The 56,483-nt window shown below is 47.2% G+C and carries 59 protein-coding genes, 5 tRNA genes and 2 riboswitches (2 of these 66 only partly in view); of the genes, 19 read left to right on the forward strand and 45 right to left on the reverse strand.

Annotated features, from left to right (window positions below; translation table 11 throughout):
- The 5 genes from BBR47_RS19510 to BBR47_RS19525 form a co-directional block, all read right to left on the reverse strand.
- On the reverse strand, window positions 1–1,744 hold the 5' portion of the coding sequence (locus BBR47_RS19510) for a hypothetical protein (protein WP_015892157.1). Its footprint begins 164 nt before the window's first position; 1,744 of the gene's 1,908 nt are visible here — the first part of the coding sequence; the start codon lies at window positions 1,742–1,744; its stop codon lies off the left edge, out of view.
- A 107-nt stretch (window positions 1,745–1,851) separates the two neighbouring features.
- Entirely contained in the window at window positions 1,852–1,977 is a 126-nt protein-coding gene (locus BBR47_RS30445; protein ID WP_015892158.1) for a GapA-binding peptide SR1P, read from the reverse strand.
- Window positions 1,978–2,095: 118 nt separating this feature from the next.
- A complete protein-coding gene (locus BBR47_RS19515; protein WP_015892159.1) occupies window positions 2,096–2,893 on the reverse strand; it encodes an alpha/beta hydrolase in 798 nt (265 codons plus the stop codon).
- 109 nt (window positions 2,894–3,002) lie between these two features.
- Window positions 3,003–3,302, reverse strand: coding sequence for a DUF3055 domain-containing protein (locus tag BBR47_RS19520; RefSeq protein ID WP_015892160.1), 300 nt, complete (start codon window positions 3,300–3,302; stop codon window positions 3,003–3,005).
- Between the two features lie 78 nt (window positions 3,303–3,380).
- Window positions 3,381–3,929, reverse strand: coding sequence for a MarR family winged helix-turn-helix transcriptional regulator (locus BBR47_RS19525; RefSeq protein WP_026134060.1), 549 nt, complete (start codon window positions 3,927–3,929; stop codon window positions 3,381–3,383).
- 180 nt (window positions 3,930–4,109) lie between these two features.
- Between BBR47_RS19525 and BBR47_RS19530 the strand changes: the two genes are divergently transcribed.
- Together BBR47_RS19530 and BBR47_RS19535 are read left to right on the forward strand one after the other, a co-directional pair.
- Window positions 4,110–4,538 carry a DUF1885 family protein gene (locus BBR47_RS19530; protein WP_015892162.1) on the forward strand — a complete coding sequence of 143 codons (429 nt, stop codon included), beginning with the start codon at window positions 4,110–4,112 and terminating at the stop codon, window positions 4,536–4,538.
- 109 nt (window positions 4,539–4,647) lie between these two features.
- Window positions 4,648–5,286: a glycoside hydrolase family 73 protein gene (locus tag BBR47_RS19535; protein ID WP_015892163.1), complete on the forward strand. Its 639-nt coding sequence runs from the start codon at window positions 4,648–4,650 to the stop codon at window positions 5,284–5,286.
- Window positions 5,287–5,399: 113 nt separating this feature from the next.
- On the opposite strand, the gene BBR47_RS19540 is transcribed toward BBR47_RS19535, so the two are convergent.
- The 5 genes from BBR47_RS19540 to dapD all read right to left on the reverse strand — a co-directional run bounded on the left by BBR47_RS19540 (window position 5,400) and on the right by dapD (window position 9,820).
- Window positions 5,400–5,762, reverse strand: coding sequence for a DUF4912 domain-containing protein (locus BBR47_RS19540; RefSeq protein WP_007723202.1), 363 nt, complete (start codon window positions 5,760–5,762; stop codon window positions 5,400–5,402).
- A gap of 108 nt (window positions 5,763–5,870) precedes the next feature.
- The gene (locus BBR47_RS19545) at window positions 5,871–6,470 is read right to left on the reverse strand and encodes a hypothetical protein (protein WP_015892164.1); all 600 of its coding nucleotides are present in this window, start codon (window positions 6,468–6,470) and stop codon (window positions 5,871–5,873) included.
- A 273-nt stretch (window positions 6,471–6,743) separates the two neighbouring features.
- Entirely contained in the window at window positions 6,744–7,877 is a 1,134-nt protein-coding gene (locus BBR47_RS19550) for an N-acetyldiaminopimelate deacetylase (protein WP_015892165.1), read from the reverse strand.
- Between the two features lie 3 nt (window positions 7,878–7,880).
- A complete protein-coding gene (locus BBR47_RS19555) occupies window positions 7,881–9,095 on the reverse strand; it encodes an aspartate aminotransferase family protein (protein WP_015892166.1) in 1,215 nt (404 codons plus the stop codon).
- A gap of 14 nt (window positions 9,096–9,109) precedes the next feature.
- Window positions 9,110–9,820: a 2,3,4,5-tetrahydropyridine-2,6-dicarboxylate N-acetyltransferase gene (gene dapD, locus BBR47_RS19560; protein WP_007723196.1), complete on the reverse strand. Its 711-nt coding sequence runs from the start codon at window positions 9,818–9,820 to the stop codon at window positions 9,110–9,112.
- Between the two features lie 91 nt (window positions 9,821–9,911).
- Window positions 9,912–10,101, reverse strand: a riboswitch (Lysine riboswitch).
- A 140-nt stretch (window positions 10,102–10,241) separates the two neighbouring features.
- On the opposite strand from dapD, the gene BBR47_RS19565 reads away from it, so the two are divergent.
- Window positions 10,242–10,682, forward strand: a complete 441-nt coding sequence (locus BBR47_RS19565; RefSeq protein ID WP_007723194.1) for a flavodoxin — start codon at window positions 10,242–10,244, stop codon at window positions 10,680–10,682.
- A 68-nt stretch (window positions 10,683–10,750) separates the two neighbouring features.
- Window positions 10,751–11,299 carry a GNAT family N-acetyltransferase gene (locus BBR47_RS19570; RefSeq protein ID WP_015892167.1) on the forward strand — a complete coding sequence of 183 codons (549 nt, stop codon included), beginning with the start codon at window positions 10,751–10,753 and terminating at the stop codon, window positions 11,297–11,299.
- On the opposite strand, the gene BBR47_RS19575 is transcribed toward BBR47_RS19570, so the two are convergent.
- The 3 genes from BBR47_RS19575 to BBR47_RS19585 all read right to left on the reverse strand — a co-directional run bounded on the left by BBR47_RS19575 (window position 11,274) and on the right by BBR47_RS19585 (window position 14,438).
- Window positions 11,274–12,128: an EcsC family protein gene (locus tag BBR47_RS19575; protein WP_015892168.1), complete on the reverse strand. Its 855-nt coding sequence runs from the start codon at window positions 12,126–12,128 to the stop codon at window positions 11,274–11,276. The two genes, BBR47_RS19570 and BBR47_RS19575, sit on opposite strands and share 26 nt — an antisense overlap.
- A gap of 13 nt (window positions 12,129–12,141) precedes the next feature.
- A complete protein-coding gene (locus tag BBR47_RS19580) occupies window positions 12,142–12,336 on the reverse strand; it encodes a hypothetical protein (protein ID WP_231850497.1) in 195 nt (64 codons plus the stop codon).
- Window positions 12,337–12,398: 62 nt separating this feature from the next.
- On the reverse strand, window positions 12,399–14,438 hold the full coding sequence (locus BBR47_RS19585; RefSeq protein WP_015892170.1) for a hypothetical protein: 2,040 nt from the start codon (window positions 14,436–14,438) through the stop codon (window positions 12,399–12,401).
- A 191-nt stretch (window positions 14,439–14,629) separates the two neighbouring features.
- Here BBR47_RS19585 and BBR47_RS19590 point away from each other — a divergent pair, with 191 nt between their 5' ends.
- A complete protein-coding gene (locus BBR47_RS19590; protein WP_015892171.1) occupies window positions 14,630–15,430 on the forward strand; it encodes a class I SAM-dependent methyltransferase in 801 nt (266 codons plus the stop codon).
- The gene (locus BBR47_RS19595; protein WP_015892172.1) at window positions 15,427–16,101 is read left to right on the forward strand and encodes a hypothetical protein; all 675 of its coding nucleotides are present in this window, start codon (window positions 15,427–15,429) and stop codon (window positions 16,099–16,101) included. The genes BBR47_RS19590 and BBR47_RS19595 overlap by 4 nt, the downstream gene beginning before the upstream one ends.
- 90 nt (window positions 16,102–16,191) lie before the next feature.
- On the opposite strand, the gene BBR47_RS19600 is transcribed toward BBR47_RS19595, so the two are convergent.
- The 3 genes from BBR47_RS19600 to BBR47_RS19610 are packed head-to-tail and all read right to left on the reverse strand — an operon-like array spanning window position 16,192 to window position 19,920.
- Entirely contained in the window at window positions 16,192–17,709 is a 1,518-nt protein-coding gene (locus tag BBR47_RS19600; RefSeq protein ID WP_015892173.1) for an efflux RND transporter periplasmic adaptor subunit, read from the reverse strand.
- A gap of 24 nt (window positions 17,710–17,733) precedes the next feature.
- Complete coding sequence (locus BBR47_RS19605) at window positions 17,734–19,194, reverse strand: ABC transporter permease (RefSeq protein WP_015892174.1); 1,461 nt, start codon at window positions 19,192–19,194, stop codon at window positions 17,734–17,736.
- 24 nt (window positions 19,195–19,218) lie between these two features.
- On the reverse strand, window positions 19,219–19,920 hold the full coding sequence (locus tag BBR47_RS19610) for an ABC transporter ATP-binding protein (RefSeq protein WP_015892175.1): 702 nt from the start codon (window positions 19,918–19,920) through the stop codon (window positions 19,219–19,221).
- A 219-nt stretch (window positions 19,921–20,139) separates the two neighbouring features.
- On the opposite strand from BBR47_RS19610, the gene BBR47_RS31335 reads away from it, so the two are divergent.
- Both BBR47_RS31335 and pdxK read left to right on the forward strand, forming a co-directional pair.
- Window positions 20,140–20,313: a hypothetical protein gene (locus BBR47_RS31335; RefSeq protein WP_007723176.1), complete on the forward strand. Its 174-nt coding sequence runs from the start codon at window positions 20,140–20,142 to the stop codon at window positions 20,311–20,313.
- Window positions 20,314–20,483: 170 nt separating this feature from the next.
- Window positions 20,484–21,311 carry a pyridoxine/pyridoxal/pyridoxamine kinase gene (pdxK, locus tag BBR47_RS19615; protein WP_015892177.1) on the forward strand — a complete coding sequence of 276 codons (828 nt, stop codon included), beginning with the start codon at window positions 20,484–20,486 and terminating at the stop codon, window positions 21,309–21,311.
- A 71-nt stretch (window positions 21,312–21,382) separates the two neighbouring features.
- Here pdxK and rarD read toward each other — a convergent pair whose 3' ends face one another.
- Entirely contained in the window at window positions 21,383–22,291 is a 909-nt protein-coding gene (gene rarD / locus BBR47_RS19620; RefSeq protein WP_015892178.1) for an EamA family transporter RarD, read from the reverse strand.
- A 286-nt stretch (window positions 22,292–22,577) separates the two neighbouring features.
- On the opposite strand from rarD, the gene BBR47_RS19625 reads away from it, so the two are divergent.
- Together BBR47_RS19625 and BBR47_RS19630 are read left to right on the forward strand one after the other, a co-directional pair.
- Complete coding sequence (locus tag BBR47_RS19625) at window positions 22,578–23,486, forward strand: EamA family transporter (protein ID WP_015892179.1); 909 nt, start codon at window positions 22,578–22,580, stop codon at window positions 23,484–23,486.
- A 366-nt stretch (window positions 23,487–23,852) separates the two neighbouring features.
- Window positions 23,853–24,218 carry a glyoxalase superfamily protein gene (locus BBR47_RS19630; RefSeq protein ID WP_015892180.1) on the forward strand — a complete coding sequence of 122 codons (366 nt, stop codon included), beginning with the start codon at window positions 23,853–23,855 and terminating at the stop codon, window positions 24,216–24,218.
- 85 nt (window positions 24,219–24,303) lie between these two features.
- Here BBR47_RS19630 and BBR47_RS19635 read toward each other — a convergent pair.
- The 8 genes from BBR47_RS19635 to BBR47_RS19670 form a co-directional block, all read right to left on the reverse strand.
- Window positions 24,304–24,379, reverse strand: a tRNA-His gene (locus BBR47_RS19635).
- A 17-nt stretch (window positions 24,380–24,396) separates the two neighbouring features.
- Window positions 24,397–24,483: transfer RNA gene (locus tag BBR47_RS19640), tRNA-Leu, on the reverse strand.
- Window positions 24,484–24,492: 9 nt separating this feature from the next.
- Window positions 24,493–24,568: transfer RNA gene (locus BBR47_RS19645), tRNA-Val, on the reverse strand.
- 33 nt (window positions 24,569–24,601) lie between these two features.
- Window positions 24,602–24,675 (reverse strand) — tRNA-Glu (locus BBR47_RS19650).
- Between the two features lie 8 nt (window positions 24,676–24,683).
- Window positions 24,684–24,776, reverse strand: a tRNA-Ser gene (locus BBR47_RS19655).
- Between the two features lie 886 nt (window positions 24,777–25,662).
- Window positions 25,663–26,472, reverse strand: a complete 810-nt coding sequence (thiM, locus tag BBR47_RS19660; protein WP_015892181.1) for a hydroxyethylthiazole kinase — start codon at window positions 26,470–26,472, stop codon at window positions 25,663–25,665.
- A complete protein-coding gene (locus tag BBR47_RS19665; RefSeq protein WP_231850498.1) occupies window positions 26,438–26,980 on the reverse strand; it encodes a hypothetical protein in 543 nt (180 codons plus the stop codon). Before BBR47_RS19665 ends, thiM begins: the two co-directional genes overlap by 35 nt.
- Window positions 26,981–27,260: 280 nt before the next feature.
- Entirely contained in the window at window positions 27,261–28,697 is a 1,437-nt protein-coding gene (locus BBR47_RS19670; protein ID WP_015892183.1) for an RtcB family protein, read from the reverse strand.
- 180 nt (window positions 28,698–28,877) lie between these two features.
- Between BBR47_RS19670 and BBR47_RS19675 the strand changes: the two genes are divergently transcribed.
- From BBR47_RS19675 to BBR47_RS19685, 3 genes are all read left to right on the forward strand, one after another.
- Window positions 28,878–30,173, forward strand: a complete 1,296-nt coding sequence (locus BBR47_RS19675; RefSeq protein WP_041749529.1) for a helix-turn-helix transcriptional regulator — start codon at window positions 28,878–28,880, stop codon at window positions 30,171–30,173.
- Entirely contained in the window at window positions 30,160–30,969 is an 810-nt protein-coding gene (locus tag BBR47_RS19680) for a WYL domain-containing protein (RefSeq protein WP_015892185.1), read from the forward strand. The genes BBR47_RS19675 and BBR47_RS19680 overlap by 14 nt, the downstream gene beginning before the upstream one ends.
- 101 nt (window positions 30,970–31,070) lie before the next feature.
- Window positions 31,071–32,183: an N-acetylmuramoyl-L-alanine amidase gene (locus BBR47_RS19685; RefSeq protein WP_015892186.1), complete on the forward strand. Its 1,113-nt coding sequence runs from the start codon at window positions 31,071–31,073 to the stop codon at window positions 32,181–32,183.
- On the opposite strand, the gene BBR47_RS19690 is transcribed toward BBR47_RS19685, so the two are convergent.
- From BBR47_RS19690 to BBR47_RS19720, 7 genes are all read right to left on the reverse strand, one after another.
- A complete protein-coding gene (locus BBR47_RS19690) occupies window positions 32,168–32,644 on the reverse strand; it encodes a hypothetical protein (RefSeq protein ID WP_041749530.1) in 477 nt (158 codons plus the stop codon). The two genes, BBR47_RS19685 and BBR47_RS19690, sit on opposite strands and share 16 nt — an antisense overlap.
- Before the next feature lie 170 nt (window positions 32,645–32,814).
- Window positions 32,815–33,471: a YitT family protein gene (locus BBR47_RS19695; protein WP_015892187.1), complete on the reverse strand. Its 657-nt coding sequence runs from the start codon at window positions 33,469–33,471 to the stop codon at window positions 32,815–32,817.
- 278 nt (window positions 33,472–33,749) lie between these two features.
- Complete coding sequence (cobU, locus tag BBR47_RS19700; RefSeq protein WP_015892189.1) at window positions 33,750–34,316, reverse strand: bifunctional adenosylcobinamide kinase/adenosylcobinamide-phosphate guanylyltransferase; 567 nt, start codon at window positions 34,314–34,316, stop codon at window positions 33,750–33,752.
- A gap of 12 nt (window positions 34,317–34,328) precedes the next feature.
- Window positions 34,329–35,105 (reverse strand): ABC transporter ATP-binding protein, encoded by a 777-nt coding sequence (locus BBR47_RS19705; protein ID WP_015892190.1) that lies wholly within the window; start codon window positions 35,103–35,105, stop codon window positions 34,329–34,331.
- 8 nt (window positions 35,106–35,113) lie between these two features.
- Window positions 35,114–36,151, reverse strand: a complete 1,038-nt coding sequence (locus tag BBR47_RS19710; protein WP_015892191.1) for a FecCD family ABC transporter permease — start codon at window positions 36,149–36,151, stop codon at window positions 35,114–35,116.
- A gap of 1 nt (window position 36,152) precedes the next feature.
- Entirely contained in the window at window positions 36,153–37,148 is a 996-nt protein-coding gene (locus tag BBR47_RS19715; protein WP_015892192.1) for an ABC transporter substrate-binding protein, read from the reverse strand.
- A 155-nt stretch (window positions 37,149–37,303) separates the two neighbouring features.
- Window positions 37,304–37,453, reverse strand: a riboswitch (cobalamin riboswitch).
- Window positions 37,454–37,604: 151 nt separating this feature from the next.
- Window positions 37,605–38,549, reverse strand: coding sequence for an MBL fold metallo-hydrolase (locus tag BBR47_RS19720; protein ID WP_015892194.1), 945 nt, complete (start codon window positions 38,547–38,549; stop codon window positions 37,605–37,607).
- 156 nt (window positions 38,550–38,705) lie between these two features.
- On the opposite strand from BBR47_RS19720, the gene BBR47_RS19725 reads away from it, so the two are divergent.
- Complete coding sequence (locus BBR47_RS19725) at window positions 38,706–39,290, forward strand: pyridoxamine 5'-phosphate oxidase family protein (RefSeq protein ID WP_015892195.1); 585 nt, start codon at window positions 38,706–38,708, stop codon at window positions 39,288–39,290.
- Window positions 39,291–39,337: 47 nt separating this feature from the next.
- Here BBR47_RS19725 and BBR47_RS19730 read toward each other — a convergent pair whose 3' ends face one another.
- Window positions 39,338–40,096 carry a MerR family transcriptional regulator gene (locus BBR47_RS19730; RefSeq protein WP_015892196.1) on the reverse strand — a complete coding sequence of 253 codons (759 nt, stop codon included), beginning with the start codon at window positions 40,094–40,096 and terminating at the stop codon, window positions 39,338–39,340.
- A 136-nt stretch (window positions 40,097–40,232) separates the two neighbouring features.
- On the opposite strand from BBR47_RS19730, the gene BBR47_RS31340 reads away from it, so the two are divergent.
- Window positions 40,233–40,403, forward strand: coding sequence for a hypothetical protein (locus BBR47_RS31340; protein WP_015892197.1), 171 nt, complete (start codon window positions 40,233–40,235; stop codon window positions 40,401–40,403).
- Between the two features lie 50 nt (window positions 40,404–40,453).
- On the opposite strand, the gene BBR47_RS19735 is transcribed toward BBR47_RS31340, so the two are convergent.
- Window positions 40,454–41,386 carry a manganese-dependent inorganic pyrophosphatase gene (locus tag BBR47_RS19735; RefSeq protein WP_015892198.1) on the reverse strand — a complete coding sequence of 311 codons (933 nt, stop codon included), beginning with the start codon at window positions 41,384–41,386 and terminating at the stop codon, window positions 40,454–40,456.
- A gap of 131 nt (window positions 41,387–41,517) precedes the next feature.
- Here BBR47_RS19735 and BBR47_RS19740 point away from each other — a divergent pair, with 131 nt between their 5' ends.
- Window positions 41,518–42,201 carry a metallophosphoesterase family protein gene (locus BBR47_RS19740; RefSeq protein WP_081437253.1) on the forward strand — a complete coding sequence of 228 codons (684 nt, stop codon included), beginning with the start codon at window positions 41,518–41,520 and terminating at the stop codon, window positions 42,199–42,201.
- 30 nt (window positions 42,202–42,231) lie between these two features.
- Here the strand turns inward: BBR47_RS19740 and BBR47_RS19745 are convergent, their stop codons facing one another.
- From BBR47_RS19745 to BBR47_RS19775, 7 genes are all read right to left on the reverse strand, one after another.
- Window positions 42,232–42,462: a PepSY domain-containing protein gene (locus tag BBR47_RS19745; RefSeq protein ID WP_015892200.1), complete on the reverse strand. Its 231-nt coding sequence runs from the start codon at window positions 42,460–42,462 to the stop codon at window positions 42,232–42,234.
- A gap of 583 nt (window positions 42,463–43,045) precedes the next feature.
- Complete coding sequence (ltrA, locus tag BBR47_RS19750; RefSeq protein WP_012684507.1) at window positions 43,046–44,308, reverse strand: group II intron reverse transcriptase/maturase; 1,263 nt, start codon at window positions 44,306–44,308, stop codon at window positions 43,046–43,048.
- A gap of 621 nt (window positions 44,309–44,929) precedes the next feature.
- The gene (locus BBR47_RS19755; protein WP_015892202.1) at window positions 44,930–45,931 is read right to left on the reverse strand and encodes an ABC transporter substrate-binding protein; all 1,002 of its coding nucleotides are present in this window, start codon (window positions 45,929–45,931) and stop codon (window positions 44,930–44,932) included.
- A gap of 42 nt (window positions 45,932–45,973) precedes the next feature.
- Window positions 45,974–46,999, reverse strand: coding sequence for a FecCD family ABC transporter permease (locus tag BBR47_RS19760; protein ID WP_015892203.1), 1,026 nt, complete (start codon window positions 46,997–46,999; stop codon window positions 45,974–45,976).
- The gene (locus BBR47_RS19765; RefSeq protein WP_015892204.1) at window positions 46,999–48,036 is read right to left on the reverse strand and encodes a FecCD family ABC transporter permease; all 1,038 of its coding nucleotides are present in this window, start codon (window positions 48,034–48,036) and stop codon (window positions 46,999–47,001) included. The genes BBR47_RS19760 and BBR47_RS19765 overlap by 1 nt, the downstream gene beginning before the upstream one ends.
- Window positions 48,011–48,604, reverse strand: a complete 594-nt coding sequence (locus tag BBR47_RS19770; protein ID WP_015892205.1) for a nitroreductase family protein — start codon at window positions 48,602–48,604, stop codon at window positions 48,011–48,013. The genes BBR47_RS19765 and BBR47_RS19770 overlap by 26 nt, the downstream gene beginning before the upstream one ends.
- 32 nt (window positions 48,605–48,636) lie before the next feature.
- Complete coding sequence (locus BBR47_RS19775; RefSeq protein WP_015892206.1) at window positions 48,637–50,256, reverse strand: AraC family transcriptional regulator; 1,620 nt, start codon at window positions 50,254–50,256, stop codon at window positions 48,637–48,639.
- Between the two features lie 276 nt (window positions 50,257–50,532).
- Here BBR47_RS19775 and BBR47_RS19780 point away from each other — a divergent pair, with 276 nt between their 5' ends.
- Window positions 50,533–51,267, forward strand: coding sequence for an SDR family NAD(P)-dependent oxidoreductase (locus BBR47_RS19780; protein ID WP_015892207.1), 735 nt, complete (start codon window positions 50,533–50,535; stop codon window positions 51,265–51,267).
- A gap of 19 nt (window positions 51,268–51,286) precedes the next feature.
- Here BBR47_RS19780 and BBR47_RS30465 read toward each other — a convergent pair whose 3' ends face one another.
- Both BBR47_RS30465 and fmdA read right to left on the reverse strand, forming a co-directional pair.
- Window positions 51,287–51,598: an FmdB family zinc ribbon protein gene (locus BBR47_RS30465; protein WP_015892208.1), complete on the reverse strand. Its 312-nt coding sequence runs from the start codon at window positions 51,596–51,598 to the stop codon at window positions 51,287–51,289.
- 36 nt (window positions 51,599–51,634) lie between these two features.
- The gene (gene fmdA, locus BBR47_RS19790; protein WP_015892209.1) at window positions 51,635–52,816 is read right to left on the reverse strand and encodes a formamidase; all 1,182 of its coding nucleotides are present in this window, start codon (window positions 52,814–52,816) and stop codon (window positions 51,635–51,637) included.
- A 480-nt stretch (window positions 52,817–53,296) separates the two neighbouring features.
- On the opposite strand from fmdA, the gene BBR47_RS19800 reads away from it, so the two are divergent.
- Window positions 53,297–54,556, forward strand: a complete 1,260-nt coding sequence (locus BBR47_RS19800; RefSeq protein WP_041749896.1) for a sigma-54 interaction domain-containing protein — start codon at window positions 53,297–53,299, stop codon at window positions 54,554–54,556.
- A gap of 55 nt (window positions 54,557–54,611) precedes the next feature.
- On the opposite strand, the gene BBR47_RS19805 is transcribed toward BBR47_RS19800, so the two are convergent.
- Window positions 54,612–55,529: a phosphotransferase gene (locus BBR47_RS19805; RefSeq protein WP_015892211.1), complete on the reverse strand. Its 918-nt coding sequence runs from the start codon at window positions 55,527–55,529 to the stop codon at window positions 54,612–54,614.
- Between the two features lie 52 nt (window positions 55,530–55,581).
- Window positions 55,582–56,217, reverse strand: a complete 636-nt coding sequence (locus BBR47_RS19810; RefSeq protein WP_015892212.1) for a helix-turn-helix transcriptional regulator — start codon at window positions 56,215–56,217, stop codon at window positions 55,582–55,584.
- 220 nt (window positions 56,218–56,437) lie between these two features.
- Between BBR47_RS19810 and murB the strand changes: the two genes are divergently transcribed.
- A protein-coding gene (gene murB, locus BBR47_RS19815; RefSeq protein WP_015892213.1) for a UDP-N-acetylmuramate dehydrogenase crosses the window boundary here: on the forward strand, window positions 56,438–56,483 show its 5' end (the start). It continues 857 nt past the right edge of the window; the window shows 46 of its 903 coding nt (coding positions 1–46); it begins with the start codon at window positions 56,438–56,440; its stop codon lies off the right edge, out of view.

A 56,483-nucleotide genomic window follows, 5' to 3' on the forward strand; every position in this document is an offset into this window, starting at 1 on the left:
CGATATCGCTAAATGACCCCTCTTCGAAATCATATAGCTCAAAGTAGAACTGCTTGCCTTTTCCGGACAGACGATTGTCTTCAAACAAAATCATATTTCGTGAAGCCTGTGGATTTTTCTGGTCGCCATCCGAATAGCGTAGCAGCGGATTGACTTTTTGACGGTCGATGTTGTAATAGTACAAATCCCAACCTGCTTTGGAATTGCCAGTATCTTCGCTCCAAACCACGAAATCATCGCCAATGGCTGCTTTCTCTATTTTTACGTTTTTACGAATTTCTCTTTCTCTATCTGCCTCGATATCGTAGAGAACGATCGATGCATTCTTTTTGCCTTCTTCGACTACCCAGGTAGCATAGTCCTGAGAAATATCAACGCTTAACGGTTCACTTTTCAGCCTTGTTACCTCAGTATGCTTTCCAGTGGACAGATTTGTGATGATCACTTCTGCTCTGCGATCGACATTAACCCACAATAGACGTTCTCCGTCGATTTCGTAAAACTTCTCACTCGGCTTTTGATCATCATCTTCGTTTGTGATCTGCGTTTGGACGCCTTTACGAATATCGTAGGAGAAGAGTGCGTCTTCCTTCTGATCATACCAGACAACATAACGAGAGCTTACGACAGGGCGAGCAGCATCTTGACCTGAGCCACTGATGGCTTTGCTCGTTCCTTTTTCCATATCGTAAAGAACGATCGCATTGTTATTCTTAGACTTTGATACATACGCGACATAACGATCGTGACCAGCTGGATCAATAGGATCGCCACCTACATTACCCAGCGGAACTTGCTCTTTATCGTCCAGATCATACAGATGAAGCTGGAGCTTTTTATTACTGTCCTTTTTGGCATACAAAATGTAGTCACCATAAATTTTCGGTCCTACATTTCCAGAAAGGTTGGAGTCAATCTTCTTTTTGGACGATTTATCGACGGTACGATAGATCAGATCATTACCTTCCGCATACACATAATCATCTTTGTACGTATGTACAAATTCTTTGTCACTTGAACCATTCGTCAATTCTTTGTTTCTGCCATTGCTGATGGTATGCACGTAGATTTGATTATAGGAGCGATTCTCATACAAAATTTTATTTGTGGAAAGAGTAGGACGCCCTTGATCGCCTTTTTGGACGACAGCTTCCTTTTCTTGTTTGGCTTTGATATCGTAATAGTAAATATCGCTGTTGCCATCTCGCTCATCTTCCCATGCGACATACGCATCACTTACCACTGGGTTGCTTGCTTTTCCATTCGCAGATACGACCTCTGTATCACCTGTAGAAATTTTGTACAGATAAACATCCCCGTTATCTGTCCAGACGACGTTTTTATCCCCGATCTCCACACCATCGACAGTTGCTGACCCATCTGACAAACGGGTTTCTTTTTGCTTCGCGATGTCATACAAGTAGACGTCCGAACCTCCATCACGGGAGTCGATCCACACGACATACTCACCATCAACTTTCGGATTCGTCTTTTCAGATTCCTTGTCGCCAATTTGCGTTTGTGTACCTTTATCGAGATTGTAAAGGGTTACGGTTTCTTCCCCTTCAACCATCCACACGGCATATTTTTTGGAAATGTCATAACCGGCTCCGGAAATCTCAGGCTTGCTCGCATCGATTTTTTCTTCATCACCAATACTGTAGGCAAGCGCCGGTGTCCCGCTCCACAGAGATGTGACCAAAAGTGCAGCGGCCAGCATTCCCTGCATCGGTTTTCGCTTCATGAAACAATTCCTCCTTTTACAACGATTTTCACTCTTCTCCATTATCCTCCATACGGAAAAGGTTGTCAAAAAAAACAGGCCTCACCGTAGGCCTGTTGACTATTTTTTTATTCTTTTTCCTGTCTTTCACCAGGTCGGCAGTCACAGTTGCACACCGCATAAAGCGTTTTCACTGAGTTACTTTCAAAATGCTCGATGATGGTTCCGCAAGTCTGACATACGATAGTTCCCATCTATGTCCCCTCCGCATTCAATTGATTCACATATTCCTTTAAATGTTATGTTACATTCATCTTAATATGCTACAACGTTCGGAGTCAAGATGCATTTGTTGATAATTAGTATGTCACATTACAATGGAATATTGTCATTCAACCAGGTCACGATTTTTTGCAAGACTTCTTCCTTTTCAGGCTCATTCAAAATTTCGTGTCGCAAGCCTGCGAATCGCTCAAAGGTTTGTCTGTCTGAAAGGCCGGCTGTAAACTGCTCCACAGCATCCGCATCAACCAATGTATCAGCACCAGCCTGCAAAACAAGGACTGGATGCTTGATTCGATTTCTTTCCTCCCACGCCTTTTCCATAGATCGGTTTAATTCCGTGAACCATCTGACACTTACCTTGGAATAATTGAGCGGATCGTTCCGATAAGCAGCCTGAACAGCTTCGTCACGCGATACCATATCGGGAGTGATTCCATTCGGCATGACAAGGGTTGGCCAGACCCGATCGAGAAATTGTGCCAATTGCTCCTTCCACGCCGGTACAGCCAATTTGAGCTTCATGCATGGAGATGTGAGAATTAACCCTGCCAACTCATTGCTCCGCTCATCCGTCTGAATAAAGCGAGTCGCGATGAGACCACCCAGACTATGCCCCATTAAAAATACTGGCTTCTCCCCTGATGCATCGGCAAGAGCGGTACTCGTCCACTCACGTACACGGGACAAATAGTCTTCGAATGATTGAATATGCCCCCGCCTCCCAGGAGAGCGTCCCCATCCCGGCAAATCTTCCGCATATACGTCCCAGCCTGCCTGATTGAAGTAAGCTGCTACATGCTCATAACGCCCATGATGCTCTCCCGTTCCATGGACGAGAACAATGGCTCCACGAGAATCATTGGCCGACCATTTATGTACACCCATTCTCCCTGTTCCTCCTACTGCTTGATTTCTTTCGATTATACTAAAAAACAGAGGATCGTATTTTACAAAAAAAACCAAAACGAGCAGAAGATAAACTTCTGCTCGTTACCTAATACTGATTTTCTTCAAATGGAATGGATGGTAAATGCTCCTGAAAAAACTCAGCAAGCGCGACTGCCTCGTTCTCCGAATCCAGCCTGAAAATTTTTTGCAGGTATCCTGGATTCACCGCATCTTCAGAACTGAGAAGAGTCGATTGCCCTGTCTGCATACAGATCACCAACGGCTTCCCATAAAACTTGTGTGTAAATACCATGCCAAAGTCGTATCGTGTTCCCTCTGAAATAAAACCGAGAAAACGTACATTAGCATTCTCCGATACGTCGTATAAGTGGTCGTAGTGCTCCATCAGCAATCCCTCCTCAACAGTATTTTGACCTCCGAATTTCGTAAAATATTCGGATTATTTACTAGTATAAGCGAAAAATTACGTTTTTGCCACCCAAACAGCATCATTTACCAGACGTGTCGGGTTCATGACCCTGTCTTCGCCTTCTTGAATCCATCTTACTTTTTCTGCACCATGCAACGATTGCGCGACAAAGGAGAGACATTCAAAGAACAGTTCAACTACTGCTGTACTGTATCGTTCCTCCATTTTCTCCAATGCATACGTCAATCTAAAAATATCTGGTACACTTCTTCGACTGGCTTCCAATACTTCTTTTCCTTTTTCAGTCGGGTATACGTGAACCACACGCCCATCCAACTCCGACTTTTCGATGGTCACCATGCCTTTCTCCATTAATTTCTTGATATGAATGACAATCGAAGAGGGATGCCAGAAGGTCCAATCTGCAATTTGCGTGACGCGTACACCTTCATAACAGTAGATGATCCAGAGAATGTTTAACTGCACGGAGGAATCCAATTCAGCTTCCTTCGCTGCCCGCTCCCAGTCTTCTTTGTTCACCACATCGATGGCGCGCATGGTGTTTAAAGCTTCGAATACATGTCTAATTGAGGCCTCCTGCATGCGTATATTCCTCCATGATCCTTTATCGTTCATCTAACGGCATATAAATATGATATATATTTTACACTTTTCAGAAAAAACGCGCAATTGTTTTTGGTCGCCAACTGCCTCATTGCCAAAGAGTGGAAGACAATGCTACACTTAACGCACAGAATACCGGTACTAGGAGTGAGTGCAGTCGTGAAACTTCAATCGGCCTACATCTATTTCGTTGATGGTTCTACCGCAGCATCTGCAAGTATTGACGACGTGAAAGCCAAGTTTACGCGATACGTTGACATGACCACAAAAACTGGAAAGCAGTTGGGCTGGACCTATGCTGACGCCGCTTTCCCTTACACCCTAGAAGAACGCCCTGACGGAAAGGACGCGTGGTTCCTTCTCAAAGGAAAAGACCCAAATATGTACAAAGCCATCGTTGTTGGAGTCGGGAGCAAAAATGAAAACGGTTCCGAAAAGCACTACATACAAGTGTCCCTCCCTGAATCAGCCACACATGGCGACAAAAACAAGGCAAATGAGTACTGTCGATACTTGGCACGTGATTATAAAGCAGAGCTCCACCTCTTCAACAACCGCATTCAATATTTCCAACCTCGAAAGCCATAAAGAAAAACGGAAAACAGTCGAATCATATCGACTGTTTTTCATGTTCAGGCCTATTCCCCCCGACCTCTTTTTTTCATACGAATAACAAAGAGAGAAAAGGGGGGAGCTTATGGATGCCCAAGCATTTATTCAGCTGATTGCTGACCACGCCAGAAAGTCTTATCAGAACCATCGTGTATTCCCCTCCATTACAATAGCGCAAGCCGTACTCGAGTCAGGTTGGGGTCAAAAAGTACCTGTTGACCCTGCCACTGGGACATCCTCGTACAACCTCTTTGGAATAAAGGGAACGGGACCTGCTGGCTCTGTCACCATCGAAAGCAAAGAGGTGGAAAACGGAAAGACGGTTACACGTACTTCCCAGTTCCGCGCTTATGAAAATTATCAGCAATCCATGGAGGACCATGCCCAGTTTCTACGCAAGCCCACTTACAAAAACGTGCTTGCAGCCACGACTCCCGCACAAGCCGCACAGGCTTTAGAGGAAGCTGGCTACGCTACCGATCCTGCGTACGCTGAAAAGCTGACGCGCCTCATTCAGACGTACAACTTGACCCAGTACGATCAATTCGGCCCGGAAGAGCCACAATCGATTCCTCCCTGGAAACGGGAGCTAGGAAATCGTGCGTTACAGGAGGGCTTGCTGACCTCGCCCGATTGGCTAAATAAGCTAGATGAACCAATGCCAGTATGGGCTGTTTTAGCAATTGCCCTGCGACTGCTGGACAAACAGCGAGAGAAGCCATGAGTCCATAAATAAAAATCAAAAGCCCCATTGCCACAAACAAATCTTGTGGGTAATGGGGCTGTTTCGTATAAAAATGCAGTTGCCTCAGTCGTAACGTTGCTTGAGCACGTTGATCAAATCATTTGAGACCTGGACAGCGAATAAAACCTTCCGTCCACCATCCGAATTCCCAGATCGACGCAATATTCCAATCCTTGCGTGACTCCGTACAAAATCCATTCGGAAGAACGGTGGTTGATATCAAAATCAGTGTAAAGGTCAGTGCCATCATTTCGGATCTCTTTGCGGTACGTCACATCAAAAAGGCGTAGGACAAAAGGCAGTTCAGCAAATGGAATAGCAAACTTTCGCTCTATTTCTTGCTCGAACTCCTTCGTCATGCTCCACTCTGCCTGAATGGACTGCTCATCTTTCCAGGCAATGCGTATACTCGGGCCTTCTACATCCGTGGACGATCGCGGGGGATTTGTCTCCATTCGCTCCCATCGTTCCTTTCTTTTACTTGCTATTACCAAGTATATTGGCTTTTCCGTATATTATAGCACGGGGACATGTAAAGTGGAAACGCATCCAAGCCATAATTTTTAGCGTCCAACTGTAAATGTATTTTCACCGACGGTTACATAAGAAGTGAATTTCTCTGATTTCATTTGAACTTGTACTTTATAAGTGCCGTATGCTTCGAGTTTCGTAGATACAAAAGGCTCAGAAAAATAAAAACTGTTTGCATTCTGTGTGGAGTATTTCCACTCTTTCCCTTTAGACACTTCTTTGCCGTCCGGTCCGACCAACACGAGCTGCATGCGCAAGTCTTTGGCGATAGGCGCGTCATCAACCTCTACGAAAACGTTAAACGTACGAGGGACATTTTTATCGCTGTATCCTTTGACAGGGTTGCTGAAAACGACATTTTTATTGCGGGTCTGCTGAATCCCTTCGACCACAATAATATTTACGTTTGGCTTAATCACTTGCAATTTGCCAGATTGCTGATCGTAATCGACGAAACCACCGAGCTTGTTCACTATTGATTCTACAGATTCAGCCTTGGATGCTGGCATTTCACTCGCTACAGTTTCCGCACCGAAAAATACGCGCATCGCACCTTCTCCCAGCGCAGTAGTGCTCCCCACCCCTGCTGCTACAGTCAACGCCAACAAGGCCGAAAACCATGCTTTTTTCATGTCAATAATCCTCCTGTATGTGTGCGCGGCAGCGCTTGTTTTTCCGGAATTTCTTCTCCCTAGTTTATACGTTTGGAAAAGGAAATAGTTGTGCTGCCCTGATAAGTTTTTTCAACAATATCCACATTATCCACAAGCACAAAAACCTTAGGAAGAAAGACTTATACACAGAGATGTTAGTAACTACTTCTTACTCTTGACCAAAATACAGCTGGGAATGACACAGCAAAAAGAGCGGCTATCCAGCCACTCTTTTTTTGCTCCTGACACCTGCTACTCCTGTTGAGAAAGCCAAGTAAAATACCGGGAGACCAGTCGAATAGCAACCTCGATCGCGTCTTCATTGGGCTCAATTTTGGAATGGTGCAAGCCGTATGGCGTTTGCACACCCAGCCAGAATAAAAAGCCGGGGATTTCTTTCAAAAAGTACCCGAAGTCTTCTCCGGTCATAGCTTCCTTGCAGGTGATGAGAGTTACATCATCACATTGCTCCTGTACCCATTGCATGAAGTCTGTCGTTAGCTGCTCCTCGTTGTAAACCTGGCAGTAGCCAACGCCATAGTCAATCGTTGCCTGGCAATCAAAGCCTATTTCCACTCCCTTTACGAGAGATTCAATGCGGCTTTTGACAAGTGCCATCGATTCCATCGAAAAGGTTCGGATCGTCCCTTCTAGCCTGGACTTCTCCGCGATAATGTTTTGCTTCGTCCCGCTCTCCAGCTTGCCAATCGTTACGACGGCAGAATCCAATGGATCGATATTGCGCGAAATAATCGATTGAAGCTGTGTCACCAGATGGCTTCCTGCAACCACCATGTCATTCGCCTTGTGAGGGAAGGCTGCATGCCCCCCTTTGCCGACCAGATCAATGTACAACTCAGAAGTGTTGGCAAACAAAATTCCTGGCTTTGTTGCAATTTGACCAACCGGATATTCTGGCGCGATATGCAGGGCAAAAATGCAGTCCGGTCGCCACTCTGCAAACTCTTCACTTTCCATCATCGGCCAAGCACCGCCAGGGCCTTCTTCTGCCGGCTGGAAGAGGAACAGCAAATCATCTGCGATCGAATGCTCAGTAAAATGCGTCAGGAGGCCAAGAGCGATTGCCATATGCATGTCATGGCCGCAAGCATGCATATACCCTTCATGAAGCGATCGAAACGGATAGGACGTTTCCTCTACGATCGGTAGGCCATCCATATCCGTCCGCCAGGCAATTAGTCGTTTTGGCTTTGTTCCTGCCAGCTTGACCAAAATGCCTGTCCGCCACGTTTTGATCTCGATTCGCTCCTGAGGCAGCTTTTTCAAATAATCGAGCAAGTATTGTTGCGTCTTCACTTCCGCGAAGCCTGGCTCCGGTATTTGGTGCAAATCTCGGCGAATTTGTGTAAACAAGGAAGTCGTCATGGTCTACGCCTCCTTTTTCGAACCTGTTCTTGCTGTTAATTGCTCTTCAAACACAGCAAGGAAACGGTCGACATCGGCTTTTGTCAACGTCAGTGGCGGAAGCAGACGAACAATCGTTTTCTGCGTCACGTCTACAAGGATTCCTTCGTCAAGCAATGCTTGCTGCAAGTGGCTTACCTCTTCCGGGGTGGAAGAGAGCGGAATTCCAACCATCAAGCCTTTTCCGCGAAGAGATTGCAGTTGATCTGGAAGACGCGTTCGCAACGCTTCCAAACCCGACCACAGGTACGCAATCACTTCTTCTACATGAGGGATGAAGGCTGGATTAAGCAATTCGTCCAACACGACATTCCCCAGGGCAGCAGACAATGGCGATGGTGCAAATGTCGTTCCGTGATCCCCCGGTTTGAACTGGTTCATCAGCTTTGGACCAGCGATGACACCGCCGAGTGGAAGCCCTCCCCCTATGCCTTTGGCGAATAGGATGAGATCTGGCGTTACGCCTGCATGCTCATAAGCAAACAGCTTTCCTGTTCTGCCCATTCCTGTCTGGATTTCGTCCATGACAAAGAGCATGCCTTCTTGTTCACAGATGGCAGCTACCTCTCGCAAGAACGCTTCTGTTAGTGGTACGACACCGCCGGAACCCAAGACTGGCTCCATAAGGACCGCAGCGGGTCTTGCCTCCTGGCAAATCGCTCGCAATCCTGCCGTGTCCTCCACATCCAGTTCATAAACAGGAAAAGCTGGCTGAGGAAAGTCTTGATAGACGTGAGCCTGCCTCGTCAGACGTACTGCTCCAAGTGTTCGCCCGTGAAAGCTGTTGCGTAAAACAACGATGCCTTCACGACCTGCTCCCTCGTTTTTCGTCCATTTATGAATCAGCTTGATCGCAGACTCTGTGGCCTCCGCACCAGAGTTGGTGAAAAACACCTTACCGCTGATGCTGTTCGCAACCAAACGCTCCGCTAATCGAATAGCCGGCTTGTTTAAAAATACATTGGAAATATGCAAGAAGCGCTCTCCCTGCTCACGCAGAGCCTGTACAATGCGCGGATGAGAATGCCCCAAAACGTTTACCGCGAGTCCAGTAAACAAGTCGAGATAACTCTTCCCATTCGTATCGTACAAGTAATTTCCTTCGCCTTTCTCTATGGCAATCGGAATTCTTTTATAAGAGGAGACGATATATTGTTCATCGAGCGAACGCCAGTCCATGTGCACTCTCTCCCTTACAGCTGACGTAGCTCCTGCTTGATCTCTGTCTTGGAACGAGTTTTTTCATCGATTTGCTTGATCACACGTGCAGGTGTTCCCGCAACTACTACGTATGGAGGTACATCTTCAATGACGACAGCACCTGCTGCAACAACAGCACCTTTTCCTACGCGTACACCTTCCAGAATGACAGCATTTGCTCCGATGACAACATCATCCTCGACAACAACTGGCTGTGCAGACGGCGGCTCGATAACGCCTGCGATAACCGATCCAGCACCGATGTGGCAGTTTTTCCCGATGGTTCCACGTCCACCTACTACAACATTCATATCAATCATCGTACCTTCACCGATCACTGCACCGATGTTAATGGAAGCACCCATCATGATGACCGCATTGTTACCGATTGTCACTTGGTCACGGATAATTGCGCCTGGCTCAATACGCGCTTGAATCCCTTTTGTATCCAGCAATGGAATAGCGGAGTTGCGACGATCGCTTTCTACTACATAATCTTCAATTTTGTCTGCGTTAGCAGCGAGTACTGGCTCAATCTCTTTCCACTCACCAAAAACAACACCAGTCGGACCAGTAATGAAGGCTTTGGAGCTCGCACCAAAGTCGATTCCTTCCAGGTTCCCTTTCACATATACCTTCACAGGTGTTTTCTTTTCGCTTTTTTGAATAAACGCGATAATTTCGTTAGCATCCATCATGTTCATTGTTACATCCTCCTCAAAATAACAGCATGGTAAATCAAAAAAAGCAATGAGTGCATTCGCTATCTCATTGCTTTTGATACTACGTAAGCAAATCATAAATAGCGCTCCACAAAAAGATGTAAGGTCCCTTGTGACAGGATGTTCATTTTTCATGAAACACCCCAGCCTGTGCTACGTAGGGGCATAGCATAAGCTTCGGCGCTTTAGCCTTTCTTCCTTCTCCTGCCCCCTGGCAGATTACGAAAAGGCTTACTCTTCTTCGGCGCACCTCTATTTAGTGTACATTATATTAATTTTATTTAACTCTACCAAAATCAATGAAACGTGGCAAGATGAAAAAAGTTATTGACAACGATTCTCATTTTCATTAATTTTATTTGTGAGAATGATACTCATTATCTAACTGGAGGTTTTACGTTTTATGAGCATTTTGATGGTATACGCGAGCATGACAGGGAATACACAGGAAATTGCTGAAGCAATTGCAGAAGGTATTCGTTCAACTGGTGCTGAGCTGGAGATAAAAGAAGTAATGGACGCGAATGCAAAAGAACTCGAGGCTTACGACGGAATCTTGCTTGGTGCCTACACATGGGGCGATGGCGAACTTCCAGATGAATGCCTGGATTTCTATGAGGAGATGGACGATATTGACCTTAGTGGGAAAAAGGTTGTTGCTTTTGGCTCTTGCGATTCCGCTTACGAGCATGTCGGTGCAGCTGTTGATATTTTGCTGAAAAAGGCGAGTGAGCGTGGCGCAGAAACTCCTCTGGAAGGTTTGAAAATCGAGCTTTCTCCTACAGCAAAAGAAGTGGAAACTTGCAAAGCATTCGGGGTATCGTTTGCTGAATTGCTCGGCTAATCGATGTTTCCCAAATACTCTGGCACATGCTATACTATCAATCCAACTTTTTAAGGAGGATTGATCTCATGCCACTACATACAGACGAGATTCTGTTACGGCCTCTCCACCAACAAGACGCAGCCGAGCTCCTAGAGCTTCGGCTGCGTAATCATGAATTTCTCCAACCATTTGAACCGATCCGCCCCGCTTCATTTCTGACCCTTCCAGCACAGCAAGAACAGATTTCACAAGCACAGAATGATTTTGAACGTGGTACTGCCTATGCTTTTGGTGTATTCTCCCGGGAATCTGAAAAGATGATTGGACGTGTAGCGTTGTCGAATGTCGCACGCGGCGCATGGCAAAATGCGACGATTGGCTACTTCATGGATCAGACCTGCAATGGCAAAGGCTATACAACACTAGCTGTAAATCTTGCCCTTCGCTTTGCTTTAACGGATATTGGGCTACACAGGGTACAAGCGGCTGTCATGCCTCGCAACCAAGCTTCCATTCGTGTCTTGGAAAAAAACCGTTTTCGCCAGGAGGGGCTATCGTTACGCTATTTGCAAATTAACGGTGTATGGGAGGACCATCTCATCTACGCTCTTACTGCTGAGGAGTGGTCTGTGTAATCTCCATGCTCTTTTCAATCTCGCGCAGCCGCTCCAGGATGCGCCGTTTGCGGTACAGCATCATCCCCGCTTCGGCGACATCCTTTACAGTTGAGCGATTCAAATACGCTCCGAACAAAATACCCGCGATAGGCACCATTTGAAATAACTTTTTCCACCCGAAGTTTTCTGTGTACGTAACCACGACTTCACGCCATCCCTGCAATTGTGCCATTACCTCTCTCTGCGCACTTGGTTCATCAAAGCGGGAGAGCTCAGCGAGTATCGCTTTTTTCCCTACGATGTCTGATGAAGCAAATTGCAAGCATTTGACGACAAACAGCCGCTCCCTCTTCTCTTCCGGTCGATAGCCATAGGCAAGCGCCATCTCTTGTAATACTTTTAGGGATGTCCCCATCAATAGCGGGATATCGATCGCAAGGGTAAATATCCCCCCGAAGCCAGTCGTCGCACCTTGTACCGTGGCAAAATTCGCACGTGAATCCTTCAGCTCCATTGCGACATCATTCATGATTGTAAGCGGTACAGCAGCAATCTCCTCCTTGCCAATTACAGAAGAACCGTATCCCTCTAAGCGTTTGTCAAACCACTTGTATATGGATTCATCCTGCACCAAATAAGTCCCACCTGTCTCGAGAAAGGCTGCCATTTCATCTACGGCTTTTCCCAGCTTCTCCTGAACAAATGCAGGCGTAATCCGATCCAAGAGAACAAAAGGAAGTCTGCCAAGCTTTTCCCAGAACCACAAGTCGTTCTGATCCTTCTCCCAGTCCTCCACTTCGCGTAAGGCCGTAACCAATGTCTCCCTAGACTCTTTCAACCCCAACAACCTCCCTGCCTGCTCACTCAGATTCTCCTCGCTTCCACTGACATTGGTTGCGCAAGATGGACTTGATATAGTCCTGCAACTCTTCTGGCGTGGCGTGGCAGACGAATTCTTTTATATTTCTTACGATCCCCAGCTTCAAATGTTTCACTTGCTCTCCTTCGATCCGAAAGCCGAACTTTTCCAAGATTACCTTCTGTTCATTTGTCACAGAGCTTCCTCCCCTTGTAGTCGAAAACCCCCATGCCAAAATGCAAGGGGGTTTCCTATCTACTATTTCACTTCAATGGTAAGCGTCAATGTTTCATTACGCTCATTTACATCGTTTTTCTTCGTGTACTTTCTTTTGGAGTTGATAACCGTGCAGGTCTTATTGCTGAGCGTATTCGTTACCTTGATCTTGTATTCCCCAGGCTTATCCGTATCGATATACCTGTTCAAATTCAGTGATTCAAGTCCCTCGCTATCGTCGACATCACCTTTGCTGGGCTTGATGCTGGCGATCTCTTCTTCCCCGAAAAAGATCTCGATCCGATTTTCTGAGGAAATGGTACCATTACTGTGCTTCCGGTTGGCACCAATACCGATCTCGCCATGTTTCCATTCAAATTTTGGCATATAGTAGGACTTCTTTTCGCTCTTATCCCTGATCTTTTTGGATCCGACTAGCTCAGCATGAGTAGCGATCAGCCTTAGGTCTTCCATTTCGAGATCATCGCCTGCGTTCACGGTAATCTTTTGTCCGTCCCGGTATTCCTTGCCGCTCTCGCTTCGAAGAAGAAGTGACGAACTTGGTGGACTCACACCTGTATCCCCTGGCTCACATGCCGGATACGACTTGATTGGAGGCGAATCTTCTATCACTTGAACATAGCCGCACCAGACTTGCGCCGGGTCTCTTTTACTATAGTAGTTGACTTTGTAGCGACCTGGCTTGTAGCCGGACAACAGCAATCCCGTGTGATCCCAATTCAATTTGCTCTCATCGGCAATGACGTTATCGATCGCCCATACACCTGGCCCCTCATCATCATCTGCTTCACTTCCCTTTTCAATGTGCTCGGCAGCAGTGGTCAGCCAGATCACATGAACAGGATTCTGATACAGCTTGACTGTATTATCAGAGGAATACAGGTTCATCTTTTCTACCGTCGGTGTTGATTTTTCGTTTTGCTTCATCAACACATCCATCGTGACATTTCCACCAGCAGGGCCGCAGGCATTTGGTGCACCTGGTATTTGTATTTGAACCGTTGTCGCCGAAGTATCGCCCCACAAAGACGATTTCTCTTTTTGCCCCGAAACAGGCTCAAACGTGACAGCGATTGTGATTCCAGCCAGTCTCTCAGGAATGTCCACCTCAAAATGTTGCGCGTCTGTCAAGGTTTGTCCTGTCCCGTTCACCGACCATCTTCCTGGGATTGGCGAATACAATGGAACTTTCCCTGGTGCTGCTGGAGCTGTTATTTTCTGATCTTGCGTCAGCTTTTGACCGCTTGCATCCGTTCCCATGTACAGCTCTGCAACGCCTACTTGAATCGTTGTCATCCAAGGTGACATGGTTGTATCATCTGGAACAAAGAGGAGCTCATACTGCCCCGTCAACAACGTCCCCGTCGAAAATACTGTTTCTTGAACAGACCTCATCTCTGTACTCGTGGACTTATTTGTTAATTTCCACGTGCCCCGTACAGAACTGGTAAAGTCGTGTGAACCCATCATTCCAAAAATCGCCGTTTGCCCGCCACTTGGTACTGGTTCTCCCTCTGCCTTTTCCCCGTTAAATATGCTCGGGTAATTTATGGCCTCTACCAGAAATCGCACATGCACTGTGCTGCTCTTGCCTTTGGCATCTGTCACAACAAAGGTCAAGGTATGCGAGCCAGCAGACAGCTTTTGTGCTGGAATGGTAAACCGAGGTACTTGCCATTTGAAAGTAGTTTGTGACGAGGTATTTTCGGCTTGATACTCCGGTAACTCTACGCCATCCAATAAAACTTGCTTCCGATTGATGTTGGTGCCAGTTCCATAAGTAGTCTGTATCACGTCAATATCAAGTGGTGTCTCGGGAGGAAGAATAAACTCATCATTCTTCACCCAGTTCCAACCATTTGAATCCAGTCCTGCAACCTGATAATCGTTAAAGATAACCATATCGTGAACAGGCTGCTGCCGGAGTGGCTTAGATACTTGGCTGTTTTTTTTCATGGATGCTGTTGCCCCGGCCCCCATGGCTGGCGGTACTGACACACCTGACAAAAGGGTGCCCGTTGCCAAACACACTAGAAGTGCTTTTACAACCCATTTTTTCACGAATTGTCCTCCTACTTTCTTCCTTACAATTTTCAACTGTGATCATTCGACAAAAACGGCGCAATATCCTTTACAAACATAGAGCTTTTTCGCGCGTTAGATATAGTTAAATACTATCCGGTTTATAATTTATATAGATTTGACTTATATCTCCCTAGTCGGTAAAAATGGATGAAAAGGAGGGGATTCAGATGGTACAAGCCAATCAATGGAATGCCGGACTGTACGACGCCAAAATGAATTTCGTTTCTGAATACGGCAAAGGGTTAGTGGACTGGCTACAGCCGGCTCCTGGAGAAAGCATTCTTGACTTAGGCTGTGGAACAGGCGACCTGTGTGCCGAACTATCGCTTGCAGGAGCATATGTAACAGGAATCGACTTTTCTGCAACCATGATTGAGGCTGCTCGCAAAAAATATCCGCCGTTTGCTTTTGAAGTAGCCGATGCGCATACGTATCGTACAGATGTCAGTTACAACGCTGTCTTTTCCAATGCCGCACTCCACTGGATGAAACGCCCTGCAGAAGTCGTTGAAACCGTTTGGTTGGCTCTTGCTCCCGGTGGACGCTTTGTTGCCGAATTTGGAGGGCACGGCAATTGCGGACAAATCACAAAAGCATTACGGACTGCTTTAGCACGAAGAGGAATATCTGCTGATGAGCGCTCACCTTGGTATTTTCCAAGCATTGGAGAGTACACGACCCTTTTGGAGAAGCAAGGCTTCCATGTCGTATTTGCCTCCCATTTTGATCGTCCGACAGTCATGGCTGATGGGGACTTGGGGCTTTCGCATTGGCTGAATTCTTTTTGCAGTCCTTTTTTTGCTGGACTGTCCTCAGATGATATCCAGCAAGTATGTAGGGAAGTCACTGACATACTGCGTCCTGCTCTGTTTCAAGAGGGACACTGGGTGCTCGATTACAAGCGTATTCGCGTCCTTGCCCATAAGAAATCAGAGAAGGATACTCTACAAGGAGGAGCTGTAAAATGACCAGGATTGCCTGTCTCCATGGACATTATTCGAATATTTCCCTCTTATCAGATGCGTTCGCAGCCTTTGACGTAGATCTCCTTCATTTTGTTGATCCAGGTTTACTCCTGCAAAACGCGGGAATTCCTGTCCATACCACGGAACAAGCACAAGCCAAATTACGTGAGCAGCTAAACTGGATGCAGAGCTGCGCGGTCGATGCAATCGTGATCACTTGCACACAGTATGCCGCACTGGTAACACCAGAGGTTGAAGCAACTGCCACTGTCCCACTTTTCACAATCGATGGACCATTTTTTCATGAGCTTGCCCGTCATCCTGAGCCACAAGTTCTGCTGTTCTCCAATCCCGCTACTGTCCAACCTACGATGGAGCGTCTCGTGAAGCTCGCCCATTCCCACAACCTTCATCCAGAGGTACAAGTATCTCTCGTCGAAAATGCTTTTGCCCTGCTCATGGAAAACAAGCAAGAAGCGTACAGAGAAGCGATAAAAGACGCCTTGTATCAGCTCCGCCAAACGTTTCCAGATCAACCAATTGCAGTGGCACAGCTCTCCATGGCACCTGTTGCTAATCAGTTTGCAAAGGAAAACGGCTGTAAGATTTCCCATCCATTACATAGTTTGACGTCGAAAGTGTCTGCAACGTTACCATTACTTTTCAATCGTTGAAAATCGTATGCGTGTAAAAAACAGCCCCGTTTCCTAAGGTTTTTGGCCAGTGGCAACGGGGCTGTCGCTATAAACGAATTCAATTGGCTTTTACATGCCTTCGGCGTTGGTCACCAGAACCTCTTCTCCCTCTTTCAAGCCGCCTTTGATTTCAATAAAATCATAACCTTCAATCCCGATTTGTACGTCTTTCGGCATCGGGTCTCCAGTGCTCGGATCTTTCACCATTACGGTACCCTGACCTGGCCCCAGAATCTCAACCGCATTGCTTGGCAAGCGCAGGACATTCTGTGCTTGAGCGACGATAATATCGTTATCTCCCGTCATCCCATGCTTAAATTCAGCCTTGTCTAGTAGTTCCACTTTTACCGCGAAACGAACTTCCTTGTCTTCTTTTTTCCCTTCTTTCGGGAGCTCTACGACTTTACCTTTAAACGGCTCTGTACCAAATGCATACACGTAAACATCGACATTTTGTCCGATTTTAATCGCGGGAATATCAAGCTCTCCAACGGCTGCCATAAAGTAAACAGAAGTTGTGTCCATAATAATGGCCGCAGGCTCTGACCCTGGCGCTTCGCCTTCTTTTACACCTAGCTTGGTGATGACACCACTAATTGGCGCTGTTACTTGGTTCTTCGCAATTTCACGCTTTTTCTGCTCCATGTTCAATAAGGACCCTTTTAGCGCTAGTTCTTTTTCCATCAGCTCCATGCCGGACGCTTCCATATCCATCTTGAACAGTTGTTGCCCTACTTTGATTACATCGTCCTTTTTCACGTTGACCTTGCCGATTTTCCCGTAAGTACCAGCCAATATCTCCATTTCATCTGGCAGCTGGAATTCCTTCTGATTTCGGCTTACATATAAGAGTCCCTTATCATCCGTGAATTGTACCTCACCCTTGTCCCCAACATAAATGGCCCCAGGCTTCTTGACCAATACTTCGACATTGTGAATCCCGCCAGCACCTTCTACTTTTTCACCAATTCTATCCACTTCCGTGACAACACCATCCACAAAATACATGGAAGTCGGGATGAATACCTTCACTTTTGTACCTACATTGAATCGTTCAGACTCATAGGAGGTAAATTGCCCAATAATTTTCAAATAGTCGGTATTAGCAAGTTTGGCGACTACCGTTTCTGGTCTGACATCTTGCCCTTCTTCCACTGAGACTTCGATGACTTTCCCTTCCTTGGTAGCCGTGATCTTATCTTTTTTCTGTTTAATTTCACTTAGTTCTTTTTTCGCTTTTAGAATTTCCAGCTCTAGCTTTTGAATTTCCAGCTGTGCATCAGAGCTGTCTATCGTGAACAAGACATCACCTTTTTTCACAGACTGACCTTCCTTGACTAGCACACGTTGCACCTTGCCATTGAGCTCTGGCTTGACTTCCTCACGCGCCTTCGCTTCCACTGTACCTGCTGAGTTGATCGTCTTCTTGACCTCACCACGTTCCACGAGCGCTGTCGGGAAGTTCGGTTTTTCTTCTGGCTTTTCTTCTGTAACCTCTTCGCCCTTGAAGTACGAATAGCCGTAATAGCTACCCCCTCCAAGAACGGCCACGACCGTGGCGATAATGATCCATTTTTTCTTGTTCATCTTACGTTCCCCACATTTCATCACTTATTCAGATCGAATCGCTTGCAGTGCACTTAAACGAGATGCGCGGATTGCCGGGAAGATTCCCGCCAACACCCCAATAACAAAGGAGAAGCCAATCGCAAAGAGTGCCAGCCAGCTTGGAATGACCGCTAGCTTTGCCGGCTCAGCCTCAGGATCTCCTCCACCGCCATAGCCCATGTTCAGACTATCCAAGAGACCGCCAGACGCTCCGAAGTAGTTCACGAGCTCAACAGCTCCCCACGCCATGCCGAGACCAGCTAGTCCACCAATTAAGCCAATAAAGCCTGACTCCATTAAGAACAGCCAACGAATATTCAACACAGTGGCTCCGATTACTTTCATGATGCCAATCTCTTTGGTTCGCTCTAAAATCGACATGATCATTGTATTGACGATTCCAATGGTTGCGACAAGCAAGGAGATTGCTGCAATTCCTCCGAGGACCATCTGAATCACGAAGAAGAAGTTATTGATGGTTTCCAGCTCACGTGCAGGCGAATATACTTCAAAGCCATTTTCCTTCAACGCTTTGACTACACTCTCGACTTTTTCACGAGATTCTACTTTGACTGTAATTCTGTCAAATTCAAAGGTATCCTTTTTGGCTTTATCGCGTGATCTGCGCGATGCTCCCTCTTCGACTTCGTCACCTCGACTGCGCGTGACCCACTCGTTCAGCTCTTTCACTACGTTAATCGGTACATAAACCGCGGCTGACGAGTTACGTTCTTCTGACTTTTTTAATTGACCGACAACCTTCACACGCAGTTCTTTTTTCTCGTATTTCGGTTCATCGTCGATGCGATATTCGCGTGACAAGATGAGAGTCCCTGCTCTGTCTACGAGATTGAAGGTCAGTGCATCTCCGCCCCCTATATCAGGAGGTGGCATCTGGGACATTTCATGCCGTCCCGCTCCGGCTTTTCTTCGCCGTTCCTCGCGCTTTTCCTTTTCTATGTCACGCAATTCTCTGGATACATCGAAAGCAACCACTATTTCTTGTGGCGCCCCTGTCAGATAGCTTCCTTTTTCAATGTCATTTTTGCGATAGGCAGCCGACTCATTCACATCCACCCCAATTAGCTGTACGTAACCTTCTCGTCTACCTACCTTAAGCTTCGCTTGCTCTCGTAATTCTTTTATCGGCATAACTGCCTGAATACCAGGAATCTTTTTTAAATCCTGCACCGCTTGCATATTCAGCTTCTTGACCTTATCCTCTGGGACATCAATCCACTCGCCATTTTCCTCGTACCAGCGCAATGCATCGACGTCCATTTCTGTCAAGTTTCCGAAGTTCTCCAAGCTTTTTACCGCACTTTCCTTAAGCCCTAAACTAAGCGCCATCATTGCGACGATTGCAGCCGTCCCGATCATGACACCAACCGACGTGAGGGCTGTCCGTAGCTTCATTCGCCACAGATTCCTCCAGACGATGCGAAAAGAATCCATTACCTTCACTGTTTGTTCACCTCATACCCTCGCCTACGCTGGTCTTGTCCTTTTTTGTACAACCCGTCCGTCTTGGAGATAAATAACGCGGTCGGACTGTTCCGCGACTTCCTGCTCATGGGTAACGATGATGAACGTAGTCCCATTTTCCTTGTTCATTTCTCTCATTAAAAGGAGAATCTCTTGTTCTGTCTTCGAGTCCAGGTTCCCCGTCGGCTCATCCGCCAAGATGATGCCAGGCTGATTGACGAGCGCTCTTGCAATACTGACACGCTGCTGCTGTCCACCACTAAGCTCATTGGGTCTGTGGTCGATACGACCTTCCAACCCTACGCGGTGTAGGATTTCCGTTGCTTTCGCCCGACGTTTTTTCTTGCTTTCGCCTGCAAAAATCAAGGGAAGTTCTACGTTTTCCAACGCTGTCAGATTTGGGAGCAGATTGTATGACTGGAAGATGAAGCCCATGCTTTTCCGGCGAAACATGCATAGTTCGTTCTCGTTGTAGCTGGAAATCTCTGCTCCGCTAACCATGACACTCCCTTCCTCCGGCTTGGTCAAACCTGCAAGCAAATTCAAGAGCGTAGACTTCCCTGACCCCGACGAGCCGCACAGAGCTACAAATTCTCCCTGGTTGATATGAAGGTTGATATCATACAGCACGGGCACTTTGATTTTTCCCGTTCCGTAGCTGTGATTGACCCCTGTCACCGTCAGCTCTCCTGTTGAATTGACCATCGTTTGTCGCACCTCATTCGTTCTCTAAAAATGGAAGCTTTCGTAAACATCACATACTAAAGACGTAACATTTCGCAAAACGTAACGCTTCTTTCGGAAACATTTTACGATTTACAGAATAACCATGTTTTCTTCAAAAATATGTAACAGCTATGTAACCTCTTGCAGCCTGTTACGTATTACAATGTAGATGTCAACAAACCATGGAGGTCGAAAAAGATGACTATCTATCGCTTTTTATTTGAAACAGCAACACGCAGATGGGTTGAAATCATCAAGGCACCCAGTATGTTTGAGGCAGCAAAACAAGCCAAACAGCTTGCAACCAAGCGTTCCAAGTCCATGTCCACTACCATCAGCTTCTCTTTTCACCACGCTGCTTCTCAAGCATAAATGCACACATACATAAACCGCTTTCCCGTTATGGGAGGCGGTTTTTATATTTTGGGGATATTATTGACAGCACCGATTTCTTCCTCTTTAATAGAGAGAGAGGCATTACAGCGCATGACAGTATAGATCCGCTTCGATTGTGCAGCGGTATACAAAGGGAGATAATCACAATGACCATGAAGAAAGCACTCACCATTGCAGGTTCCGACACCAGCGGCGGAGCTGGTCAGCAAGCAGACCTCAAAACGTTTCAGGAGCTTGGTGTTTTCGGGATGACCGCCCTCACCGTTATCGTAGCCCAAGATCCACATAATGAATGGTTTCACGAAGTGTTTCCGATCGATGTTGCGATCCTAGAAAAACAAATCGAAACCGTACTCGCAGGAATTGGCGTAGATGCTGTAAAAACAGGGATGCTCGGAACCACTGAATTGGTTGACCTCGCTACCCGTAAAATAAAACAATACGATTTGAAAAATGTTGTCGTTGACCCTGTGATGATCTGTAAGGGTGCAGATGAAGCTCTCCATCCAGAAATTGCAGTCAGCCTGCGCGAAGTCTTGCTCCCGCATGCAACAGTTGCGACTCCTAACCTGTTCGAGGCTGGTATTCTTAGCCAAATGGGCGCGCTGAAAAGTGTCGATGACATGAAGGAAGCGGCGAAGCGCATCCACGACTTCGGCACCTCTTATGTTGTGGTAAAAGGTGGCAGCAAGCTTCAAAGCGGAAATGCCGTAGATGTTTTCTATGACGGGAAAACGATCGAGGTAATGGAATCAGAGCGCTTTGAGACGAGCTTTACTCATGGTGCCGGCTGCACGTTCTCAGCTGCAATCTGTGCTGAATTGGCAAAAGGAAACTCTGTACACAACGCAGTAGCTGTTGCCAAAGAATTTATTACCGAAGCGATTCGTCACTCGTTTGCGCTCAATCAATATGTGGGACCTACTAATCACGGCGCGTACCGCATGAAAAAGCACGGCGAAGCGATTTGCTAATCACATCTTGGTAAACAAAAACTCCTGACCAGCTCCGAGTCTTTCTCGGCGGGCCAGGAGTTTTCTTATGGTTACGCTTGTTTTTTGATAGCAACCTCGGGATTGATTGGGGCAGCTTTTCGTTTTATGCGTACAGAAGACACTGTAAATACGATGAGCGCAGACCAGATGAATCCAAAGCTGATGAAATGTGTTTGGGTGAAAGGCTCACCGAACAAGAAAACAGCTGATAGGAGCGATATCGTAGGCGCCAAGTATTGAATGAAGCCCACAACGGAAAGTGGGAGTCTAGTCGCTGCTTGGGCGAACCAGTAGAGCGGCATGGCAGTAGCTACCCCCGCCAGTGTCAGCAACAAAAGTTGCCACCACGCTAAGGATGTCATCGTCTCCGTCCCATTGACCTGTAGCATCAACAAATAACCGAAAGCAATAGGGGCCACAAACAGTGTCTCCCACGCCAGTCCGACCATCGCCTCCAGCCGGACGAGTTTTTTCGCCAAGCTGTAAAAAGCAAAGGTCAGAGCAAGTGATAAAGAGACCCATGGAATCTCACCGTACTGGAAGGTGATGAACAGGACTCCGAAAGCCGCGAGTATAAGCGCGAACCATTGCCCAGCATGCATTTTTTCTTTTAAGAAAAGGACTCCAAGCAGTACAGTGATGAGAGGATTCATATAGTAACCAAGACTCGTTTGCATGACATGATTGTTATTCACTGCCCAGATAAAAATAAGCCAGTTTGCGCTGATTAGCAGTGAACATATCGCTAATGCTCCGAACATTTTAAAACCAGTAACCGCTCCCCACATACTGCGCCAGCGTTTCGTTACCTGAATAATGATTGCGACAAAAATAACCGACCAGACGATTCGATGAGCGAGTATCTCCCATGCCCCCATTGCCTGAAACAGCTTCCAATAGAGCGGGAGTAACCCCCAAGCCAAATAGGCCACAATTGCATAAATAATCCCCTGTCTCATCCTGCTCCTCCATGTGTTTCGCCTTCTCTTTCTCTATAGACGACTTTTAAACTTCTTCTCTATGAAGTAGTGTAACGGAAATACGAAAAAACAGCTATGTATTCTCACGTAAAAGAAGGTGTCCCCTACACTTTCATCCGTTACCATATTACCAATGCACGCAGCTATCTAATTACCTTAGTAGCATAGTAAAGTGCAGACAAAAATTTTATTGTACCACTTTTATACCTGTAGTACAATAGTCATTATTCTTCCGAGTTTAGTCATACGAAAGGAACTTTTACTTATGACATACTGGCGATCTATCTTTTTAGTTTTACTCGGTGCGTGCAGCTACGGTGTTCTCTCGATCTTCATGAAGCATGCTTTTCAACTCGGCTTTACGCCGTTTGAAATGAGTGGAAGCCAATTGATTTTTGGCGGATTGATCATGACGGTCATGGCCATCTTTTTCTCCAAGCAACGGTTTTCGTTCAAGTATTTGTTGCTTTTGGCACCAGCCAGCCTCATGATGGCCTCAACCAGTCTTTTTTACCATCAGGCTGTTAGCCGGGTTTCTGCTTCGCTCGCAATCGTTCTCCTCTTTCAGTTTACCTGGATCGGCGTTTTGCTGGAGGCGATTGTGGATCGCAAATGGCCGACCGCTGAAAAATGGGTGTCTCTGGCTATGCTTGGAGCAGGGACCGTTCTTGCAAGTGGACTTAGCGAAAGCGGAATTCAGAGTGTAGACATGGTCGGACTGATCTTCGGTCTGATGTCGGGCGCGACCTTTGCCTTGGTTATTTTCTTTAGCGGGCGAATTCTTCCAGGAATGGACCCCTACTTGCGAAGCGCGATTTCGATTAGTATGGCTGCCCTGATGCTCTCGATCGTTTATCCACCAACTTTCCTGGTAAATGGTCAGCTTCTGCAAGGTTTGCTGCCGCTTGGTCTTTTGGTTGCGATCTTCGGTTCGGTCATTCCCATCTTCTGTTTGGCTGTCGGTGTACCACGGATCGGCAATGGACTGGCTACCATTTTAAGTGCAGTCGAGCTACCCACCGTCGTGCTCTTGTCGAGCTTCGTACTTCAAGAGACTGTCTCTCTCCCGCAATGGGGTGGCGTATTCATGATCCTTGCTGCCATCTGCGTACCCCAAGTAAAATGGCGGAAACTATTCTCCCCTTCTCACGACCTCGAGCAGGAAAGAATGTAGCGCCGTTTCTTATAACCGCATACAAAAAGCGTGCAGACGAATTGGCTCTGCACGCTTTTTTTGATGATGCTCCCTCTTTTTATGGAAGGAAGGTAGAATCTTTGACTCGAATTTATTTACAAAGACTGCCACTCTAGGGGGAAAGCCTGCTGATTGGGATACGCAGCCACCGAAACTCGCCGTGCTCGTCTCCTTATTACAAGAACAACCTCAGAAGATACAAGCCGCTTACAAGGATCGATTAGAAGCAGAGTTTCCCGCAACGGAATCTGGCATGCATACGATTTCACAAGTGCTTGTCCGAACGATTTTTCACGAAGGGATGCACCTCGCCTCCCTCCATACAATCCGGAGGTGTCTAGACAAATGAATCAGATTATCACGCCGATTTTTCGTATGTTTGATGTTGAGAAGGCAAGAGAGTTTTACGTGGATTTTCTAGGTTTTCAAATTGATTGGGAGCATCGTTACGAGGATCATTTTCCTTTATACATGCAAATTTCCTCTCCATCGTGCACACTTCATCTGTCTGAGCATCACGGGGATGCTTGTCCTGGCTCAGCGATCCGCGTACAGGTAGAGGACATTGAGCTTTTTCATCAGTCCCTGTTGCGCCAAGAGTACAAGTATGCTCGTCCTGGTTTAGAGGAGACGCCGTGGGGAACGCGTGAAGTGAGCGTGACCGATCCTTTTGGCAATCGCCTTCACTTTTATCAGCCTGATCACTCGTAAACAAATACAAAGAAAGCCCAGCCGGAGTTCCTTTACAGGAGCCACCGCTGGGCTATTTCATTTTTACATTTTGAACATAAATAGATGGGGCGATCGATGGGACTTGAACCCACGAGTGCCGGAGCCACAATCCGGTGCGTTAACCCCTTCGCCACGACCGCCATATATAGGGTTTGCTTGGTGCGGTCGAGAGGACTTGAACCTCCACGGTGTTGCCACCACTAGAACCTGAATCTAGCGCGTCTGCCAATTCCGCCACGACCGCATATAAAAATGGTGGAGGCTGACGGGATCGAACCGCCGACCCTCTGCTTGTAAGGCAGATGCTCTCCCAGCTGAGCTAAGCCTCCAAATCACCTACAAGATGTAGGGATTTTTCTAAGTGACCCGTAGGGGATTCGAACCCCTGTATGACAGCGTGAAAGGCTGCTGTGTTAAACCGCTTCACCAACGGGCCAAGTAAGATGGCGGATGGAGTGGGATTTGAACCCACGAGACGGTTCGACACCGCCTACACGATTTCCAATCGTGCTCCTTCGGCCGCTCGGACATCCATCCATTGAGCATGCAAGCGTTCGCTTCGGCAAGAATTAATCTATCATATTCACAACATGATATCAAGTGATATTTTGAAAGTTTTTCCCTTTGTCCATCTCCGAGCCATTCATGTCAGGCGATTATCTATCGAAACGAAAAAAGGGAGATTGCCTAAAGCAACTTCCCTTCTTGTTCAATATGATACAAGTAGTATTCCTTTACAAGACGGAGTGATGTTCGTTGTCAAAAAGAAAACGCCGTTCAGTAGGCTTCCCCTGTTTGTACGGAAACTGGTGTGGGCCTGGATGCTCCGGGCCGGCCGCGCCAATTGATAATGTCGACAGATGCTGCAAGAGGCATGATGAATGCTATGTAAAGCACGGCTATTTCTCTTGTCACTGCGATCAGGAGCTCGTACGCTGCCTTCGAAATAAAGTAAACAACACAACGGAAAAAGGGAGAATGGCCGGAATCATCTCGAATTTTTTCTCTCGTACAGGGTGCTTTCCCAGCAATCCTCGCTAGCCTTTTCTGAATCGTTTTCCTTGTCAGTTTTCATCCAAAAAACGGTAACAACTTGGACATGATTCAGACATAATTACCTTGTTTTTCCTTGTATTTTTTTGGTACTCTATTGAATGTCCAAGGAGGGTACGCAACGTGGAATTGCACATACGAACAGACGCCAGTGTTGCACTGACGTTAAAGAGAGAAATTATTTGTCATGGTATTTCCCGTTTTTATGTCCGTCCATACGATGATGATCACGTTGAATTTATATTCCTATCACTCTCAGAGCACCAGAAGAAGCTGCTGTCTTATTCACTACGAAATTACAGCTACTGTCTAACATATCTAGCTTAATCGCTCTACGGCCATTTTTCTCCCCTTTTTTAAAGGGGAATTTTTATTCCCTTTTTTCGATGTATCCAAGACGGCGAACATCCTCTGCGGTCAAGTTATGCAAGGCATTCAAAAATTCGATTTGGAAACTGCCTGGACCTACTTCTGCTGCTTTCTCGGCTGCCAGCTGAGCAGCAACACCGTAGCATACCAATGCCGCAGCTCCTGCGATCAGCTTGTCTTTTGCAATGGCTGCAAACGCTCCCATAACAGACGTTAACAAACAGCCTGTTCCGGTCACCTTTGTTAAGATTGGATGACCATTATGGATCGAGTAAGTCTTTTCTCCGTCCGAAATAACGTCGACCTTGCCCGTAATCGCAACGATTGTTCTTAGTTTTTTCGCTGCTGCTCTCGCTAGGTCCTCGACATCTCCGCCAGCTTCCTTCGCATCTACACCTTTAATCTCCCAGCGCTCCCCGATGACATTCGCAACCTCGGCAGCATTTCCTCTAATGAAAGCAAGGTCGAGTTCCTGCGCAAGACGTTGACTTGTTTCGGTTCGATACGATGTTGCTCCCGCTCCCACCGGATCAAACAAAACAGGCACTCCATGCTGATTCGCGGATTTTCCTGCGATCAACATCGCTTCGATCTCGTGCTCATTCAATGTCCCTATATTCAATACAAGAGCTCCGGCGATCTTCGCCATATCTGCCACCTCTTGTTTGGCGTACGCCATGACAGGGGATGCACCGAGAGCTAACAAGCCGTTCGCTGTAAAGTTTGTGACAACTACGTTCGTTATGTTATGAACGAGTGGATTTTCCTCGCGCACTTTAATTAGTAATTGCCCGATTGTCTCCAGAATCATGATCGTTACCCCTTTCCTCCTGAACAGAGACTCGTGGAATCATCTTGTACACCTCGATGACTTCTCCTAATATAGAATGCTCTTGTATGACGCCAATGATGATATACGTGTGTTTTAAGATGGGTAATTCGCGCATATTCGCTACGATTTTCCACACCTTCCCATCATCATCCGTCACACTAGCACTGAACGAGACTCTTCCCGCCCCTTCTTTCAAGATATCCACGGCATCAAGCACTCCGCATATTTTCATCCGATCATCTGGATGCATGATCCGGTTTTCCTCGACCCATTTTAGCTTCATTTCTTCTACTTTTAGTGTTTTCCATCGATCAAGGAACTCCCAATCCTTGGAATGCGGAAATATATGCTTCGTTTGCTCAAGGAAGGTGTTGTACTCTCCGTGTAGCTGATCTACATAATCATCTACATCCTCAGAAATCACGCGAATCGAATTTTCTCCGCAAGTACGGATGTGGTGAGCCAGGTATTTGAAGGACTCGATCATGTCAAAGTTTCCCCAGCCCCAGGCCTGTTCGCCGAAAACTCCCCCCCGGGTTCGGCATTTTAGGCAGGTGAAGTAATAGTATGTAGGCATATCTGTTCCCCTATCTCCCCTATTTTGTCTCTCTTTTGGTATCGGTTGAGGAAGCGATGCAATTTATGTTACATTCGAACCTATTTTTTGAAACTTTTCAGCAATTTGTTCACAATTTAATTCCTGTATTTTAGTGTAAGTTAAATCACAAAAGGTGGCTCCCCCAAAATTTTCAGGAAGCCACTCTTCATTATACTCCTTTTATGGCAATAAGAGGGTTACATTTTGCTACGACAGAGGCAAGATTTGCTCCCACAACGGAATCAATGATTTGATCCACATCTTTATAGGCTTGCGGGCATTCATCAAGGATGGAAGCGAGCGAACGGTGATTCACCATGATCTCATCTTCCTGTCCCACGCGCATTGCCTGCTCGAATTGATCGATGGTCACAAGCTCCTTGGTTGCTTTGCGGGAACGAACACGCCCTGCACCATGACAGATCGAATAAAAGTTTTTGGCGCCAGCCTCCGATCCAACCATGATATAGGACGATGTTCCCATAGAACCTGGAATCAATGCTGGATGTCCCGTTTTACGGTAAGCCTTCGGATTTTGGAAATGGCCTGCTGGCAACGCCTTTGTCGCTCCTTTGCGGTGGACGAGCACCGGCGTATTGCGATGGGATTCTTTCAAGGCGTAATTATGCATCAGATCATACAGGACTGGTGTACGCGTCTCTCTACCAAAAATATCGCGAAACGCCTGCTCTACTGAAAATCCAATCATATGCCGATTCGTTACCGCAAAGTTCAGCGCGGAGTACATCAAATTCAAATACTGTTGCCCTTCCTCGCTTTGGATCGGAGCATACACCAGGCTTGGCTCGGGATTATGAATCCCCCATTTGTACATAACTTCCTTGAAGCTTTTGGTGTAATCCCTCCCTAACATAGCCCCCCACGCCCGCGAACCGGAATGAATCATGATGACGACCTGGCCGTCGAACAGTCCCCACGCTTTGGCAATTTCCCTGTTCTCCTCCGCGATCTCGATATGCTGGATTTCAATAAAGTGGTTACCGCCCCCTAATGTTCCCAACTGGCCCCAGGCACGACTCCAAGATTTTTGCGGTATTTGCTCCAGGAAGGAATGGTCGAATTCAAATGTGTACTTTTCCACATGCGAGAAAGAACGGCTAAAGGTGTCAGGCGCTGCTTCTGTGTCTGGAATGTAGTTGCTCGGCAGTCCTTGTAAGCCATGCTTCACCACTTCCTCCAAGCGAATATCCGTAAAATGCGTATTTCCCCGCTCGTTTGTCGGGACGTACGCTTCGATCGCTTCGATCAATGCCCGCTTTAGGCTCTTGTCTTTGAGGTCGTCTCGATGCAAGGGAGTCAGATGCAGACGCATTCCACATCCAATGTCTGATCCGACGATGGATGGCGAGACAAATCCATCCGAAAGATTCCAAACCGCTGTCGTCCCAATGCAAGTCCCAACGCCTACATGCGCATCAGGGGTATACGAAAAATAAACATTTCGCGGAATACGCAAATTATTGTCTGCCATTTGGTATACGCGTTCACCGAAGCTCGCAAAGACTTCGTCATTCGCAAAAACGTGCACATTTCCATGCTCCAGCTTCACTTCACGATGGTTGTTTCCATGCAAAATTGTTTTCATCATTATTTCTCCTGTCTCTCACAGCTCGCTGTTTTTCATACCCTTATTTTCCATCTGCGCATGTGATTTGAACATGGTAAAAGTATTACGAACCTCACTTTCTCATTGACTTCTCTTAAGCCTCTTCGTAATATGAGGACTAATTTGGAAATAAATGACGAGTGAATAAGGATGAGTGTAATGGCACGCGAAAGCTTTGACAAAGAGCTGCAATTGCTCCGTCTCCTGTTTTTAACCGCTGGTGCCTACAATCGGCAACAGTTAGCCGAGCGACTCGGGATCTCCGTTCATACGCTTGATAAAACGATGAAAAAGCTGAAGGACATCCAATCGACCTTTTATCAGCATGTCGGCGATGAGGAGAAAAAAGAGTATTACACGCAGCTTCGTTACAACTATTTTGAGGTGACGGACAATTTCTTGATGTTTTTGTACCATGCGAAATCATTGAAGGATTCGGAAGTAGAGCGACTTTCGCACATCTTGGAAAAGCTTAAACAACAGCCCCTCTCCATTAAAGAATTACTGGAGACGTTTGTAGATACAGAGCCCGATGAAAAAACAATCCGCCAGGACATGAAATACCTCGAAGAAATTGGTGTGATAAAAAATGTTAGTGAGGTCAGACCGTACGTTTATCAATTCGATGACGAGCTACTGGACTCATTGACGGACGACGAGCTTTTGGATCTGTATGATTTCATCGACTTCATGGCCAATACCCAACTGCCGGCTGTCCCTGGTTATCTTCTGCAAGAAAAAGTGAAACGCTATCTCAAGCATCGCTTGAAGTTAACCGATGCATCTGCGTTTTTATACAAATATCATTTCGTCTCACGTATTCTCGATGAATATCAAGCTTTACTTCTCACGGAAGCCATTCGTCAGCGAAAAATCGTTGAATTTCACTACTACACGCCCAAACGCCGGAAGTTTTACGATTCTCAAAATACGAATCCGACATTCCAACGGGATACAACAGGGCAACATCAAAAAGCAATTCCACTCCGGGTTATTTTTGATCATCAATACGGCAGATGGTACTTGCTGGCACAAGGATGCGGCAATGGTCCGCTGCGCAAATACCGTGTGGAAGGTATGACCAAGCTCGTAACAGGCAAATCCGTTACGCCGGAAATCTTCACTTCCTTGCAAGCAAGTGCGGATGAGCGTATTGCGCACAGTTGGTTGATTGATACCGGAAAACTCGTAACGGTACGCCTTCGCTTTTTTCAGCCTCGCGACACGCCTCATTCCTTTATCCAAGAGCGAGTGGAGGCACAGGGGCAATGGGGGATTGTGACAGAAGAATCACGGGAGAGCTTTGTGTACGAGATAAACGTGAACAGCACGATGGAAATTACACCGTGGATTCGCAGCTTCGGTTCGAGCGTGGAAGTTCTTGAACCGCTGTTTCTTCGCAAGCAATTCCAAAAAGAATGGGAGGAGCTGCTCGCCTACTATGAATCTGTTTGACAAGATACATAATTACCAGCTAGTGACACGACTGGATGAAGCGGGGGTTTATCCAGTCACCTCACACGAAAAAGCGTGGCTCTCCCTGATGCTGGCGAATCCGTCTGCGTCAGAAATTTTCGAGCCCGCTACACTCGATAAGCTTCGCCGTTTGACACATACGCCAGAAAATGAATGGACCGAACAAGAACGATTCGTGGAAAAAGCGCAGACACAGGCCAAACAGCTCTGGAGTCCACTCGTGCGCACCCTGCGACGAATCATTCTCGGCAAGAATCACATAAAAATAACCGCAGCCACGAACAAAGGCCCGGTTTTTCGCAATCAACGAGGGGTTCCCTACAAGCTGGAATATTCACTTGCCAAGAAGGCCTGGTACCTGATCTGGCTAAACATGTCTACCAATCGCCTGATCACGACTCCGCTGCATCTCATTCGCTCCGTCGATGAGCTTTACATAGAAGATGTATGGTATGACAGTTTTTTACCGGCTATTTTGGAACAGATCCAACAGCGCAAGCAGATGGCAAAAATTGTGGTCATCCGTCGTTACAACGCTGAGCTCCAGCGCATATTGTACGCGTTTTCCTGCTTTGACAAAGAGGTCGCTTTTGACCCAGAATCGCAGGTGTACACGATCACCCTGCACTTTCTATCCGACGAACAGGAGTTTATTTTATCGCGCATTCGTTTTCTCGGCCTGCGGGTAAAAGTAGTAGAAAACGATCAACTCAAACAGCGAATGGCAGAGTCGGCAACGAACGCCTTGGCAAGATATACTGAAACTCTACTTTAATTGTCCCGAAAAATCAGGAAATCATACCCTATTCGATTTCCTGCATTTCCCTTATCATAGTTCAGGTGAGATATAGCTAATCCAAGTCAGAGGTAGAAATGATGAAAACAACATGTAAACAAGCGTCCCTCCTATGTGGGCTATGGCTTAGTCTGTCATGGCCGTTTCATACGGAGCCGGCGCAAGCAGCAAGTGTCATCCAGGCAAAGGTGGTCGCGACCTCTCTGAACGTTCGCAGTGAACCAGCCCCCAATGCTTCTGTTGTCGCTACCGTGCCGCAAGGAGCCGTCGTGACCATTACGGATGAAGCATACGGTTGGGCAAAAATTAGATACAATCAAAAGGTAGGCTGGGTCGCGGGGTATTACTTGCAAAAAGGAGCGGTAACGAGTGCGGGTTCAGCTTCTTCACCAGCCAATACAGCCGTTGCCAAAAGCCAGCAAGGTACGGTTTTGGCCGATTCGCTTCGAATGCGCAAAGGACCAAGCACGAGCCATGAGATTGTCCTCTCGCTACCCAGAGGAACCCGTGTAGATATTTTGAAAAAGCAAGGTGACTGGATCCAAGCGAGAACTTCTAATGGACAGACAGGCTGGGTGTCTGCGACATATATTGGCGATGCCAAGGTCAACGCCAACGCTCCGGTGACCAAAAGCACCAAATCGCCAGGCTTAAAAGGAAAAGTCATCGTCATCGACCCGGGACATGGCGGTTCCGATGTCGGGACACAGGGAACGAAGTGGAACAGCATGGAAAAAACGTTGAATTACAAAACGGCCACGCTACTCGCCAGCAAGCTGCGCCAACGTGGTGCGCAAGTCTTCATGACGAGGACAAGTGATACAGAAAAACCTTCGCTAGCGCAGCGTGTCGCTTTTAGCGAATCAAAGGGAGCAGATGCCTTCATTAGCATCCATTACAATTCTTCTGTGAAGCCAAATAGCGGTACCCTTACATTTTATTATTCGCAAGGCAAGGATGAGCCATTAGCTCGAGCGATTGAGTCTCGCTTGGCAGGTGGCATCGGTTTAAGAAGCAACGGCATTTCATTCGGCAATTATCACGTCCTGCGCGAAAACAATGATCCGTCCGTCTTAATTGAGCTTGGCTTTCTATCGAATCCAAAGGATGAAGGCATCGTCCGTACATCGTCCTATCAGGACAAAGCTGCTCAGGCGATTACGGAAGCCCTAGCAGATTACTTCGGGCGATAATCGTACGGCTGGACATTGTAGGAGAATAGCTTCCGCTCGAATTTCCCTTTGGCACCAATGATCTGATACCAGGTCTCGCCGATCAACAAGTCGGTAGCGAAATCTTTGTCCAGCAGATTGGTGATCGTCTCCATGACCGCTTTTTCATTGTCCTTTTGGATTTTCAACGACAAGGCCAGGACGAAATATGCCTGGTCTTCTTCCATTTCCAACAGATGCAGACGGGCTGTACCACGGCGTTTGGCATTGAAACCCTCGATCACATTCGACAGCCCTTTTTTTGCCTGCACTTTATACTTTGTCGCTTCCCTCCAAGAGGAAATAACCGCATCGTACAGCGAAAACGTCAGAATGAAATGGCTGGCGTAATCGTTCGGGCTAAAAGGCTCCGGTCCCATTTGCTTCTCATCCGCCGGTATGACGACGAATGCTTTATAGTTGCTAAAAAACGGATCGCTCATGGCAGGTCCTTTCCATCGATAGTATCTGTGTTGGTTAGTATCCACTAGGAAAGCAGGATATTATGTACAAAAACGGTCATAAACGCTCAAAAGACCAAGTCGACATGAAAACCGACTTGGCCTTTTGCTTGCTTTTGTATAGGCATGTTTTTCAACTGAATATCTACTCATTACCGGTGGGTCATCGAGACGCTTCCATGCCCGTGCTCCTCTTCCATGACCTCCACGCCTGCACCATGATTGACGGTCCAGGTGATGACTTGGCTGGAAATGACAACGGCCAAAATGGTATACATCATCTCTTTCATCGGTACGAACCAGAACGACATGCAAAGCACAATAACGTCCAGTAAAAGAAAGACCGTACCAATGGACAATCCCGTGTACTTACTGATCAACAGGGAGAAAATATCGTCTCCACCTGTCGCAGCTCCATAGCGCAGAACCAATCCGGTACCTAGCCCGGTCAATACACCGGCCAAGACAGACGCCAGCGGCATCATTCTGCTCATATCCATGACAATCGGTGAAAATCGTTCAAACAAATCGTAAAACACGGTAAAAGCAAGTGATGCAAAAATGGTGTCCCAAATGAACTGGCGGCCTCTTACTAACCAGGCAACCAAAAACAGTGGAATATCTAGCAAAAGCATCACCATCGCTGGCGACAAGTCAAAGGCGTATTTCGCCAGTAACCCCAAGCCAACAAACCCACCTTCAGACAAATGGTTCTGAAAGTTAATGTGATAATACGCAAAAGCAAGTAAACAAGCTCCAAACAAAATCATACTATAACGCTTAGATAACTGCAGCGCTCTCCTCATCATGGTTTCCTCGCATTTTTGTCGGTTTAGGCACAGACGACCAACCGACTACCGAGGAACATCGCAAGCATAAGTCGCTACTCATACAAATGGCCTCGCTTTCGTAGTAGATTAGTCGTCTTCAGTGACGATCGACTACTACGAAGCTAGATGTAGGAGAGGTCAAAACGTTTCCAGATCGTCCTATGGGGACGCATGGTATCCTGATCCCTTCCATGGCTTTTCTTGTATTATATCATAAAAAAGGTGAAAAGACGATTCGAAACCGTCTTTTCACCGCGTTAAAATCGGAAAGCTTGTCCTTTTAGTTCCACCGGAATTCCTGCTGTGACAAGAAAAACTTGATCGGCAACAGCTGCCACGCGCTGATTCATCAGCCCCGCCAAGTCTCGGAACATACGGCCTAACGGATGTTGTGGGACGAGTCCGTCGCCCACTTCGTTTGTCACCAGCAAAACGGTGCCATGGTAGTCTTTTAGCTTGTTTACCAGCACATCCACCTGCTGGAGCACACCCTCAAACGACTGCTCCTCCTGATCATGCAAAAGCCAATTGGAAAGCCAAAGGATCAAGCAATCAATCAAAATCACTGTCTGCTGTTCTTGTATGTCCTTTTGTGCTCCGAGCTTCGTCAGCCATTCTGTCAATGCATACGGCTCCTCAATCGTTTGCCAAGGAAAGTTGGACTGCAAGCGGCGGTCGCGATGGTGCAAGATCCGCTCTTCCATTTCCTCATCAGTGATTGGTGCGGTCGCGATGTAAACACCCGAGGAGCCCAAATGAGCCGCGTATTTTTCGGCAAACGTGCTTTTTCCGCTGCGTGCTCCACCTGTTATCAGTACGATCATGCTTTTGTCTCCTTACACTTGCGATTGCAAAATAATTTGCGGCAAATGATGAACAGGATGCTCCATGACAATCGGTCTAGTTCCGTATACAGCCTCTATTCTGTCACTTTGCAAAATGTCTTTTGGTGTGCCGACGCTTATCTGCTTTCCTTTATGCAGCATCAAAATACGATCGCAGTAAAGGGAGGCCAGATTCAGATCGTGCAGCACAGCAATGACCGTCACCTGTGTCGTCTTTTGCCATTTGCGCACGATGTCCATAAGCTGAATCTGGTACCCGATATCGAGGTAAGTCGTGGGTTCATCGAGCAACAGCACTTGAGGTCTTTGGATCAATGCCTTCCCCAAAGCTACGCGTTGCTTTTCCCCACCACTCAACTGATCCAGTGTGCGCTCTTCCAAATGTTCAAGGCCGAGCATCTGTACGATTTCATCAATAAGCGATGCGACATCCTGCTTCTCTTCCCCCAGCCAATTTTGGTAAGGAAAGCGTCCCATCTCCAACACCTCTCGGACTCGAAAGCCGACTGGCGGCAGCCCCTCTTGCTCCAATACAGCCAGTATTTTGGCAAGCTCTTTGCGTGGATAGGAATGAAGCTTTTTCTCCTGAAGCAAAATATCTCCTGCATCTGCCTTGATGACCCCTGAAATCATTTTCAGCAAGGTGGATTTACCGCTTCCATTTGGTCCGATAATGCCAAAAAATTCTCCCTTGTCCACGCAAAAATCGATTCCGTGCAAAACTGGCGTATCCTGATACGATTTTTGCAAGCTGTGCACATTGATCATTGCATACGTTACCTCTTCCTAAAGCGTTTATTTTGCTTCAATAAATACGCGAAAAACGGTGCTCCCAGAAAAGCTGTCACAACACCGAGCGGGATTTCCGTTGGACTCAGCAGCATTCTGGCGAGAGTGTCGGCCCACAGCACATAAATACCACCACAGATCGCGGCCATCGGCAGTAAAATTCGATGGTCAGGACCAACCAGCATACGGACGAGGTGCGGTACCACCAGGCCAACGAACCCGATAATTCCCGCGATAGAAACCGCCGCTGCCGTCAGGAGTGTCGAGACGACCAGAACCACCAGCTTCGTTCGATCTACATGGACGCCGAGATGCGCAGCCTGCCGCTCGCCTAACGCAAATAGGTTCAAGGAACGCGCATAGCTTACCAGCACCATTCCGCCTATGACCAAGTACGGAATCAAGACATACGTAAAGGCCCAGCCCCGAAATGACAGGCTGCCCATCAGCCAGAACACGATCTCATTCACCGTCTGATCCGATAGCGACACCATAAAGGAAACGAGTGAGCCGAGAAAAGCCTGCACCACAACACCAGACAAAATCAGGGTCTCCGTTTGCAGCTTTCCTTGGGTGTTCGCGAGTCCGAGTACGATCCATAAACTGAGCAGTCCTGTAAGAAAAGCGACAACAGGCGTGCTCCATGCACCCAAAAAGCTGATTTGCAAGCCAAACAGGATCAAAAAGGCTGCTCCGACAGCAGAACCAGATGCCACGCCCATCGTAAACGGATCTGCGAGCGGATTGCGCAAAACTCCCTGAAAGCCCGCTCCCGCAAGAGATAAGCAGGCGCCAATCAAAACAGCCAATACAACGCGTGGAAAACGAACCTTCATGACAATTTGCTCAGATGACTCCGGCCACGCTACGGTGATCCACTCAGACAAGCCCGAGATTTGGTGGAGCAGGATGAGCCATACTTGCGAAATGGGAAGGTGTGCCGCCCCCATCGAGATACTGATGATTATTGAAGCCAGAAGGACGAGACAGCTGGCTCCTCCCCATATGAACAATCGTTTCTTCATTTTATTTCACCAAGTCAGGGTAAATCGCCTTCGCTACTTCAATCAAGCCTTGTGTAATACGCGGACCAGGACGGGACAAAATATTTTGGTCCATGCCAAAGATTTGTTTTTCACGAATCGCCTTCATTTTATCCCAGCCATTACGCTTGGCGATCATATCCTCCAGCTTGACGCCAGTCTTTTCATCGGTAATTCCGCTCGCATACAAAATGACGTCTGGATCGTTTTGCAAAATCTTTTCTTCACTGATCGGATTCCAGCCCTGTGTGTCAGAGGCAATATTTGTCGCTCCAGCCAGTGTGATGAGTTCATCCATGAATTCACCTTTTCCGACTGTCCAGCCTGGGGAAAACTCAAGGTATACCTTTTTCTTCTCTTCTGGTTTTACATTTTTCACTGCTTCTTGAACGTACGCGATATCCTTCTTCATTTGCGCGACAACTTTTTCGGCTTGTTCTTGTTTGTTAGTGATAACTCCCATCACCAACACATTGTTTAGGATGTCATCCATCTTTGTCGGATGGGTAATGTAGACGGGCATCCCGAGAGATTTGAGCTTGTCAGCCACTGGCTTCTCCATCGAAATCCCACCGACGACCATATCTGGCGTTTGAGCGAGAATCGCTTCTTCATTCGGTTTGACGACGCCGCCAATTTTCGGTTTTGTCTTCGCCGCTTCTGGATAATCATCGTAGTCTGAGACAGCTACGATCCGATTTTCCAAGCCTAATGCGAACAAAATCTCTGTCTCGGCAGGTGATGTGGAGACGATTCGCTCAGGAGCTTTTGCAAAGGTTACTTCTTTTCCTGTCGCATCCTTGACTGTCAACGGATACGTAGTTTGTTTTGCAGGCTGCTCGGCTGTATTCTCTTGCGGTGCTGTCTGCGGTGCACTGGTTTGTCCACCAGGTGCTTGCTGGCTGTTATCGTTACCCGCACAACCTGCGAGGCTCGCCGCAACTAGTAGTGGGATCATGAATCGCAATGAACGTTTCATATGTAGAACTTCCTTTCTGCGTGTCTGATTGACTGTACCTTCCAATAAAAAAAGCGACCCTTGCTTCCATTCGGAAATCAAAGGGTCGGCACCTCAGGGCAAACAGACAGGATGGTCTGCTTCCTGAAATAGGCCGATCCTTTCCGCGAAGGCAACAGGCACAAAAACAAACAGGCAGGTCTCCTGGCTTACGGCTGAGGAACGAGCCGATTTACAGTGGCGGGACCGCGTCGGATTTTCACCGACTTCCCTTTTCACCCGATCTTTTTGAGAAAAGACGAGGCACCTATTTGCTGTTACGTTTGAAATTGTCACAGTCCATGACTCATCCTACATCATAGCATTCCTTGGATGAAAAAAGAATGACAAACACGTAAGCCAATACTTTCTTGCCTGCTAAAAATGAAAACACCTGAACAAAAGGTTCAGGCAAATGGAATGCTTTTGGCAAAGCTTTTAACCACGTTTGTGCAAATAATCCAGAATGCCCATGGCGCACACCTGTAAATCGAGCTTGAGTACTCCGAAAACTTCGTGGTCATCATTGATGCCTTGTGACTGTAGATGCTCCGAGACTCGTTCCAATAACTTACGAGACAGATCAGCATATGTTTGTCCAACAGCAAGTGTTGATTCTCCTTCCGCCACAAACACAGGGAGCCACTCACGTATTTGGCGGTACACATCGTCTACCTGTTCAGACATCCCAAAATGACCAAAGTAAATGCGATTCAGCTTGCGCGCTTCAAATCGACGTAGAGACGCTAACATGGCATCCGGGTCAAACTGATTCGGAGAAGTAGATGGCAGTACGAGGTGTATACCATCCTTTTTAAGCTGCGGATAAAGTACACCTGCCGTATCACCTGTGAACATGCCACGGCTAACGGGATCGTAGATGCTGAAGTGATGATTGGCATGCCCTGGCGAATCCAGAAACTCCAACACGCAATTCGCTCCGATCTTTAGTGTATCCCCGTCTCCACGAATCAAAATCCGCTCTTCGGGAACAGCCTCAATCGGATCAAACAATCGATCAAAATCATCATGATACACCGCTCTCGCCCCTGCGATCAGTCGGCTTGGATTAACGAGGTGACGTGCACCCTTTGGATGGACGACGATCTTTGCGTTTGGGCAATCCTTTAGAAAAAGTCCCACTCCTCCCGCATGATCCAAATGAATGTGCGTCACGATGATGTATTTTACTTGCTCCGGGGTAAAACCGAGCTTGGCGAGGCCGGTCTTGATGTATGGGACGGAGGGGCTTGGCCCTGTTTCAACCAAAGTCAGTTCTTCTTCAGCGATGACATAAGTCCCCGTGCGTTCCGCCCAGCCCATATCGAAACCGTCTATTAGATGGATGCGCTCCCCTAAGTAAATTGGCTGTGATGATTGCATGTAAATGCTCCTCCTTTTCAAAGGTCATTTTGTTGCGAGAATATTTACACTTTATCACCTATTTAGCACGCACTGGGAAAAACAACACAAATTCTTCATATTTTCATCGTATTATGAGGGTAGCAAAAACAATTTCATTACCTGGAGGGGTGCGAAATGGGTCAGCTTTTTTCTGAGTTACGACCTGAGCATGAGAAGTTTATCAAGAAGCAACGAATGTTCTTTGTTGCCTCTGCTCCTATGGATACAGATGGTCATGTGAATCTTTCACCGAAAGGGTACGATTCCTTTCGCATCATATCGCCTACCGAGGTGGCCTATTTAGACCTGACCGGAAGCGGAAACGAAACCAGTGCACATCTACAGGAAAATGGCCGGATTACTCTCATGTTTTGTGCATTTGAAGGCCCTCCTCTCATCATGCGCTTATTCGGCAAAGGAACGGTTATTCTCCCAGATTCGCCTCGGTGGGATGAGCTCGTAAAAGACTTCCCGCTTCTGCCCGGTGCTCGTCAAATCATTACCGTAAACGTACAGGAAGTAAAGACTTCTTGCGGCTGGGCTATCCCCTTCTATTCCTACTCAAAAGAACGGGACACCCTTCAGAAATGGACTTTGGCTAAAGACGAGCAGGAACTGCTTGCTTATCAAAAGGAAAACAACGTAGTAAGCATGGATGGCTTGCCAACACCACTGGGACAAAAGCTTTTTCCCGCAGTAGGTGGGGATAACGAAGCGTAAAACGCAAAGAAGCTGCCTTGCTCGCAGCTTCTTTGTTTGAAAACTCTTTACTTGCTGGTATAAATGACCACTGCATCGCGGAGAAACTCGGCTACACCTGGCTGTTCCTTGTCATAGTAAGCAGTAAAGCGCGGGTCATCGACGTACATCTGGGCAACACCTGCGTGCGCTTCTTTGCTGTAGCTGTCCCAGTAAAAACTGAGCCATTGACGGTGAAGATCTGCTGCTTTTTGCGCCAATTCATGAGCAGGATCACCTGTCGAAAAAGCCTGCGCCAATGTATCGTGCAGGTCTGCGTTCAATTTCTCCAGCGCGGCATACTGTTCTTCTGTCATGCCTTTGACCATCTGATTCGATTTTTCGATTTGGTCATTTCCGTATTTCGCTCGAATTTCTGCCCCGTACTTCTCTTCATTCTCATCAATCATCTTTTGCTTGAAGCCTTCAAATTTTTGTTTGTCACTCATCGTTTTGGTCCCCTCTCTTTGTGCTAATGTCAAATCGACATTGGCGATTAACGCATCCAATTGCGCTCGCCTTTCCAGGAGCTTCTCGCGGTGCTCCCACAGTGCTCGGTCAGCATCAAAGGTTGGTGAATCCAGGATCTCCTTGATCTCCTCCAAGCTCACACCCAGCTCGCGGTAAAAAAGGATGTGCTGCAATCGATCAACCTCTAGCTGTCCGTAAATGCGATACCCTGACGAATTGATTCTCGCCGGCTTGAGAAGGTCAATTTCATCGTAGTATCGGAGCGTCCGGGTGCTGACACCCGCCAGGAGTCCTAGCTTTTGCACCGTATATTCCATGTTCATTCCTCCTGACAAATTGATCGTACACATTTACGGACCGTCAATGTCAAACACATTTTCAGCATAAAATTGGCGTTACTCTCTATCCATAATTTGTTAAAATATAGATAACGCCATACAAAGGGGGACTTCGATGCTCTATATCATCGGTTTCATTGTAGCCGTAGTCGGTGCCGGATGGGGATTAACAGGGCTGCTTAGCCTCAAAGCCAGAGATAAACATGCCATCACGCATTACAGTGACGATGCTTATGCCCAGCAAAACTTGTTCCAAATGCACAACAACCCTAGCCAGGGAATGTAAAAATAAAAAATGGCTGCCCGCATCATGTGCATGGCAGCCACCTTTCTTTTTTACAGAGCTTGGAATGTATCAGTCAATACCGGTACGATTTGCTTCTTACGGGAGACAACGCCCTTCAAAACAGCTTTGTTGTCCACCAATGTTACTTGGTACGCTTTTTCTACCGCTTGTGTTGCGCTACCAAGAGCGATCGCAACAGAATCGTTGTTCAAGATATCCGTTACAACAAACACGAACAGGTCCAAAGCTTTTTCAGCGATGCTTGCATTCATAGCTGCTTCCAGTTCGCCTTGGCGTGCAAGTACATCATTGACATCTACTGCATTTACTTGTGCGATTTCTACTTTCGCATTGCCCATTTGGAACTCTTTTGCATCCAATGTGAGCAATTGTTCGATTGTTTTGTCGCTCAGGTCTGCCCCCGCTTTGAGCATGTCCAGACCGTATGCTTCCAGATTGACACCTGCGATTTCAGCCAGCTCATGAGCAGCCGCTACATCTTGCTCCGTGCAGGTTGGGGATTTCAACAGCAACGTATCCGAAATGATAGCAGAAAGCATCAAGCCCGCCATCTCTTTTGGAATGTCTACGCCGTTTTCTTTGTACATTTTCTTCAAAATGGTAGTCGTGCATCCAACCGGCTCGGCACGGAAGTAGAGAGGATTGCTCGTCTCAAAGTTCGCAATACGGTGATGGTCGATCACTTCTACCACTTGCACTTGCTCAATGTCATTCGCGCTTTGTTGGCGCTCATTGTGATCTACAAGGATGACTTCATTTACTTCATTTGCCACTGTTTCTACGAGGCGCGGCTCTTTTACTTGGAAGTAATTCAACACAAATGCTGTTTCGCTGCTGATTACACCGAGGCGTACAGGCTCTACATTCGCGCCCAATTTTGTTTTCAAGTCAGCGTACACAAGTGCTGAACAAATGGAATCTGTGTCTGGATTTTTATGACCGAAGATTAGTTTTTTTTCCATCATCCATACTCCTTAATCGTAATTTGGCTTCCAAATTATACCACAGCTTAGAGGATATGCCCAAGATACATTATAGGTTCAAATCGGATCATTGAAAATACGATTTTGAAGATCAATCAGAGCCTGATCTTATTGTCATCGGGGGTGATACGATCTCAGGCCCGATGCCCGTCCAAACACTTGAAATGCTGTTCCACTTGGATACACCCGTGCAATTCATCCGTGGTAACGGCGAGCGTGAAGTACTTCTCACATTTGACGGAGAGGCTCAGGCCTTGGAAATATCCGATTCTGTCCGAGAAATCACGTCATGGGTTGCAGAGCAATTGAGCCGCTCTGATCGTGACTTTCTGGCGCAACTCCCTCTTACCTATACGTTAAATCGAGAAGTTTTCGAGGACGTGCTATTCTGCCACGCCATTCCCACCAATGATGAAGATATTTTCACCCCACTCACTCCGGATGCAATTGTGGCCGCTTATTTTGAGGGGACGCTGCAACGAACAGTCATCTGTGGTCATACACATATCCAATTTGAACGTCGCCTTAACGATCTGCGTATTCTCAATGCCGGAAGTGTGGGCATGCCTTATGCCGACAAACCGGGGGCATACTGGTTATTGCTTGATGGTGACAGCTATGAGCATCGCTTTACACCCTATGATGTAGAAGCTGCTGCAAAACTTATCGCTTCTACGAACTATCCGCAAGCTCAGCAGTTTGCCGAAGAGAATGTCCGAAAAATACCTGCGGTTCAAGAAGCGATCGAATTTATAGAGGCCCTGGCACAAAAACAACGACCCGCTACTTATTAAAGAGTCGGTTGAGGAAGATAGCGGATTCGATTAATCGTCCCAGTCTACATCCAATACAGCGCCTGTCGTAGAGGAAATCTCCAAATCGACTTCCTGTCCCTTAGCCGATCTCACTTCCACTTCATACACAGAGTGATGATCGTCTTCATCCAGCTTAATAATATTGCCGTTTACTTTAGCCAACGCGATTTTTTCCGCTTGCTCTACACTGATTTTTACTGGTTGGTTTTTCCACTGGTTTTGTTTGATCTCCTTTATCATAAAAAGAACAGATGAAGGAAAAAAAAGAGAGAGATTAGAAATGGATGAGAAAATAGATGAGACCTCTCACAGCATTCATGTTTGCCGATGAGCCACAGCGTTTAACAAAAAGAGCGAGTGTTTTCTACTCGCAAAAACGGTCCATTCTGGCTGTAATTCGACGCAAATGAAGCATCCGTGCTTTTGCGTGCTTTCCGCTTTTTTCCGTATAATAAAAGCAATCGAGAGGACAACAGTCGGCTCGATGACATAGGAAAGAGAGCGTGAGAGGCAGTGTAATACATATCGTTTCTAACTACTTTCTATTTTTTCTTATATGAGAAGGAGAAACGATTTTTCGTGGAATCACCCCTTTTGAAAAACATCTTTTTTTGAATCTATTTTTTCGTAACGATGCATACAGTCATCATGTCCGTTATGACCTTGGAAGTGAAAAATCCAGCACGAATCCAATTGGCACAAGCAACACAAGCTATCTCCTCTGCCTATACGGAATCAGATAATCGGAAAATCGAGTAGGAGGGAGTGACTAACTCCCGTCCTCTCACACCACCGTACGTACCGTCCGGTATACGGCGGTTCATCAAGCTTGACGAAGAACAGAATATCGTTGTACTAAACTTTTCAGCCCTTGTTGTTGCCAGTATGCAACTCCGAGGGCTTTGTGTATTTGAGGAGTCTTTGTGGAACGCCACGCACCCTTTCGGGTGTTTGCAATTTCTATTGCTTGGACGTGTGATAAACCCAGAGAACGAAGTTCTCGATATCGGGTTTTTATTCGCTTCCACTGAGACCACAAGCAAAGTCGGAGTCTGCGCCGTATCCATTCTTCGATGGATTGTAGAATTTTCTTTGCATCTGCAAGGGCGAAATATCCAACCCATCCCATGAGATACTGGTTTAGCTTCCCAATCCTTTCATCCATAGAGATGCTCCATACCGGATTTGTGATGAAGCGGATTTTCTCTTTCAACTTCAGAAGTGATTTTGGATGAAGCCGAATCCTTGCTTGCTTTGCGTTAGTGAAACTGAAACCGAGGAACTTACGTTTCCAAGGTCGATCCACTGCACTTTTCTGCTCATTTACTTTTAGCTTAAGTACCTTCTCCAAGTAGTTTTGGATACTCTCTTTTACCCGTTCTCCCGCCCGCTTTGTTTTCACGTAGATGTTGCTATCGTCTGCATATCTACAAAAGCGATGTCCTCTCTTTTCCAGCTCTTTATCCAAGTCGTCAAGCAGGATGTTCGCCAATAACGGACTAAGCGGGCCACCTTGTGGTGTGCCTTCTACTGCCGAGAGGCAGACTCCATTGATCATGATGCCTGCTTGTAAGTATGCGCGAATAAGTTTCAACAAAGCTTTGTCTTTTACTTTTCGGGCAACCCGACTCATTAAAATATCGTGATTTACCCGGTCGAAGAATTTCTCTAAGTCCATATCTACGACAAAGCGATATCCTTCGGAAATATAAGATTGTGCCTGTCTCATAGCGTCATGCGCACTGCGATTCGGTCGGAATCCGAAACTCGATTCTGAAAAGTGGGGATCGAATATGGGAGTAAGAACTTGGAGAATGGCTTGTTGGATTAAGCGATCTATCACGGTAGGAATACCTAATAACCTTACCCCTCCGTCAGTTTTCGGGATTTCGACTCTGCGGACAGGGGAAGGTTTATAGGTTCCTTTCATAATCTGTTCTTTAATGGTTAACCAGTGTTCACGGATATAATCGCGCAGTTGTTCGGTTGAAACACTGTCGATTCCCGCCGATCCTTTGTTTCTCTCCACTCTTTCGAGCGCCACTAATAGATTTTCCCGTGATAGGACTTTCTCCAACAACTCCATGACGATACCCTTTCCTTCGCACGCATCCTTCTAGTCTTGTCGGTCAATACTCAGCCCTCTCTTGTACCCTCAGGGCTTCACCCTTATTCTCCAAGAGTAGTTCCTTACGGAATTCTGCTTCACAGTATGATCACGAAAGTGATTAGCGGATGTGTTGACTTAATGTTCAGCCCTTCCCCGTTCAAGCGTCCTTTATTTGGGTACTATGGCTTCTGCTGACTTCTGCATGTTCAGCGACTCCTTACGGAGACGGTTACCAACATTTGAAGGCACTTCATGCAGACCTCCCCAGGTAAGAGCGATAACTTTCATCCCATGTACCTGCCCAAGTTTACTGCTGTATTCCTTGGCTGTATAGGGCTTCGTCTTGTTCAGCAGACTCGCCCGAATACAACAGCCTCAAATTGGATTCGTGTACCTCAGGTCGGGACTTTGCCGCCGGCTTCCTCCAGATTCCACCTCACGGTAGACACCCTTGCCTTGAGCTAACGGTTGGTACAGCCAACCCCCGTTCGGGACTTACACCCTAGAGTTATCGCCCATGCTGGGCGCACTGAAAAAAAGCACTCTACTAATCTTGTAGAGTGCTTCTTATATGGTTACGAACCTCAGGGAGAATTTCTATTTGCCGAGATTGTTCTTAATGGCTTCCAATCCAGCAATTTCTCCCAGGAAGAACGTATCGCCCGCGAGTGTATCCATCTTGTAAACCTGGTTGTTTTTCACTGCTTTGAGGTTTTTCCAGACAGGATGATCCTTCCAGATATGAATCAACCCTTCCGGCTCTTCTGCTTTTGCCGATCGGCGGTTCTCAGCAATAAAGATATGATCGGGAGCGAGCTCACTCAACGCCTCGATTCCGATACGCCCCCCAATCTTTCCATCCTCGGGCAATCCTGCTATCGGCGTTAGTCCCACTTCCTCATAGTAAATCGGGAAGTTTTTGGGATGCATCACCGTAAAATCCTTGCCATTGGAAACGAGGAATAGCACCGTTTCTCCTTTATGTTTGTCTGCTGCTGCTTTTGCTTCGCTTTTCAGCGTCTCAAAATCGGCCAAAACTTGCTTCGCCTTATCTTCTTTGCCAATAACTTCAGCTATTTTCATCAGGCGGGTGGGTGCATCCACAGAGAAATCAATGACGATGGAATCAGCCATTTTGTTGAATTCTTCAAATCTGGAGCCTTTCCCGGTGCTTGTCATGACAATAACTTCTGGGTCCATCTCCAACAAAGTCTCCAAATTCGTTTTTCCACCCAGATCCTTCACCGTTTTCCCTTCCGCATACTTCGCAAAAATGGGTGACTTACTTTTGGTCGACTCAAAGCCTTCCGATACAATCGGAGCAAAATCTAGCACGAGGAAGTAATCGGTTCCCATGATATCGACAGAAGCGACACGCTCCGGCTTTTTCTCCAGTGTGACTTCCCCCATCGCATGCTTGATGGTTCGAGGATACACAGGGGCCTCTGTCCCTTTTGTATCGGGTTGTGATGCTCCTGCCTCAACCGTTTGCGCTTTATTGGTAGCGTTTGTGTCTGTAGTCGACTGTCCTGCTCCGCAACCCGCTACGACGGCTGTGGCTAAGATTACGGACAGAATGCCTGATAATTTCTTTTTCATATCGATTGAACTCCTTTTTTCATCCCCTGATTTCAACGTGTCTTACCCCTTTGTCCGGATCAATAAATACAGAAAATAAGGCCCCCCAATGAGGGAAATAACAATACCCGCTGGTACTTCTGTAGCTGGCATGATGCTTCGCCCTATCGTATCCCCGGCCAATACGAGCAATGAACCGACGAGCGCCGTAATGGGCAGCATGTATTGATGCTGGGGTCCGACCAATCTGCGCGCGATATGCGGACCGAGCAAACCGATAAAGCCTATGCCTCCACCTGTCGCTACACTCGACGCAGCCAAACCAACCGCCCCGGTCATCAAAGCCAGTCGCTCCCGTTGAAGAGATACTCCCAGACTTGCTGCAATATGTTCGTTCATACTGAGCAGGTTCAGTACATTTGCCTTCCGATACACGTACGGTAGCAGAATCACCATCCACGGCAAAAGTGCCAGCACGAACTTCCAATTGGAACCCCACAACGATCCCATTTGCCAAGTGACGACAAACTCGAGGTTTCGTGGATTCAACTGAAGTGTCAAAATAATGCTGATGGCGCTAAGTCCCGCCCCTACTGCAATTCCTGTAAGCAAGAGACGGGTAGGCGATATGCCGTGCCCCTTCTTGTATGCAAGCATATAGATGATGCCTGCTGTGGCAGTGGCACCGATGAGTGCGAGAAATGGCATCAAAAAAGGCGGAGCCATGTTCGTCGCAGGATAAAGAGAGACGAACAACAATACGGCCAGTCCAGCACCTGAACTGATTCCAAGAATGCCAGGGTCAGACAGACCATTGCGAGAGATTCCTTGCAAAATCGCCCCCGATACAGCAAGCCCAGCCCCAATCATGACCGCAATCACCATACGAGGAAGCCGCAGCTCAAACAACACGAGACTCTGCTTTTTCGAGCCCTCCCCGAGCAATGTCTGCAACACCTCGAAGGGCCCAATACTGTACGGTCCCGTGTTCAAGCTCAGGACAAAACCGACAAGCAAAAGTACTGCGAAAAGAAGGATCAGTCGGACACTACGGCTTTTTCTTTTGTGAGAAAAGTGATCGATGTCCACTACCACTCCCTCCTTTCCTTACGTGCCAGGTACAGGAAGAAGGGGACCCCGATGACAGCGATAATGGCGCCAAGCGGTGTTTCGTAGGGCATCGCTATCATTTTGGCTCCGATGTCTGCAAAAACAACCAAAACGCCTCCCATGACTGCCGAACAAGGAATGATCCAGCGGTAATCAACCCCAACCAGAAAACGGACGATGTGCGGGACGACAAGACCGACAAACCCGACACCGCCAACCGTTGAGACCGAAGCACCTGCCAGTACCATGACGACAACCGCCGCCAAACCCTTCACCAGTCTGGTCTTTTGTCCGAGTCCCGCTGCAATCTCTTCTCCCAGACTCAAAATGGTAATGGAGCGAGACAGGATCATGGCCACAATGATTCCTCCCACAATCCAGGGCATCATGACGGATACTTGAAACCACTCCGCTGTAGAGATCCCCCCTGCTGACCAGAATGCCAGATCGTAGTTGATCTGAAAGAGGAGGGATATCGCCTGACTAATCCCTGATAGGATAGAGCTAACGACTGCCCCCGCCAACGCGAGCCGTAAAGGTGTCAAACCGTTTTTGGAAAAATAGGCCAGTCCATAAACAAGCCCTACCCCCAAACCCGCTCCGATAAAAGAAAAGAGAACAATAGACTCAAAAGGGAGTCTTGGCGCAAAAGCAAAAACGAGTACGAGCACGAATCCTGCCCCTGCATTAATGCCCATCAAGCCCGTATCCGCAATCGGATTTCTCGTAACCCCTTGCATGATGGCTCCTGCTACGGCAAAAGCAGCTCCTACCAGCGCTCCTGCCAAGGCACGCGGCATTCGCAGTGATTGAATAATGACGTGATGCTCGTTGCTAGAATCATAATGAAAAATCGAGTTCCAAACGGTGGAAAACGAGATATTCGCTACTCCTGTGATAATGGATGAACCTAGCCCGAACAAGATGCCGCAGATCCCCGCAACAATCAACACGGTCGCCATCCACGGCCTGGTTCGAAGCGAAGTATTTTTAGTGATCGGCTGTGACAGTGACATTTCCCTTCTTATCCTCCAGAGCAACGTTCGAATGAATCACGGTCAGCTTGTCGTTTGCAGCCGTTCTCGCTCGTGCTTCCGGGATGACCTCCGGAAAGCCAAGCTGAAGCATTCCTACGAGCTTTTCCTCCGCACGTACCCCTACCGCTTGCAAAAATCCTGCTTGATACGTAAACGGTTCCGTTTTCCAAACGACGCCCAATCCCCGCTCCCACGCCGCTAGCTGAAAGTTTTGAATCAACGTGCAGGCTGCCGCATAATCCTCTTCCCGTTCTCTTTGCCGAGAGTCTTCATGAACGATTACCAAAAGGTATGCCGGGATGCGTAAAAGCAATTCCGGATCTCTTTTTTTCATGGCGTTTTGAAGAATGGCATCGACGACAACCTGCTTGCCTTCCTCCATATACAGAACGAATCGCCAAGGCTCGCGCAGTCCGTGGTTAGGTGCCCAGACAGCTACATCCAGTAACTCACGAATCAATTCCAGTGGAATCGGGTCTGGCTTGAATTTCTTTATGGTTCTGCGGTCACGGATCGCTTGTGCAATCGGATACAATGATGGTTCCATCTCGTTCCCTCCAATAATAGTGATACTCATTCTCAATCATTATCACAAAATTGTGGACGCAAGAAAATTGAAGAACCTGATTCCTTTTTTGTACATTCCTGTGACTCTGCAAGATGCGTGAGCGCCTCTGATATGGCCTGCTCATGGCCGAGTGCGGAATAATGCAGCCAAGGATATACCCCAGCTCGATGTACATTTCCCTTTAATCGATGCTTGCGTACATCCGTTCGAATTTTCCTTTCGTCGAAAAGCAGAATATGATCAGCCTGAAAATCTTGTAGCTCATCCAGGCTCGCGATATCCAGAAAGGCAAAATGATCTGTTCCCACCGGAGGTCTTACCTGAAGATCTCCGTACAAAATATCGGAAATTTTCCGCCTTCTCGCACCAAATATACGGGCTCCCCCATCCCAAGCCCTCACTGCCATAACGGTTTCATTCCCAATTTTTTTGCGGATACGCTCGCGGGCTGCAACTGCTTTCAAATCATAATAATAGAGCCAACTCGTCGCCACTTCTGCAATTCCCAGCATGGTAGCTATCTGCTGCAAATGATCTCGCCAGGTCGTTGTTTTGAAAGGAATGAGCTGTGTCGGTGCAATGGCTTCCAATTGTTCAAGCCAAGGTGCAACCTGATCTGTACCGACAATCAAATCCGGCTCCATCTGGCGTAGACGGTACAAGTCAAATTCCAGTGTGGCTGCTTCCATCTGGGAGTACGGCCTCTTTTGCCGATGCTTTTCCCAAACAGGAATCAGATGTTGGACCGAAAACCCCAGTGCGAGCAGATCACCGATGATTGCTGGATGGAGTACGGCGATTTTCTTTTGTAACGATTTCTTGAAGCGATAAGGGGGAACACCAACGATCTTTTTAAACATCCGACTGAAATAGTACACATCCCGATAGCCCACTTCATTAGCTACCTCAGGAATCATCACGTCCTGGGCCACCAGAAGCTGACAAGCCTTCTCCATTCGTTTCCGATTGATGAATTGCAAGGGAGTGAGCGAGGTGTACTCCTTAAACTGCTGATAGAAAAGGGTCGGCGTCATTCCTGAGTAGCGAGCCATCTCCTCGATCTGAAAAATCTCCTCACAATGCTGCTCCATATGCTCAGCGATCCCTTGAAGAAGTTGCTGACGATCTGTTTTTTTCTCTTGCAGCGTAATTCCAGCCATAATCGCTTGCCATAGCTTCCAAAAAAGAATTTGCATGGTTGCCTGATCGAGGTGATCTTTTCGCCATGCCAGATGCAATTGTTCGATGTGATGGTGAATTAAGGAGATTGTTTCGATATGGTACTTCCCCTGGATCGGTAGCATCACTTCGTTTATGAGCCACCCATCCCTTTCTTTTCTGGCATGAGCAGCAAAAAGCGCCACGTAACAAACATAGATGCTCTCCGTAATGGGCAAAAGGGCGAGCCCTTCCTGCCTATCCTCTGGAGATATAACCATGCAATCTCCTTGGTTAAGCATCCCTCCTGTCTTATCCAACCGAAATGACGCCCTGCCCTCTATTACCAACATGATTATTTGTTCGCTTCTATCTCTCGCTTCTACAATCTTCCATTCTTTTGAAATGGACAAAACTTGCACATCATTTACAGTGATGACATTCGGATCACTATATGTGTCTGTTTTTCTCATAAATAACTCCTCTTGAATCATGATGCAGCAATTGATAACAATTCTCACCAATTGTACGAGAGACTTGGCAAAACTGCAATTACACTTGAGTGAGAAAAAAGCAAAAAAACGCCAAACGATCATCAAGATGACCACTCGACGTTTTCTTTTTCCACGTAAGCTATTCTATTGACACTCTTCCTAGACAAATATTTTTAAAAATCTTATATTTTAACAAAGCATCTCATATTTCCTACCTATGTTTCTACTTAAACACAAACAGAAAGAGGTACAGGTATGCTGAGCAATCAAAAAGTAATCGTAACAGGAGCAGCTTCTGGGATCGGGAAAGCCGTAGTGATGCACTGCTTGCAAGAAGGGGCCGCTGTCATCGCGTGTGACCTCAATCAGGAAGCTTTGCTGGCACTGGAAGAAGAGATGGATCGAGCAGAAAGACTACATACGTATTGTGTGGATGTTAGCAAATATGAGGAGGTCGCGGCTTTTTTTGCGCATATCGAGGCAGAGCATGCGGATTGTACCAGTCTCGTCAATAACGCAGGCATTTACCTGGCGAAAAACATTCTGGACTACGACCTCGACACAATTGAAAAAGTACTCGCGATTAACGTAAAAGGTAGCATTTATTTCTCACAGATGTTCGGAAAGCTCCTTTTTCCTGCCCAAAAACGAGGAACGATCGTCAACCTGTCCTCTGTATCCGGAATCGAGGGCAGCTCGGATGCAGTCTATGGAACCTCGAAGGCGGCCATTCTCGGCTTGACGAAAAGCTGCGCAATGAACTTCGCTCCCTACATCCGGGTCAATGCGGTAGCACCCACTATGGTTGCTACACCGATGATGGACACCATTCCAGAATGGCGTCGGGCAGAATATCTCGCTCACGGCCTCATCGACAGCCCTGTAATGCCAGCGGACGTGGCAGATACCGTCGTTTTCCTGTTATCGGAGAAGTCCAAACACTACACCGGAGCGACTTTTGACATCAACAACGGCGGATATCTGCGGTAATAGCATGGCAAAGGGGCGTTTAATGCCCTACCATCCAAGGGCGTTCGCCCCCACGACTGTGAGAATGTCCCCGATGTGTCTGGCTACCGTGGCTATGGCTGCACCCTGCTCCTTCATGGGAATGCGAATCCTTCCGTACCACTTTTGGTTCCACACCACGCTCAATACGTTGTCGCAGCGCTTGCGGTGTCATGATCAATCCTGGTGCGGCATACAAACGTTTTGATGGTAGCCGGCAGTTGGGGCACGCAATGCTATCTGTAAGCTCGCTCATCTTCAGCCATTGTACAAATGGACCACATTCCTCGCACATGTAATCATATCTCGGCATCGTATTTGGCTCCCTCTTTCGCGTTCTTTTTCCTGGCTACTTCGGCAAAATATCTCGATCAAAAATGCTTGTCGGGATAGACAAGGTGCAGCACGCATTCGGAATATCGACGATTCCCGCAATTCTTCCCTCCACCGGCGCTGTTCCCAGTAGCATGTACGCCTGCTCCCCCGTGAAGCCCATCGCCGTTTTCAAATACTCGATGGCATTCAGGCAAGCATTGCGGTAAGCGACATGCGCATCCATGTACAGCTGCTGCCCTGTCGTCTCGTGGACGGAAATCCCTTCGAAAACGAGGTATTCTGTATAGCGAGGTTCTACTGGACCCGGCTTGAATACAGGGTTGTTCACGATGTTATACTTCGCCATCCCGCCCTTGATGATGTCCACATGAAGATCCAGCCACCCAGCCATTTCAATTCCGCCACAGAAGGTCACTTCTCCGTCTCCTTGTGAAAAATGCAAATCGCCCATGGACAGCTTCGCCCCATTTACATAAACCGGAAAGTAAATACGAGTGCCTTTGGACAAGTTTTTGATATCGCAGTTTCCGCCATGCTCGCGAGGAGGGACAGTCCGAGCCGCTTCTGTGGCAATCCGATCAAACTCCGCTCCTTTTAAACTACCCAACACGGCACTGTGCGGGGTCGGCAAATTCGCGAGTGGCGGCATTCGTTCAGGATTTGTCGCTACGAGGTCGCTCTCTCTTCGGTTCCAGCGATCCAATAGCTGGTGGGAAGGTGCGGTACCAATCAAGCCTGGATGAAGAATGCCAGCAAATTTGACTCCTGGCAAATGGCGGGAGGTCGTGTAAATGCCGTGGAAGTCCCAGATCGACTTGGCCGCTTGTGAATAATGATCAACGAGGAAGCTCCCGCCGTTTTCTTTGGCGAAAATCCCGTTAAAGCCCCATTCCGATTGGGGAAGTGCCCCGATATCGAGAATATCGACAACCAAGAGGTCGCCTGGCTCTGCTCCATTCACCCAGACAGGTCCACTAAGTACATGGACGCGATTGAGGTTCACATCGCGAATATCGGAAGGGTCATCGTTGTTCGCGATCTGCCCGTCCGTCCAGTCCTTACATTCCATGCGAAAAACAGCTCCCGGATTCACGGAAACGGTTGCTGGAATGTCTGGGTGCCATCTGTTGTGACCAGGTGTATCCTGCTCCTCCATCGGTTTGTTCAAGTCAACTCGAAATAAAACTTCTGGCATGCTGCTTCCCCCTCACTTGTTCGAAATGGCATATGCGTACATACACAAAAAGAAGCAAAAGACATGCCAATGCTTGCTGGCCCCGATAAAAATTTAATCGTACCGATTCTTTTGGCTATTTTCTCCTGTATACTTATGACAAAGAGCTTGTCGCAAAACAGGTCATGCAGTTGATCTGCCCTTGACCAGAAAACTCCCTCTTCTCTTGTATCGCTTTCGTCTTTGTGTGTCGTTTGTTTCACCTTCCTTGTCGGACACCTGTCCCACGATCGAACAAACAAACTATAACCAAGAAAGGGTGCGAGAACGATTTTTGAAGCCGGCATGCTTCTCTCTTCTTTCGATTCTTCCTCCGCAATCGAGCGTTCCCAACATCGCGCGATCTCACATGCTGTCTTTCATTCTCTCTATCAGCAATTACAGGCCACCACGAATCTCTCACCCTACGAATTTTCTCTGATCAAGGACGCGCTAATCCATTTGCTACAAACTGATCATACGATTCCAGCCCTCAGACATGCCTCTCATTCTGTTCCCAATTGGAAGAGTCTTCTTTTCGCATGGGCGGAAAATAGCCAAGAATGCCTCATCGCCCTCAGTGACGAGCGCAGCGTACTTTTTGCTAACAAGCGGGCAAAGGAACGCTTTTCGTTAGTGGAAGGCCTTGTGCTCGAGGCGGATTGGGAACAAGAACGCTTACCCAATTGGTATGTAGAGGAACTCGATCTGGGGGAAAAGACGTGGTATCGCTTCTTTTTGATTCGCCCAGGTACGTCAACCTTGTCAAAGACTACTAGCAGCTATTCGTTTTCAGAGATACATACGAATAGCCCCCTCTATCAAGCTCAACTGCATACTGCACGTATTGCTGCACAGTCGCTATCGAATACGTTATTGCTCGGAGAAACAGGCTGTGGCAAAGAAGTCCTGGCACGTGCCATCCATTCCTCCAGTTCGCGAAAAGACGGCCCTTTTCTTGCAGTCAATATCGCAGCACTTCCACGCGAACTGATCGCCAGTGAGCTATTTGGATACGCAGAAGGAGCTTTTACGGGAGCAAAAAAAGGAGGACAACCAGGAAAATTTGAAGCGGCAAATGGAGGAACGCTATTTCTCGATGAAATCGGGGAAATGAGCTTGGAGCTTCAAGTGCTTTTGTTGCGGGTACTCGAAGAACGCAAAGTGACGAGGTTGGGTTCCCACGAAGAAAAGCCCTTGGACATTCGTGTGATCGCTGCCACCAATCGTTCCATTGAAGAAGATGTACAGAATGGGCTGTTTCGTGCAGACCTTTACTACCGGCTAAATATCCTGCAAATACGCATCCCTCCCCTGCGTGAACGCAAAGAAGACATTGCAGCCTTGGCTAACGAGTTCCTCCAGCAGCTTCATACCCAATACGCTGGCGGTCCGACAGGTATCTGTGAATCTGCCCTAGCGATCTTGCAGCAGCATTCATGGCCCGGAAATATTCGTGAGCTGCGCAATATCGTGGAGCGAGCATTTTTACATGCGTACGGTGATGCGTGGGTCACCTCTCACCATTTCCCGAGCGAATGGCAGCAGCAATATGGTCTGCAAGAAGCACCCAGCGAACCTTTGCCATTATTGCGCGAATTAGAGCGACAGACGATCCAGCAAGCGATCACAGAAGCTCCATCTATCAGCGCCGCTGCCAAAAAGCTAGGTATTGCGCGAAGTACCCTGTATCGAAAAATGGAAGAGTTAGGAATCGGATAAGAACATCGGGGGATGAGCGTAAGCCGCTTATCCCCCGAAATCGTTTACTGATGCCCTATTCGTCAGCGAGTGCTCGATGTATCGTCATTCTTGCTTCCTCTGCTACTATCTCATCCTTGTGATCAATGGCTTGCAACCAAAGCAGCATCGGAATGTACACAGCCATCATCCTGGCCAATATTTTTGTCTCTTCATCCACTTCTCCATACACCTGGAAAAACGATTGGCGGGCATGTGGCGGTAAAAAACTGTAGACCACATTTAAATCCGCTCCTGGATGCCCCACATTGAGATCTCCCCAGTCAATGATGCCTGATATCTGCCCGGCTTCATCTACCAGCATATTTTTCACATGGAGGTCTCCGTGCAGCAGCACTTCACGCGGACTTATTCGGTCTATCACGACTTGTCGTAAATAATTCGCGATCGCATCCCGATCTTCTCCAGAAATATGTACAGCCAAGGTAGACAAGAACGTCTGCATTTTTTCTTTTCTCTGTGCAATGTCCAGGAGGTTCCTATGATCTTGCTCGATCCCGTTCTCGCGGGCACGCTGGGTCGGAAACGCGTGTAAGCTTTTTAAAAACGTCGCAAGGGCCACTGCCGATGAAGCATGCTGCTCGTCGGTCAAGCCCTTTGGAAACGTTCCTGGAAGATACGTGTACCCCAAAAAAGGGAATGGGTAGTCGGTGGTTGGTTCTCCATAAAAAACTGGCTTCGGATACGGTAACGTCAGGAATGCCGCAAGCATTGGCAGCAGCATCCCTTCCTTTTTGATCAATTCCACAGCGACATTCCGCCTGGGAAAACGGAAAACAAAATCGTCCCCCACTCGAAAGACCATATTATCCCAACCACAGCCGATCAGCTTGATGGGCATAGAGGAGAGCTGCGGAAACTGACGGAGGATGAGTGTGCGTACCAATGGTTCAGATACTTCCCAGTCAGCATCCCATGGATTCGCGTTGGTCATTATTTTCGTTCCCTCCCCTTCGTCGTTTCATCTGCCATGATAATGCTTACAGCTACGATTGTGTAGCACGAATCTGATAGACACATCTCTTTCCGCCGATTGCCACGCATTCCGTCCGTTCTACGCTCGTTTGGAGTAACTCTCGGTAACAAGCAAGCTCTCTTGCACAAATCATCTGATACCGATCTGCTACTTTAAAATAGGGACAATTGTACTGTGTAATCACATATTCCTCATCACTGACCTGTTCCCATCTCGCCATAAATCCGTTGTCATCTTGGATGCGCGCCATCTCTGCCACCTTTTCAGATAGCGTTTTCCCTTCCATTTGTCCCTCGTATTTCTGGATAATCTTCTCTTGCTGTCTTGCAAAAAATTGATCCACACGGTCTTCCCCGTCGGCCAGCACGATATGCTCCATCAAATCCACGGCCAATTGCCCGTAATCATTCGGAAATTGTTCGTTACCTTGCTGTGTCAACGAGTAGTAGTGCATGGGTCTGCCTGCTTTTTGACGACCTACTCTGCAAACAACAAAACCGTCTTTTTCCAAGTAGATCATTTGCCTGCTGACAGCTACCTTTGTGAGCTCCAGCCTGTTTTGCAAATCCTTTGTGCTGAGCTCCCCTTCCCTTTTCAGCAGCAAAAGAATGTATTCACGTGTGGATAGGTGTCTATATCTCTCCATTTTCTCTTCGCCCCTTTATTTGGAAAAGAACGATACGCTCACAGTATATGTCCTTTGTATAACTAATTCAACAAACATGTTTATAAAGTGACATTCTTTGTTCATCACGAAAGCTACGCAACTGCAATTTATTAAACATTTTAGTTGAATATATATAAAATCATTCCTATACTGTGATTGAAGTGCAAGGTGTTTTTTTCAAGAAGGATAGGTGAAACAAATGAAACCTGTATTCTCCCTTCTCCGTGAACGACAGGTCGAAGTGA

This window comes from Brevibacillus brevis NBRC 100599 (assembly GCF_000010165.1).
Classification (GTDB): domain Bacteria; phylum Bacillota; class Bacilli; order Brevibacillales; family Brevibacillaceae; genus Brevibacillus; species Brevibacillus brevis_D.

Excerpts from the sequence above, each read along its gene's own strand:
- thiM (WP_015892181.1), bottom strand. The coding sequence starts at position 26,472 with ATGATTCTGGAGACAATCGGGCAATTACTAATTAAAGTGCGCGAGGAA.
- BBR47_RS30465 (WP_015892208.1), bottom strand. The coding sequence starts at position 51,598 with ATGCCGAGATATGATTACATGTGCGAGGAATGTGGTCCATTTGTACAA.
- BBR47_RS31335 (WP_007723176.1), top strand. The coding sequence starts at position 20,140 with ATGACTATCTATCGCTTTTTATTTGAAACAGCAACACGCAGATGGGTT.
- BBR47_RS19765 (WP_015892204.1), bottom strand. The coding sequence starts at position 48,036 with ATGTCACTGTCACAGCCGATCACTAAAAATACTTCGCTTCGAACCAGG.
- BBR47_RS19695 (WP_015892187.1), bottom strand. The coding sequence starts at position 33,471 with ATGATGAGGAGAGCGCTGCAGTTATCTAAGCGTTATAGTATGATTTTG.
- BBR47_RS19775 (WP_015892206.1), bottom strand. The coding sequence starts at position 50,256 with ATGAGAAAAACAGACACATATAGTGATCCGAATGTCATCACTGTAAAT.
- BBR47_RS19720 (WP_015892194.1), bottom strand. The coding sequence starts at position 38,549 with ATGCAATCATCACAGCCAATTTACTTAGGGGAGCGCATCCATCTAATA.
- BBR47_RS19525 (WP_026134060.1), bottom strand. The coding sequence starts at position 3,929 with ATGCAGGAGGCCTCAATTAGACATGTATTCGAAGCTTTAAACACCATG.
- BBR47_RS19780 (WP_015892207.1), top strand. The coding sequence starts at position 50,533 with ATGCTGAGCAATCAAAAAGTAATCGTAACAGGAGCAGCTTCTGGGATC.
- BBR47_RS19755 (WP_015892202.1), bottom strand. The coding sequence starts at position 45,931 with ATGAAAAAGAAATTATCAGGCATTCTGTCCGTAATCTTAGCCACAGCC.
- BBR47_RS19685 (WP_015892186.1), top strand. The coding sequence starts at position 31,071 with ATGAAAACAACATGTAAACAAGCGTCCCTCCTATGTGGGCTATGGCTT.
- BBR47_RS19545 (WP_015892164.1), bottom strand. The coding sequence starts at position 6,470 with ATGAAAAAAGCATGGTTTTCGGCCTTGTTGGCGTTGACTGTAGCAGCA.
- BBR47_RS19595 (WP_015892172.1), top strand. The coding sequence starts at position 15,427 with ATGACCAGGATTGCCTGTCTCCATGGACATTATTCGAATATTTCCCTC.
- BBR47_RS19805 (WP_015892211.1), bottom strand. The coding sequence starts at position 55,529 with ATGACCAACGCGAATCCATGGGATGCTGACTGGGAAGTATCTGAACCA.
- BBR47_RS19670 (WP_015892183.1), bottom strand. The coding sequence starts at position 28,697 with ATGAAAACAATTTTGCATGGAAACAACCATCGTGAAGTGAAGCTGGAG.
- BBR47_RS30445 (WP_015892158.1), bottom strand. The coding sequence starts at position 1,977 with ATGGGAACTATCGTATGTCAGACTTGCGGAACCATCATCGAGCATTTT.
- BBR47_RS19745 (WP_015892200.1), bottom strand. The coding sequence starts at position 42,462 with ATGATAAAGGAGATCAAACAAAACCAGTGGAAAAACCAACCAGTAAAA.
- BBR47_RS19730 (WP_015892196.1), bottom strand. The coding sequence starts at position 40,096 with ATGGAATATACGGTGCAAAAGCTAGGACTCCTGGCGGGTGTCAGCACC.
- BBR47_RS19725 (WP_015892195.1), top strand. The coding sequence starts at position 38,706 with ATGGGTCAGCTTTTTTCTGAGTTACGACCTGAGCATGAGAAGTTTATC.
- BBR47_RS19610 (WP_015892175.1), bottom strand. The coding sequence starts at position 19,920 with ATGGTCAATTCAACAGGAGAGCTGACGGTGACAGGGGTCAATCACAGC.
- BBR47_RS19600 (WP_015892173.1), bottom strand. The coding sequence starts at position 17,709 with ATGAACAAGAAAAAATGGATCATTATCGCCACGGTCGTGGCCGTTCTT.
- BBR47_RS19710 (WP_015892191.1), bottom strand. The coding sequence starts at position 36,151 with ATGAAGAAACGATTGTTCATATGGGGAGGAGCCAGCTGTCTCGTCCTT.
- BBR47_RS19550 (WP_015892165.1), bottom strand. The coding sequence starts at position 7,877 with ATGACGACTTCCTTGTTTACACAAATTCGCCGAGATTTGCACCAAATA.
- BBR47_RS19680 (WP_015892185.1), top strand. The coding sequence starts at position 30,160 with ATGAATCTGTTTGACAAGATACATAATTACCAGCTAGTGACACGACTG.
- BBR47_RS19735 (WP_015892198.1), bottom strand. The coding sequence starts at position 41,386 with ATGGAAAAAAAACTAATCTTCGGTCATAAAAATCCAGACACAGATTCC.
- BBR47_RS19625 (WP_015892179.1), top strand. The coding sequence starts at position 22,578 with ATGACATACTGGCGATCTATCTTTTTAGTTTTACTCGGTGCGTGCAGC.
- BBR47_RS19810 (WP_015892212.1), bottom strand. The coding sequence starts at position 56,217 with ATGGAGAGATATAGACACCTATCCACACGTGAATACATTCTTTTGCTG.
- fmdA (WP_015892209.1), bottom strand. The coding sequence starts at position 52,816 with ATGCCAGAAGTTTTATTTCGAGTTGACTTGAACAAACCGATGGAGGAG.
- dapD (WP_007723196.1), bottom strand. The coding sequence starts at position 9,820 with ATGAACATGATGGATGCTAACGAAATTATCGCGTTTATTCAAAAAAGC.
- BBR47_RS19690 (WP_041749530.1), bottom strand. The coding sequence starts at position 32,644 with ATGAGCGATCCGTTTTTTAGCAACTATAAAGCATTCGTCGTCATACCG.
- BBR47_RS19555 (WP_015892166.1), bottom strand. The coding sequence starts at position 9,095 with ATGGACTGGCGTTCGCTCGATGAACAATATATCGTCTCCTCTTATAAA.
- BBR47_RS19770 (WP_015892205.1), bottom strand. The coding sequence starts at position 48,604 with ATGGAACCATCATTGTATCCGATTGCACAAGCGATCCGTGACCGCAGA.
- BBR47_RS19665 (WP_231850498.1), bottom strand. The coding sequence starts at position 26,980 with ATGATCGAGTCCTTCAAATACCTGGCTCACCACATCCGTACTTGCGGA.
- BBR47_RS31340 (WP_015892197.1), top strand. The coding sequence starts at position 40,233 with ATGCTCTATATCATCGGTTTCATTGTAGCCGTAGTCGGTGCCGGATGG.
- BBR47_RS19540 (WP_007723202.1), bottom strand. The coding sequence starts at position 5,762 with ATGGAGACAAATCCCCCGCGATCGTCCACGGATGTAGAAGGCCCGAGT.
- BBR47_RS19675 (WP_041749529.1), top strand. The coding sequence starts at position 28,878 with ATGGCACGCGAAAGCTTTGACAAAGAGCTGCAATTGCTCCGTCTCCTG.
- BBR47_RS19630 (WP_015892180.1), top strand. The coding sequence starts at position 23,853 with ATGAATCAGATTATCACGCCGATTTTTCGTATGTTTGATGTTGAGAAG.
- ltrA (WP_012684507.1), bottom strand. The coding sequence starts at position 44,308 with ATGGAGTTGTTGGAGAAAGTCCTATCACGGGAAAATCTATTAGTGGCG.
- BBR47_RS19565 (WP_007723194.1), top strand. The coding sequence starts at position 10,242 with ATGAGCATTTTGATGGTATACGCGAGCATGACAGGGAATACACAGGAA.
- BBR47_RS19590 (WP_015892171.1), top strand. The coding sequence starts at position 14,630 with ATGGTACAAGCCAATCAATGGAATGCCGGACTGTACGACGCCAAAATG.
- rarD (WP_015892178.1), bottom strand. The coding sequence starts at position 22,291 with ATGAGACAGGGGATTATTTATGCAATTGTGGCCTATTTGGCTTGGGGG.
- pdxK (WP_015892177.1), top strand. The coding sequence starts at position 20,484 with ATGACCATGAAGAAAGCACTCACCATTGCAGGTTCCGACACCAGCGGC.
- BBR47_RS19715 (WP_015892192.1), bottom strand. The coding sequence starts at position 37,148 with ATGAAACGTTCATTGCGATTCATGATCCCACTACTAGTTGCGGCGAGC.
- BBR47_RS19520 (WP_015892160.1), bottom strand. The coding sequence starts at position 3,302 with ATGGAGCACTACGACCACTTATACGACGTATCGGAGAATGCTAATGTA.
- BBR47_RS19570 (WP_015892167.1), top strand. The coding sequence starts at position 10,751 with ATGCCACTACATACAGACGAGATTCTGTTACGGCCTCTCCACCAACAA.
- BBR47_RS19535 (WP_015892163.1), top strand. The coding sequence starts at position 4,648 with ATGGATGCCCAAGCATTTATTCAGCTGATTGCTGACCACGCCAGAAAG.
- BBR47_RS19705 (WP_015892190.1), bottom strand. The coding sequence starts at position 35,105 with ATGATCAATGTGCACAGCTTGCAAAAATCGTATCAGGATACGCCAGTT.
- cobU (WP_015892189.1), bottom strand. The coding sequence starts at position 34,316 with ATGATCGTACTGATAACAGGTGGAGCACGCAGCGGAAAAAGCACGTTT.
- BBR47_RS19515 (WP_015892159.1), bottom strand. The coding sequence starts at position 2,893 with ATGGGTGTACATAAATGGTCGGCCAATGATTCTCGTGGAGCCATTGTT.